The sequence below is a fragment of the Actinoplanes sp. ATCC 53533 genome (assembly GCF_003947245.1).
Genome location: NZ_QHHV01000059.1, coordinates 57,672 through 114,326 on the forward strand (window position 1 = coordinate 57,672; position 56,655 = coordinate 114,326).

51 protein-coding genes and 1 pseudogene (2 of these 52 running past the window's edge) are annotated in these 56,655 nt (G+C 71.1%); 29 read left to right on the plus strand and 23 right to left on the minus strand.

The features are described 5' to 3' along the window. The 3 genes from DMB66_RS20135 to DMB66_RS20145 all read right to left on the minus strand — a co-directional run. Positions 1–407: the beginning of a universal stress protein gene (locus tag DMB66_RS20135; protein WP_233624719.1), read on the minus strand. Its footprint begins 484 nt before the window's first position; only the first 407 of its 891 coding nucleotides appear in the window; it begins with the start codon at positions 405–407; its stop codon lies off the left edge, out of view. 33 nt (positions 408–440) lie between these two features. Continuing rightward, positions 441–2,969, minus strand: coding sequence for a cation-transporting P-type ATPase (locus DMB66_RS20140; RefSeq protein WP_199752518.1), 2,529 nt, complete (start codon positions 2,967–2,969; stop codon positions 441–443). A gap of 192 nt (positions 2,970–3,161) precedes the next feature. Further along, positions 3,162–4,385, minus strand: coding sequence for an MFS transporter (locus DMB66_RS20145; protein WP_125805645.1), 1,224 nt, complete (start codon positions 4,383–4,385; stop codon positions 3,162–3,164). Positions 4,386–4,503: 118 nt separating this feature from the next. Between DMB66_RS20145 and DMB66_RS20150 the strand changes: the two genes are divergently transcribed. After that, positions 4,504–5,661 carry an ROK family transcriptional regulator gene (locus tag DMB66_RS20150; RefSeq protein WP_158647291.1) on the plus strand — a complete coding sequence of 386 codons (1,158 nt, stop codon included), beginning with the start codon at positions 4,504–4,506 and terminating at the stop codon, positions 5,659–5,661. Positions 5,662–5,748: 87 nt separating this feature from the next. Continuing rightward, positions 5,749–6,909, plus strand: a complete 1,161-nt coding sequence (locus DMB66_RS20155) for a hypothetical protein (protein ID WP_125805647.1) — start codon at positions 5,749–5,751, stop codon at positions 6,907–6,909. A 55-nt stretch (positions 6,910–6,964) separates the two neighbouring features. Here DMB66_RS20155 and DMB66_RS20160 read toward each other — a convergent pair whose 3' ends face one another. Then, positions 6,965–8,581: an ATP-binding protein gene (locus tag DMB66_RS20160; RefSeq protein WP_158647292.1), complete on the minus strand. Its 1,617-nt coding sequence runs from the start codon at positions 8,579–8,581 to the stop codon at positions 6,965–6,967. A 95-nt stretch (positions 8,582–8,676) separates the two neighbouring features. Continuing rightward, the gene (locus DMB66_RS20165; RefSeq protein WP_125805649.1) at positions 8,677–10,161 is read right to left on the minus strand and encodes an MFS transporter; all 1,485 of its coding nucleotides are present in this window, start codon (positions 10,159–10,161) and stop codon (positions 8,677–8,679) included. Positions 10,162–10,317: 156 nt separating this feature from the next. Here DMB66_RS20165 and DMB66_RS20170 point away from each other — a divergent pair, with 156 nt between their 5' ends. From DMB66_RS20170 to DMB66_RS20180, 3 genes are read left to right on the plus strand one after another with little or no spacing between them, the layout of a single operon-like run. Next, positions 10,318–10,689, plus strand: a complete 372-nt coding sequence (locus tag DMB66_RS20170) for a YciI family protein (RefSeq protein WP_125805650.1) — start codon at positions 10,318–10,320, stop codon at positions 10,687–10,689. Next, positions 10,686–11,900, plus strand: coding sequence for an RNA polymerase sigma factor (locus DMB66_RS20175; protein ID WP_125805651.1), 1,215 nt, complete (start codon positions 10,686–10,688; stop codon positions 11,898–11,900). The genes DMB66_RS20170 and DMB66_RS20175 overlap by 4 nt, the downstream gene beginning before the upstream one ends. Before the next feature lie 31 nt (positions 11,901–11,931). Then, positions 11,932–12,468: a GNAT family N-acetyltransferase gene (locus DMB66_RS20180; RefSeq protein ID WP_125805652.1), complete on the plus strand. Its 537-nt coding sequence runs from the start codon at positions 11,932–11,934 to the stop codon at positions 12,466–12,468. A 195-nt stretch (positions 12,469–12,663) separates the two neighbouring features. Here DMB66_RS20180 and DMB66_RS20185 read toward each other — a convergent pair whose 3' ends face one another. Next, positions 12,664–13,107: a YidB family protein gene (locus tag DMB66_RS20185; RefSeq protein ID WP_125805653.1), complete on the minus strand. Its 444-nt coding sequence runs from the start codon at positions 13,105–13,107 to the stop codon at positions 12,664–12,666. Positions 13,108–13,112: 5 nt separating this feature from the next. Beyond that, on the minus strand, positions 13,113–13,301 hold the full coding sequence (locus DMB66_RS20190) for a hypothetical protein (protein ID WP_125805654.1): 189 nt from the start codon (positions 13,299–13,301) through the stop codon (positions 13,113–13,115). A gap of 224 nt (positions 13,302–13,525) precedes the next feature. On the opposite strand from DMB66_RS20190, the gene DMB66_RS20195 reads away from it, so the two are divergent. The 4 genes from DMB66_RS20195 (at position 13,526) to DMB66_RS20210 (ending at position 17,717) form a co-directional block, all read left to right on the plus strand. Beyond that, complete coding sequence (locus tag DMB66_RS20195) at positions 13,526–14,557, plus strand: LacI family DNA-binding transcriptional regulator (RefSeq protein WP_158647293.1); 1,032 nt, start codon at positions 13,526–13,528, stop codon at positions 14,555–14,557. Positions 14,558–14,658: 101 nt separating this feature from the next. Continuing rightward, positions 14,659–15,897, plus strand: coding sequence for a sugar ABC transporter substrate-binding protein (locus tag DMB66_RS20200; RefSeq protein ID WP_125805656.1), 1,239 nt, complete (start codon positions 14,659–14,661; stop codon positions 15,895–15,897). A 19-nt stretch (positions 15,898–15,916) separates the two neighbouring features. After that, the gene (locus DMB66_RS20205; RefSeq protein WP_125805657.1) at positions 15,917–16,870 is read left to right on the plus strand and encodes a carbohydrate ABC transporter permease; all 954 of its coding nucleotides are present in this window, start codon (positions 15,917–15,919) and stop codon (positions 16,868–16,870) included. Positions 16,871–16,877: 7 nt separating this feature from the next. Further along, a complete protein-coding gene (locus tag DMB66_RS20210) occupies positions 16,878–17,717 on the plus strand; it encodes a carbohydrate ABC transporter permease (RefSeq protein WP_233624720.1) in 840 nt (279 codons plus the stop codon). Positions 17,718–17,727: 10 nt separating this feature from the next. Here DMB66_RS20210 and DMB66_RS20215 read toward each other — a convergent pair whose 3' ends face one another. Beyond that, on the minus strand, positions 17,728–19,383 hold the full coding sequence (locus DMB66_RS20215) for an NAD(P)/FAD-dependent oxidoreductase (RefSeq protein ID WP_125805658.1): 1,656 nt from the start codon (positions 19,381–19,383) through the stop codon (positions 17,728–17,730). A gap of 64 nt (positions 19,384–19,447) precedes the next feature. On the opposite strand from DMB66_RS20215, the gene DMB66_RS20220 reads away from it, so the two are divergent. After that, on the plus strand, positions 19,448–20,077 hold the full coding sequence (locus DMB66_RS20220; protein ID WP_125805659.1) for a TetR/AcrR family transcriptional regulator: 630 nt from the start codon (positions 19,448–19,450) through the stop codon (positions 20,075–20,077). A 268-nt stretch (positions 20,078–20,345) separates the two neighbouring features. Then, the gene (locus DMB66_RS20225; protein ID WP_125805660.1) at positions 20,346–21,089 is read left to right on the plus strand and encodes an ATP-binding protein; all 744 of its coding nucleotides are present in this window, start codon (positions 20,346–20,348) and stop codon (positions 21,087–21,089) included. Between the two features lie 3 nt (positions 21,090–21,092). On the opposite strand, the gene DMB66_RS20230 is transcribed toward DMB66_RS20225, so the two are convergent. The 3 genes from DMB66_RS20230 to DMB66_RS20240 form a co-directional block, all read right to left on the minus strand. Continuing rightward, positions 21,093–21,623, minus strand: coding sequence for a hypothetical protein (locus DMB66_RS20230; RefSeq protein ID WP_125805661.1), 531 nt, complete (start codon positions 21,621–21,623; stop codon positions 21,093–21,095). Positions 21,624–21,704: 81 nt separating this feature from the next. After that, a complete protein-coding gene (locus tag DMB66_RS20235) occupies positions 21,705–22,919 on the minus strand; it encodes a globin domain-containing protein (RefSeq protein ID WP_125805662.1) in 1,215 nt (404 codons plus the stop codon). A 28-nt stretch (positions 22,920–22,947) separates the two neighbouring features. Next, positions 22,948–23,376 (minus strand): Rrf2 family transcriptional regulator, encoded by a 429-nt coding sequence (locus tag DMB66_RS20240; RefSeq protein ID WP_125805663.1) that lies wholly within the window; start codon positions 23,374–23,376, stop codon positions 22,948–22,950. A gap of 141 nt (positions 23,377–23,517) precedes the next feature. Here DMB66_RS20240 and DMB66_RS20245 point away from each other — a divergent pair, with 141 nt between their 5' ends. From DMB66_RS20245 to DMB66_RS20255, 3 genes are read left to right on the plus strand one after another with little or no spacing between them, the layout of a single operon-like run. Further along, the gene (locus DMB66_RS20245) at positions 23,518–23,892 is read left to right on the plus strand and encodes a PadR family transcriptional regulator (protein WP_125805664.1); all 375 of its coding nucleotides are present in this window, start codon (positions 23,518–23,520) and stop codon (positions 23,890–23,892) included. Then, on the plus strand, positions 23,889–25,262 hold the full coding sequence (locus DMB66_RS20250; RefSeq protein ID WP_125805665.1) for a permease prefix domain 1-containing protein: 1,374 nt from the start codon (positions 23,889–23,891) through the stop codon (positions 25,260–25,262). The genes DMB66_RS20245 and DMB66_RS20250 overlap by 4 nt, the downstream gene beginning before the upstream one ends. A gap of 42 nt (positions 25,263–25,304) precedes the next feature. Further along, entirely contained in the window at positions 25,305–25,958 is a 654-nt protein-coding gene (locus tag DMB66_RS20255) for a transglycosylase domain-containing protein (RefSeq protein WP_125805666.1), read from the plus strand. Positions 25,959–25,962: 4 nt separating this feature from the next. Here DMB66_RS20255 and DMB66_RS20260 read toward each other — a convergent pair whose 3' ends face one another. Together DMB66_RS20260 and DMB66_RS20265 are read right to left on the minus strand one after the other, a co-directional pair. Next, a complete protein-coding gene (locus tag DMB66_RS20260; RefSeq protein WP_233624721.1) occupies positions 25,963–27,693 on the minus strand; it encodes a GAF domain-containing sensor histidine kinase in 1,731 nt (576 codons plus the stop codon). 76 nt (positions 27,694–27,769) lie between these two features. Next, positions 27,770–28,639, minus strand: a complete 870-nt coding sequence (locus DMB66_RS20265) for a universal stress protein (RefSeq protein ID WP_125805667.1) — start codon at positions 28,637–28,639, stop codon at positions 27,770–27,772. A gap of 167 nt (positions 28,640–28,806) precedes the next feature. On the opposite strand from DMB66_RS20265, the gene DMB66_RS20270 reads away from it, so the two are divergent. Next, the gene (locus DMB66_RS20270; protein ID WP_125805668.1) at positions 28,807–29,502 is read left to right on the plus strand and encodes a CBS domain-containing protein; all 696 of its coding nucleotides are present in this window, start codon (positions 28,807–28,809) and stop codon (positions 29,500–29,502) included. Between the two features lie 85 nt (positions 29,503–29,587). Continuing rightward, complete coding sequence (locus DMB66_RS20275) at positions 29,588–30,229, plus strand: response regulator transcription factor (RefSeq protein WP_125805669.1); 642 nt, start codon at positions 29,588–29,590, stop codon at positions 30,227–30,229. Between the two features lie 63 nt (positions 30,230–30,292). Here DMB66_RS20275 and DMB66_RS65945 read toward each other — a convergent pair. Then, positions 30,293–30,901, minus strand: a pseudogene (locus DMB66_RS65945) (FG-GAP repeat domain-containing protein); the annotation flags it as partial. Here DMB66_RS65945 and DMB66_RS61260 point away from each other — a divergent pair. After that, positions 30,843–31,013: a hypothetical protein gene (locus DMB66_RS61260; RefSeq protein ID WP_158647294.1), complete on the plus strand. Its 171-nt coding sequence runs from the start codon at positions 30,843–30,845 to the stop codon at positions 31,011–31,013. The pseudogene DMB66_RS65945 and the gene DMB66_RS61260 overlap by 59 nt on opposite strands. Positions 31,014–31,020: 7 nt before the next feature. Here the strand turns inward: DMB66_RS61260 and DMB66_RS20285 are convergent, their stop codons facing one another. Together DMB66_RS20285 and DMB66_RS20290 are read right to left on the minus strand one after the other, a co-directional pair. Continuing rightward, positions 31,021–32,034 (minus strand): SUMF1/EgtB/PvdO family nonheme iron enzyme, encoded by a 1,014-nt coding sequence (locus tag DMB66_RS20285; protein ID WP_125805670.1) that lies wholly within the window; start codon positions 32,032–32,034, stop codon positions 31,021–31,023. Positions 32,035–32,111: 77 nt separating this feature from the next. Next, the gene (locus DMB66_RS20290) at positions 32,112–33,296 is read right to left on the minus strand and encodes an erythromycin esterase family protein (RefSeq protein WP_125805671.1); all 1,185 of its coding nucleotides are present in this window, start codon (positions 33,294–33,296) and stop codon (positions 32,112–32,114) included. A gap of 77 nt (positions 33,297–33,373) precedes the next feature. On the opposite strand from DMB66_RS20290, the gene DMB66_RS63860 reads away from it, so the two are divergent. Next, positions 33,374–34,060 (plus strand): TioE family transcriptional regulator, encoded by a 687-nt coding sequence (locus DMB66_RS63860; protein WP_125805672.1) that lies wholly within the window; start codon positions 33,374–33,376, stop codon positions 34,058–34,060. On the opposite strand, the gene DMB66_RS20300 is transcribed toward DMB66_RS63860, so the two are convergent. Beyond that, a complete protein-coding gene (locus DMB66_RS20300; protein WP_125805673.1) occupies positions 34,042–34,632 on the minus strand; it encodes a TetR/AcrR family transcriptional regulator in 591 nt (196 codons plus the stop codon). The genes DMB66_RS63860 and DMB66_RS20300 overlap by 19 nt on opposite strands. A gap of 85 nt (positions 34,633–34,717) precedes the next feature. Here DMB66_RS20300 and DMB66_RS20305 point away from each other — a divergent pair, with 85 nt between their 5' ends. The 10 genes from DMB66_RS20305 to DMB66_RS20350 all read left to right on the plus strand — a co-directional run bounded on the left by DMB66_RS20305 (position 34,718) and on the right by DMB66_RS20350 (position 47,380). After that, positions 34,718–35,872 (plus strand): FAD-dependent oxidoreductase, encoded by a 1,155-nt coding sequence (locus DMB66_RS20305; protein ID WP_125805674.1) that lies wholly within the window; start codon positions 34,718–34,720, stop codon positions 35,870–35,872. Between the two features lie 16 nt (positions 35,873–35,888). Next, positions 35,889–36,497, plus strand: a complete 609-nt coding sequence (locus DMB66_RS20310; protein WP_125805675.1) for a transcriptional regulator — start codon at positions 35,889–35,891, stop codon at positions 36,495–36,497. Next, positions 36,494–37,921 (plus strand): pyruvate, phosphate dikinase, encoded by a 1,428-nt coding sequence (locus DMB66_RS20315; RefSeq protein ID WP_125805676.1) that lies wholly within the window; start codon positions 36,494–36,496, stop codon positions 37,919–37,921. The genes DMB66_RS20310 and DMB66_RS20315 overlap by 4 nt, the downstream gene beginning before the upstream one ends. A gap of 98 nt (positions 37,922–38,019) precedes the next feature. After that, complete coding sequence (locus DMB66_RS20320) at positions 38,020–39,324, plus strand: PHB depolymerase family esterase (protein ID WP_125805677.1); 1,305 nt, start codon at positions 38,020–38,022, stop codon at positions 39,322–39,324. Between the two features lie 32 nt (positions 39,325–39,356). After that, a complete protein-coding gene (locus DMB66_RS20325; RefSeq protein ID WP_125805678.1) occupies positions 39,357–40,415 on the plus strand; it encodes a cellulose binding domain-containing protein in 1,059 nt (352 codons plus the stop codon). Positions 40,416–40,568: 153 nt separating this feature from the next. Continuing rightward, positions 40,569–41,573, plus strand: a complete 1,005-nt coding sequence (locus tag DMB66_RS20330) for a LacI family DNA-binding transcriptional regulator (protein WP_233624723.1) — start codon at positions 40,569–40,571, stop codon at positions 41,571–41,573. Between the two features lie 328 nt (positions 41,574–41,901). Then, a complete protein-coding gene (locus DMB66_RS20335) occupies positions 41,902–43,242 on the plus strand; it encodes an extracellular solute-binding protein (protein WP_233624724.1) in 1,341 nt (446 codons plus the stop codon). Continuing rightward, positions 43,239–44,123: a carbohydrate ABC transporter permease gene (locus DMB66_RS20340; protein WP_125805681.1), complete on the plus strand. Its 885-nt coding sequence runs from the start codon at positions 43,239–43,241 to the stop codon at positions 44,121–44,123. Before DMB66_RS20335 ends, DMB66_RS20340 begins: the two co-directional genes overlap by 4 nt. Before the next feature lies 1 nt (position 44,124). Then, on the plus strand, positions 44,125–45,006 hold the full coding sequence (locus DMB66_RS20345; RefSeq protein ID WP_125805682.1) for a carbohydrate ABC transporter permease: 882 nt from the start codon (positions 44,125–44,127) through the stop codon (positions 45,004–45,006). 37 nt (positions 45,007–45,043) lie between these two features. Then, positions 45,044–47,380: a glycoside hydrolase family 3 N-terminal domain-containing protein gene (locus DMB66_RS20350; RefSeq protein ID WP_125805683.1), complete on the plus strand. Its 2,337-nt coding sequence runs from the start codon at positions 45,044–45,046 to the stop codon at positions 47,378–47,380. A 12-nt stretch (positions 47,381–47,392) separates the two neighbouring features. Here DMB66_RS20350 and DMB66_RS20355 read toward each other — a convergent pair whose 3' ends face one another. Next, positions 47,393–48,760 carry an MFS transporter gene (locus tag DMB66_RS20355; protein WP_158647295.1) on the minus strand — a complete coding sequence of 456 codons (1,368 nt, stop codon included), beginning with the start codon at positions 48,758–48,760 and terminating at the stop codon, positions 47,393–47,395. Between the two features lie 282 nt (positions 48,761–49,042). On the opposite strand from DMB66_RS20355, the gene DMB66_RS61265 reads away from it, so the two are divergent. Then, entirely contained in the window at positions 49,043–49,468 is a 426-nt protein-coding gene (locus tag DMB66_RS61265) for a hypothetical protein (RefSeq protein WP_158647296.1), read from the plus strand. Here the strand turns inward: DMB66_RS61265 and DMB66_RS20365 are convergent. The 5 genes from DMB66_RS20365 to DMB66_RS20385 all read right to left on the minus strand — a co-directional run. Next, a complete protein-coding gene (locus tag DMB66_RS20365) occupies positions 49,454–49,729 on the minus strand; it encodes a hypothetical protein (RefSeq protein ID WP_125805686.1) in 276 nt (91 codons plus the stop codon). The genes DMB66_RS61265 and DMB66_RS20365 overlap by 15 nt on opposite strands. A gap of 148 nt (positions 49,730–49,877) precedes the next feature. Next, positions 49,878–52,172: a LuxR C-terminal-related transcriptional regulator gene (locus tag DMB66_RS20370; protein WP_125805687.1), complete on the minus strand. Its 2,295-nt coding sequence runs from the start codon at positions 52,170–52,172 to the stop codon at positions 49,878–49,880. Positions 52,173–52,314: 142 nt separating this feature from the next. After that, on the minus strand, positions 52,315–53,856 hold the full coding sequence (locus tag DMB66_RS20375) for a polysaccharide lyase family 1 protein (RefSeq protein WP_125805688.1): 1,542 nt from the start codon (positions 53,854–53,856) through the stop codon (positions 52,315–52,317). A 7-nt stretch (positions 53,857–53,863) separates the two neighbouring features. Next, positions 53,864–55,132, minus strand: a complete 1,269-nt coding sequence (locus DMB66_RS20380; protein WP_125805689.1) for a polysaccharide lyase family 1 protein — start codon at positions 55,130–55,132, stop codon at positions 53,864–53,866. Positions 55,133–55,241: 109 nt separating this feature from the next. Further along, positions 55,242–56,655: the 3' portion of a carbohydrate-binding protein gene (locus tag DMB66_RS20385; protein ID WP_125805690.1), read on the minus strand. The gene runs 158 nt beyond the window's last position; only the last 1,414 of its 1,572 coding nucleotides appear in the window; its start codon lies off the right edge, out of view; the stop codon is at positions 55,242–55,244.

The following is a 56,655-nucleotide window of genomic DNA, read 5'->3' on the forward strand; positions in this document are numbered from 1 at the left end:
GGGCCGGGCGCGTGGGTGACCAGCCGCTGGCTGACCGAGCCGAGCAGGAGCCCGGCGAAGCCGCCGTGGCCTCGGTTGCCCACGACGGTCAGCTCGGCGTCCTGGGCCAGCTCGAGCAGGCCAGCGGCGGGTTTGCCGATGTGGGTGTCGGTGCGGGACCGGACGGTGGGCGCCGCCGTGCGGGCTTGTTCCTCCGCCTCGAGGACGACGGCCTGGGCGATCTTCTGAGCCTCTTCCAGGTATTTGTCGCCGGGGCCGAAGCGGGCGGCGTACCACTGCCAGTCGAAGACGTGGGCGATCCGCAACGGCAGATCACGGTGCTGCGCCTCGCGGGCGGCCCACCGGACCGCGGCATGACTCGCCGCCGAACCGTCGATGCCCACCAGGATCTCGTCGTTTCTCATCATCGGTCCCTTCTCGGTGCCTTCGGGGGCGGTACGTCACATGTCGGAGGCTCGCCGGACGCTCCAGTAGCGGCTGAGACGCAACGCCGCCCCCGGCACCAACGCGACGACCGCGCAGGCCGCCAACTCCGTCACTGTCAATGACTCGGTGCCCAGCAGCGTCTGCAACGGGGCGAGCAGCACGCCGCCGACCTGCAGCACCGCGGAGACCGCCACGGCGCCCAGCAGCGACCAGTTCCGCTTGGTGCCGGGCTCCGGGGTGGCCCGTACGGCCAGCGCGACGCCCAGCTGGGCCAGCCCGAGCACCACGAACATGACCGACTGCCACGGCCGGTCGAGCTGGTGGGCTGTCACGCCGGCGCCGAGCACGACGGCCGCGACGCACAGGCCACCGACCAGGACGCTGCGGAGCAGTCCGTCGCCGAGGACCGACTCCTGCGGTGACCGGGGGCGGCGGCGCAGCACACCGGCCTCGGCGGGCTCGGCTCCCATCGCCACCCCGGGGATGCCGTGCGTCAGCAGGTTGATCCAGAGCAGCTGGCCGGGCAGCAGCGGCAGGGGCATGCCCAGGAACGGCCCGGCCAGCATCACCAGCAGCTCGGCGATGCCACCGGACAGGGCGTAGCGCAGGAACCGGCGGATGTTGTCGTAGATCCGGCGGCCCTCGCCGATCGCCGTCCCCACGGTCGCCAGGTTGTCGTCGACCAGGACGAGCTCGGCCGCCTGCCGGGCCACCTCGGTGCCGCTGCCCATCGCCACGCCGATGTCGGCGCGCCGCAACGCGGGTGCGTCGTTGACGCCGTCGCCGGTCATGGCGACGACCTCGCCGCGGCGCTGCAACTCGGCGATGATGTCGAGCTTCCGCTCCGGCTGGATGCGGGCGTACACCCGGGCCTGGTCGATGTCGGCCGCGGTCAGCGGGCCCGCGTCGCCGCGGGCGACCCGGTCCCCGGGCGCGAGGATCCCGAGCTGGGCGCCGATCGCGGCGGCGGTCGCCGGGTGGTCACCGGTGATGAGGATCAGGCGTACGCCGGCAGCCTCGAACGCCGCGGCGGTGTCGCGGGCGGTGTCCCGCAAGGGGTCACCGATACCCACCAGGCCGAGCACGCGCAGGGCGGGCGGATCGGCCGGATCGGGCTGGTCCGCCACCGTGGCGGCGCTGATGGCCAGGACCCGCAGGCCGTCCGCCGCCAGTGCCGCGGCCACGTCGAGCAGCGCCGGGTCCGATCCGGCGTCGAGCAGGCTCTCCGGTGCGCCCTTGGACACCACCAGGAAACCGCCGGCGGGCCGCCGGTGCACGGTCGTCATCCGCCTGCTGGCCTGGTCGAACGGGTGTTCGGCGACCCGCGGGGCCTGGGCCCGTTCCGGGCCGGGGTCGAGCCCGCAGCGGGCGGCGAGAGTGACCAGGGCCGCCTCCATCGGGTCGCCGGCGGCGGCCCAGTCCGATCGGTCGCCGGCCGGCGGGATCAGCTCGGCGTCGTTGCAGAACAGTCCCGCCTGCGCGAGCAGGCGAAGGTCTTCGGGGACCGGCACCGGGCCGCCGTCGCGCCGGACCTCACCGGTGGGGGCGTAGCCGGTGCCCGAGACGGTGTATCGGGCGCCGTCCGCGGTGACGGCCTGCTGCACCGACATCCGGTTCTGGGTCAGGGTGCCGGTCTTGTCCGAGGCGATCACCGTCACCGACCCGAGCGTCTCGACGGCGTGCAACCGGCGCGGGATCGCCCGGGTACGGGCCATCCGGCGCGCGCCGAGGGCCAGCGCCAGGGTGACGACGGCGGGCAGGGACTCGGGCACGGCCGCGACCACCAGGCTGACCGCGGTGATCGCCATCCGGGCGACGGGCTCGCCGGCCAGCACGCCGAGGGCGAAGACGACGCCGGAGACGGCCACGGCGGTGCCGCCCAGCACCCGGCCGAGGCCGGCGATCCGCCGCTGCAGCGGGGTCGGGCCGGGCTTCGTGCGGGCCACCAGGGCCGAGATGCGGCCCAGCGAGCTTCCCGCCCCGGTGCGGACGACCAGCCCGGCGGCCCGCCCGGTCGTCAGCACCGTGCCGGCGCCGGCTTCCTCCGCCTTGTCGCGGTGCACCGGGACCGACTCCCCGGTCAGCGCCGACTCGTCGAAGCTCGCCCGCTGCGCGTCGACGAGCTCCAGATCGGCGGGCACGATGTCGCCCGCCTCCAGCCGGACCAGGTCACCCCGGACCAACTCCGCCGCGGGAACGATCCGGTCGGCGCCGTCGCGTACCACCCGGGCCGTCGGCGCGGCGAGCTGGTCGAGCGCGGCGATCGCCTGGTCCGCACGGATCTCCTGGATGACACCGATCAGGGTGTTCACGATGACGACCAGCAGGATCACGGCGGTGTCGGGCAGATCGTCCAACAGGGCGGTGACGACGGCGGCGGCGAGCAGCAGCGCGATGAGCGGATCGGCCAGCTGCCGCCCGACGCGGGCCACCAGCCGGCGGGGCGCGGGCGCGGCCACCGTGTTGGGGCCGTCGGCGGCCAGCCGAACGGCCGCTTCGGTGCTGGTCAGACCGCGGGTCGCGGTGGCCGTGCTGGGGGACACGTTCGGCTCCTTCAGGCTGTCGGGCGTCGTACCTCCAGGTTTTCGCGGATGGGCCCGCGGCGGCAGGGTCGTTGGACCCTGTTCACCGGGTCCTACCGAAATGTCCGATGCGTTGATCGGCGTGGGCGTCAGCAGGCCGCGGTGTTGATCGGTGTGGGCGTCAGCAGGCCGCGGTGATGATCGGTGTGGGCGTCAGCGGGCCGCGGTGAGCGGTGCGTCGAGCTCGGCCGTCTCGGGCGCCCGGCCTCTCCGGAGCCGGCGCATGGTGACCGGGCCGGCTACGGCGACGAACACCGCCAGGACGACGGGGACCATCAGGCCGACGGTCAGGTCGGTGGCCTCGGCGAGGTAGCCGATCGTGGCCGGGCCGAGCAGCATTCCGGTGGAGCCGGAGATCGAGATCAGGGCGATGTTCGAGGGTGAGCCGCCGGCGTCGCCGATGGCGCTGAACAGCACCGGGACGATCACCGCGATCCCGCTGCCGGCGAGGATCCAGCCGGCCCACGCGAGGGGGAGGCCGCCGACCGTGGCCGAGACGAGGACGAGGGCGTAGCCGGCGGTGGCCAGGGTGCCGGCGCACAACAGCGAGCGGCCGGGGCCGAGCCTGGCCCGGATCGGGTCGCCCAGGAGGCGGAAGACCGTCATCGCGCAGGCGAACACCGTGTACGACAGCGGCGCGAGCGCCTCGTCGGCCTGCAGGACCCGGGCGGCGTGCAGGTTGGCCCAGTCGGACGCGCCGGACTCGACGAGGTGGCCGCCGAGGCCGAGCACGAACATCGCACCGAGCACGATCGCGCCGATGCGGGCCGCGCCCGCCGGCGCGCCGGCGCTGCCACCGGCTGTCTGAACCGGTGGCGGCAGCAGCGGGCGGGTGAAAGCGGCGAACGCCGCGGCGCTGGCCAGCGCCACGACGACCAGCATGGCCTGGTTTCCCAGCCCGAGGGTGAGGCCGAGCGAGGTGAGCGCGCCGGCGGCGGCGCCGCCGAGGCTCCAGAAGCCGTGAAAGGACGAGACGATGGGCCGCTTGTAGTAGCGCTCGAGCTCGACGGAGTGGGCGTTGAGACCCACCTCGACGAAGCCGACGCCGATGCCGTAGACCGCGCCGCAGAGCAGCAGGGTCTCGTAGCTCGGCGCGAGCGCGGGGGCGATGAGGACCAGCTGGGTGGCCGGGCCGGTCCAGCGCAGCAGGCCCCGGGTGGTGATCCGGTCGGCGATCCGCCCGGCGGCGAACATGGTGATCAGCCCGACGACCTGGATGAACAGGAGCAGGGTGCCCAGGCGCGCCTCGTCGAGGCCGAGCCGGCGGTCGACCGAGGGGAGGGCGGCGGCCCAGGCGCCCATGACGAAACCTGAGGTCGCGAAGGTGCCGAAGACTCCGACGCGAGCGCGGCGCAGGGCGGTGGTGTCGGGATGCATGGCCGTCCTCGGGGGTCGCTGGTTTTGTTCTTGTCGAGAACATAATGGCGCCCGCCCGCGCCGTCAAATTTTGTTCTCGACGGAGACATAAGAGGCCGCTGGCGGAATAATGCCCACCATGCCGCAGCTGAAGACGAGCGCCGACCTCCGCGTCCACAACCAGACCCGGCTGCTGCGCGCCGTGCACGGCGCCGACGAACCGCTGACCCGCGCCGGCGCCGCCCGGCTGCTGGGCATCGGCCGCAACACCGCGGCCGCGCTCGTCGGTGAGCTCGAGGCGGCCGGGCTGCTGCACGAGGTCCCGGCCGAGACCACCGGCCGCGGCCGGCCGACCACCCTGCTGCTCGCCCACCCCGGCGGGCCGGTCGCCTTCGCCGCCGACATCCGCGAGGATTCCTGGACCCTGGCGCGGATCGAGCTGGGCGGGCGGCTGACCGAACTGGAGACCGGCGAGCACGACCGGACCCCGGCGGTGTTCGGCGAGATCCACCGGGCGACGCGGCGGCACGCCACCGACCGGCTCGCCGCGCTCGGCATCGCCATCAGCGGGCCGATCCGGGACGGCCGCCGTCTGCACATCTCGCACCTGGGCTGGGACGAAGTGGACCTCGGCGAGCACATCGGCGCCGGCTGGCCGCCGACCGTGGTGGACAACGACGCCCGGCTCGCCGGGCTCGCCGAGGCCCGGCGCGGGGCATTGCGCGGGATCGGTACCGCCCTGCACTTCCACATCGACTTCGACATCGGCGGAACCCTGCTGCTGGGCGGGGACGCCCAGCGCGGCGCCCACCACATCGCCGGGGAGTTCGGGCACATGCCGCTCACCGGCTCCGGGCTGCGGTGCATGTGCGGCGTCCAGGGCTGCTGGAGCCTGGACGTGGGCACCAACGCGCTGGTGCGGCGCTTCGGCAAGGAACCCGGCTACGGAGCCGGGCGGGAGCTGGGACGCGAGATCCTGGCCCGCGCCGAGGACGGCGACGCCGAGGCCGGCCGGGCGGTCGACGACAACGCCACCGCGCTGGGGCGAGGGCTCGGCGCGCTGGCCAACGCCCTCGACCCCGAGGCGATCACTCTCTCCGGGCTGGGGGTGGAGCTGATCCGGCTGCGGCGCGGCCTGATCGAACAGGCATGCGCCGACGGACTGATGGGCTTCAGGCGCGCCGAACCGCCCCGCATCCTGGCGGGAACGGTCGGCGAGATCGGCCCGCTGCGCGGCGCGGCCGAGATCGCCTACGACGCGATCCTCAACCCCGAGTGGCTGCGACTGCGACTCTAGCGGGGTGCCTGGTGATCGCGTCCCGGCAAGTGAGGACATTGGACGGTGGATGTGCGAGCATCGATGGTTATGATGCCGCGCCGAACGTTGCGCACTGTCCTCATCGCTGTCACGACCCTTCTCGCTGCCGCGACCGTGGTCCACGGGGGTGCCGGTCCCGCAGTCGCGGCCGAGACCGGCGCAGCCTGGGAGCGAGTGCCGCTGCCGAGCTCGGTCGCCGCGCCGGCGCTGCTGCAGTCGGTAGCCGCCACCGATCCGGCGAATGCCTGGGCGGTCGGCGGCGAGGCGATGAGCGGCCGGGACGCGGGCACCCCGCTGATCCTGCGCTGGAACGGTGCGACGTGGGCGAAGGCGCCGCTTCCCGCGCTGTCCTGGAGCGGCTCGCTGCGGTCGGTCGCCGGCTCCTCCCGGTTCGAGGCATGGGCGATCGGCCGGGACACCGCCGGACTGTCCCATGTGCTGCGGTGGACCGGGCAGTCGTGGCGGGAGGTGCCCGTACCGGGAGGTGCCAGTGCGTCGCTGACCCTGAGTGGGGTCGCCGCCGGTCCGCGGGGGTCCGCATGGCTGGTGGGCCACGACGGCGACCGGCCGGTGGTGCTGCGGTGGACCGGCGGGGTCTGGCGGGCGGTGGCGTCGCCGGTGGAGGCCGGGCGGTTGGCCGGGGTGCGGGCGACCCGGCACGGCGTGTGGGTGACGGGCCAGGAGCACGTCGGCGGCGAGTACGTGGGTGTGGTGGCGCGCTGGACCGGCGCCGGCTGGACCACGGTCACCACCAGCGGCGTGCGCGCCGACGGCGCCCCGATATCGGCGATCAACGACGTGCTGGCGGTGGCCGCCGACGACGTGTGGGCGGTCGGGTCCGTCGCGGTGCGCGGCCCGGGTGGCCTGTCGCTGACCCAGCCGTGGACCGGGCATTGGAACGGCACCGGGTGGGACTCCTCGCTGCGGGTGCCGGCCGCGACGATCGAACAGAACGTCACGATCACGCCGGACCGTGCCGGCCGGCCGCAGTGGGTGGGATCCATCGTCGGCCCCAACCCGGCGAGCACCCGGTACGCCCGGTTCGACGGGACCGCGTGGACCGAGGTCAGCGGTTCCCCGCTGGCGGGCGTGTTCATCGCCGGCACGGCGACCGCCCACATTCCGGGCACGAACGCGACGTGGTCGGTGGGCGCCCTCGCGACCCAGCCGCCGGGCGGGTTCGCCTGGGGGACACCGTTGATCGAACGGCACGACGGCGGGCGATGACCCGCGGGGGGTTCGCCCCCGTCACGGCGTAGCCGCTGTCCGGCGACCGAGGAGTTCAGGCGGTCTGGCCGACGGTTTGCGGGGCGAGCACCGCGTCGACCTTGTCGAGTAGCTCGCGTTCGGTGAACGGTTTGTCGAGCAGGGTGACGCCCGGGTCGAGCCGGCCCTGGGAGGCCAGGAAGGGCTGGGCGTAGCCGGACATGTACAGGACCCGGATGTCAGGTCGGGTCCGCTGGATCTTCTCGGCGGCTTCCCGGCCGAGCATCTGCGGCATGATCACGTCGGTGATCAGCAGATCGATGGTGCCCTGGTAGCTGTCCGCGGCCGTGATGGCCTCGGCGCCGTTGGCGGCGGTGATCACCGTGTAGCCCTGCCGGGTGAGCAGGCGCCGGGTGACCTCCCGGAGGGCGTCCTCGTCCTCGACGATGAGCGCGGTGTGGCTGCCGGGAATCCGGCGGCTCGGCGTCGCCCGTACGGCTTCGGCGACGGACCGGTTGGTCACGGGCAGCAAGATCGTGAACGTGGTGCCGTCGCCGGGTAGCGAACTGATGCGGATGTGCCCGTCGGCCTGGGTGACGGCTCCGTAGACGGTGGCCAGTCCCAGCCCGCTGCCCTCGCCCTTGTTCTTGGTGGTGTAGAACGGTTCGAAGGCGTGCTTGATCACCTCGGCGGTCATGCCGGTGCCGGTGTCGGCGACCGTGACGCGGACGTAGTCCCCGGGCAGGACCGAGGACCATTCGGCGGCGTAGGCGCGGTCGACGTGGAAGCGGTCGGTGGTGATGGTGAGCCGGCCGACGTCGGGCATCGCGTCGCGGGCGTTGACGGCCAGGTTGAGGATCAGCTGGTCGATCTGGCCAGGGTCGGCCAGCACGGGCGGCAGTCCCTCGGCGAGGTCGGTGACCAGCTCCAGATTGGCCCCGAGGGTCCGGCGCAGGATGCTGGCCATGTTGTCCAGCAGCTCGTTGAGGTCGATGACCTGCGGCTGGATCACCTCGCGCCGGGCGAAGGACAGCAGCTGCCGGGTGAGTCCGGCGGCGCGTTCCGCGGCCCGCCGGATCTGCCCGATGTCCTGTGCCGCGGCCTTCCACCGAGGGTTGCCGTCAACGCCGGCCGCGGCGTCGATCTCGTCGCCCACGAATTCGGCGTAGTTGAGGATCACCCCGATGAGGTTGTTGAAGTCGTGCGCCACCCCGCCGGCGAGTTGGCCGAGCCCTTCGAGACGCTGGGCCTGTTCCAGCTGGGCCCGCAGGCGTTCCCGGTCCTCCTGCGGCACGTGCACGTCTGCGCCGGGCGTGGTGCCGACCGACAGCGGGCGTGACGTCGACGCCACACCGACGACGGTGCCGGCCCCGTCCACGATCGCCGACATGCCCAGCAGCACGGCGATGATGGTGCCGTCCTTGCGGACCCGGTTGGTGCTGTACGGCGCGACCCGCTCGCCGGCCGCGGCGCGGCGCAACAGGTCGGCCTCCTCGCTCTCCCACCCCGCCGGGAGCAGTATCGACGAGTCCCGGCCGATGATCTCCTCGGGCGGATAGCCGTACATGTCCACCGCGACGGGGCTCCAGCCGGTGATCATGCCCTGGCGGGTCTTGGTGACGATGGCGTCCAGCGACTGCGCCATCACGGCCGCCACCATCTCAGCGGTAATGCCCTGGGTGATCGCAGCCATGACTTTCCCCATCAGATCCGATTGACCGGTGCGTCAGCTGACACAGCACGGCGTTCGCACCGTCGGGGTCTGGGACGAGGCACCACAAGGGTAGCTCACAAACGTTGCAAATCGTGTGAAACAGGCGCCTCTCTGGCGGCCGGACGCATGGTCAGGAGCAGAACGGCGAGCCCGGCGAAGATGACCGCGGCGATGACGCCGGTGACGTGCAGGCTGGCGGTGAAGGCCGCCCGCGCGCTGTACAGCAGTTCCGTGCCCTGGCCGGCGGGCAGCCGCTCGCTGGCGGCGACCGCGCCGGCCAGCGAGTCGGACGTGCCGTCCATCCGGCCGCGGTAGACCACCGCGGCCACCACCCCGAGCAGCGCGAAACCGAGCGAACCGCCGAAGTAGTTGCCGGTCTCCGACATCGACGCCGCCGAGCCGGCCCGCTCCGGCGGTACGGACCCGACGATGAGCCCGGTGCCCAGCGCGAACAGCGGGCCGGTGCCCAGCGCCAGCACGGCGATGCCGATCATCACCAGCGGCAGCGAGCCCGCGCCGCCGACGCCGACCAGCAGCAGGCTGCCCAGCGCGGACCCGGCCAGCCCGCCGGCGATCGCGGTCGGCTGCCTCATCCGCCGGGCCAGCGCCGGCGCGATCATGGTGCCCACCGCCACGCCCAGGCCCATGGGCGCGAACAGCACCGCCGACGTGGCCGGCGAGAAGCCCAGCACGCTCTGCAGGTACTGGGTCACCAGCAGACCCGTACCGGCCATGGCGATGCCGGCGAAGACCAGCCCGACCAGGACGGCCGTGAACGGGCGGTTGCGGAGCAGCCGCAGGTCCAGCAGCGGCGCCGCCAGCCGCAGTTGCCGGCGGACGAACAGGAATCCGGTGGCCGCGCCGACGACCAGGGCGACCGCCGGGCCGACCGGGGAACTCCCGACGGTCAGCTGCTTGACGCCGTAGATCATCAGGAGCACCGCGGCGAGCGACAGCCCGACGCTGGCCAGGTCCGGCCGGCCGGCCCGGTCGCTGCGGAATTCCGGCAGCAGCACCGGCCCGGCGAGCAGCAGCACCGCCATCGCCGGCACGGCGACCAGGAACACCGATCCCCACCAGAAGTACTGCAGCAGGAAGCCGGCGAGCACCGGACCGAGCGCGCCGCCGGTGAACTGGCAGGTCGCCCAGATCGCGATGGCCTGCCCGCGCTGCCGTTCGTCGCGGAACATGCTGGTGATCAGGGCCAGGGTCGACGGCATCAGGGTCGCGCCGGCGACGCCGAGCAGCGCCCGCGCGACGATCAGCACCAGCGGGCTGGTCGCGAAGGCGGCCATGATCGAGAGCACCCCGAACGCCGCTCCGCCGATCATCAGCAGGCGCCGGCGGCCGATCCGGTCGCCGACCGTACCCATCGTGATGACCAGGCCGGCGACCATCAGCCCATAGCTGTCACTGATCCACAGCTGCTGGACGTTGGTGGCGCCGAGATCGGCGCTCAGCCGTGGCAGCGCGAGAAGCAACGCCGTGATGTCCATCGCGACGAGCGATGTCGGCAGCATGAGGACGACCAGCCCCAGCCACGCCCGGTGGAACCGCATATCCGAACTCCCTGTTCGCTCGATGTCTCGCCGGTTGGTCGGAGCGGTGCGAAGCTTTTTGACATCGGTACGGCAGGGGGCGTCAAGACGGCGGCGGCGGCTCCGACCAACAGGTCGAAGGGCCCAGCCGGGGCTCGCGAACGTGGGGAGTACGAGATGAAGTTCCTGATCAGCCTGCACATCAACCCGGCCGTGCTGGACGCGCTGACCGACGAGGAGCAGGCGGCGATCGGCGCCGGCCACGGCGCGTTCATCGAGGCGCTGAAGGAGTCCGGCGAGCTGATCACCACGCAGGCGCTGGCCGACCCGTCGCAGGCCGCCGTGGTGTCGGTCCGCAACGGCCAGCCGGTGGTGACCGACGGCCCTTTCCTGGAGTCGAAGGAGTATCTGGGCGGTTTCTACCTGATCGACTGCGAGGACAAGGCGCGGGCGATCGAGCTGGCGACGCGGATCCCGGACACCGCGATCGCGGGTCTGGGGGTCGAGGTACGGCAGGTGATGTTCGCTGACGGACAATTGGAGGCGTGACGGCAACGGCCATCGAGGACCTGCTGCGTGAGCTCACGCCGCAGGTCCTCGGCGCCCTGGTACGCCGGCACGGCCAGTTCGAGGGGTGCGAGGACGCCGTGCAGGAGGCCGTGCTCGCCGCCACCGTGCAGTGGCCGGCCGAGGGGGTGCCGAACAACCCGCGCAACTGGCTGGTGACTGTCGCGACCCGGCGGCTCATCGACCAGATGCGCAGCGACCACGCGCGCCGCGAGCGGGAGTCGGCGACGGCCGCCGAGGTGGTGCCGCAGGACGTGCCGGACACCGACGACACGCTCGTCCTGCTGTTCCTGTGCTGCCACCCGACGCTGACCGCGGCCTCCCAGACGGCGCTGACGCTGCGGGCGGTCGGCGGGCTGACCACCGCTGAGATCGCCCGCGCGTTCCTGGTGCCGGAGGCCACGATGGCGGCCCGGATCAGCCGGGCCAAGCAGCGCATCAAGGCGGCCGGCAGCTCGTTCAGCCTGCCCGCGGGCGCGGAACGCGAGGAGCGGCTGCGGGTCGTCCTGCACGTGCTCTACCTGATCTTCAACGAGGGCTACACCGCCACCTCGGGCACCGAGCTGCACCGCGCCGACCTGGCGCACGAGGCGATCCGGCTGACCAGGACGGTGCACGCCAAGCTGCCCGAGGACGGCGAGGTGACCGGGCTGCTCGCGCTGATGCTGCTGACCGACGCCCGCCGCGAGGCCCGCACGACGGCGGCCGGTGACCTGGTGCCGCTGGACGAGCAGGACCGCACGAGGTGGGACCGCGGGCTGATCGACGAGGGCACCGAGCTGGTGAAGACGTCGCTGGCCGGCCCCGCGCTGGGGCCGTACCAGCTGCAGGCCGCGATCGCCGCCACGCACGCCGACGCGGCCACGGCCGAGGAGACCAACTGGCCGCAGGTGCACGCGCTCTACCTGATCCTGGAACGGATCGCGCCCAACCCGATGGTCACCCTCAACCGGGCGATCGCGCTCGCCGAAACCGAGGACCCTGCGGCCGGGCTGGCCCTGATATCCATGTTGGACAGCGACGAGCGGATGGCCGGGCATCACCGGCTGCTTTCCGTACGGGCGCACCTGCTGGAGAAGACCGGCGACCCGGCCGGGGCATACGAGCACTACCGTCGCGCCGCGAAGTCGACCGCCAGCGTCGCCGAGCGGCGCTACCTGGAGGCACGAGCCGGCAAGCTGAGAGCGCCATGACCGACGTATGTGTCCCGGCTACTGTGGCCGCATGCCCGAATTGATCCTGCCGACTACCCGCCTGCACGCCGCGTTCCTGGAGTGCCGCGACGAATGGGGGCCCGGCCTCCACGAGGACGGTTTCGGCCTGGGGCCCGACGACGACGTCGACTCACCGGACGGCTTCGCCGCGTGGGTGCACCAGCGAGTCCGGCTGGTCCACAAGGCGGGAACGCGCTGCCCGGAGGAGAAGCACGCCTCACCCCGGTGGATCGTCGAGAACGGCCAAGTCCTCGGCGGGATCGCCCTGCGGCACCTCTACGACGACGACATCGGCCACATCGGCTACGGCGTCCGTCCCTCCGCGCGTCGCCGTGGCCTGGCCGGCTGGGCACTGGGCGAAATGCTCAAGGAGGCCCGGGCCGCACTGGGCCTGGGCCGTGTCCTCATCCCTTGCCTCGCGGACAACGTCGCCTCGGCCCGCACGATCGAACGCAACGGCGGCGTTCTCGAAGGCATCCGCGACAGCGACCATGGCCCGGTGAGACGCTACTGGATCACCCTGGACCGGCAACTGCCGGCTCAGTAGCCACCACCAGGTCTCCCGGCTCTGAGGTTCCGCCTACGGCCGGGCCCGGACCGGCAGTGCCGCGTTGCCGGCCGGTGCGAAGCCGGCCCAGGCGCCGGGACTGCCGGTGTGATAGATCCGGTCGCTATGCGCCGCCATGTGCAGCCATACCTGCGAAGACGCCCACCCGCGCGGCGCATTACCGAAAACCGAGCGTCAGTGCATCCGGGAGCCGAAAGCTCCGGCCGATCGGTCGTCCTCCGCGCTCGCTTCCGCGATCTCGAGGGTGAGCCTGCTCGCGTCGATGACCGCTCCGCCGGGGCTGACCGCGTCCACCAGGTCCGGCAGCACGGCGGCGAGCTGCCAGGCGACCGCGCCCGGGCTGCCGCCCACGAGCTGGGCGAGGTCGTCGATCGCGGTGTCGCCGATCGTCGTCCGCACCTGATCGACCGTCATCGCCTTGTTGGGCGCGTCGTCGGACAGCCAGCTGTGGTACTGCCCCGGGTCGGTCGTCTCGGCGAGGCGGAGCACCACGGCGTGCAGCCGTGCCGCGCCGGGCCCGGCCGACGGTGCCACCGAGCCGACGTGCGCCAGGCCGAAGATCAACATTTGCACCTCCAGGTCGTCGAGCAGCGTGGCCAGCTTGTCGATGTCGTCCATGGCCGTCACAGCTCCGCACCGAGCGCGTCGAACAGGCTGTCCGGGGTCAGCCCGAGCTCGGACAGCAGCCTGGCGTGCGCGGTGTTGTCGAGGTCGATCCGGTCGGGCAGCCGTCCGGCCACGGCCTCGGCCTGGCCGGGTCCGTACGCACGGCGGATGACCCTGAGCGCTTGGGTCTTCGTGACAGCGGTCATGGTGGCCTCGTTTCCAGACGACGGGGGCCGGCGGGCTGGTCGTGCCGTCCCGGTGCCAGCTGAGACAAGGCAACCGCGCGATCTGTGACAGCTGGACGGAAATTCCGTGCGGCGTGGGGACCGCGGAAATATTGCCGGGAGATGTCTTGTGGCTCGGACGAGCGGAGTCGTAGCCTGGCGGAACCCGCAGTTGATACGCATCGATGATTCCTCCGGGAGGTGTCATGGCGGCGTTCACCAGCAAGGACGTCGCGCGTATCGCCGGTGTCTCGCAGAGCACCGTGTCCTATGTGATGACCGGCAAGCGACCCATCTCCGAGCGCACGCGGCGGCGGGTCCTGGATGCGATGGAAGAGCTCACCTACGAGCCGCACTCCGGTGCCCGGGCTCTCGCGGGACGTCGCACCCAGGTTGTCGGTCTGGTCGTGCCCTTCGGGGCCGGGGGCGAGACCTTGGCGCTGCTGCCGTTCATCGAGACCATCGCCAGCTCGGCCCGCGTCCATGATCATGAGGTGCTGCTCGTGACCGCGGACGAGGGTTCCGCGGGTCTGCGGCGCCTCGCCGGACGGGCCCTGTGCGACGCGATCATCATGATGGACATCGAGGAGCATGACGACCGGGTCCCGGTGGCCGCCGCGCTGTCCGTTCCGGTGGTGCTCATCGGTGTGCCGGCCGATCCGGCCGGGCTGCACTGCGTCGATCTCGACTTCGAGGCGGCGGCCCGGATGGCCGTCGACGAGCTGGCCGACACCGGGCACGACGAGATCGTCGTGCTGGGTTACACCGCCTCGGCGATGGAGCGTGGCCTGAACTTCGTCGGCCGCGTGCTGCGAACGGTGCGGCGGCAGGCGCGGGTGCGCGGCCTGCCGCTGACGGTGATCGAACCGGTCGAGCGTGGACGGGAGGCCGCCGCGACGGTGGCCGATCAGCTCCTCGCCCGGCGGACCGGCGGGCGTCTCGGCGTGCTGGTGCCGCACAGCGACACGATCGTGCCGCTGCTGCACGCACTGCGGCAGCGGGACGTCGTGCCGGGCCGTGACATCTCCCTCATCGGGCTCAGTTCCGACCGCGCGGCCGAGCAGTCCGATCCGCCGTACACGAATGTCTCCGAGGAACCGCGCGACGTCTCGCGGCGTGCGATGGAGACGCTCTTCTGGTTGCTCGATCCGAGTTCCGGGGTGGAGCGTCCCGCGATCGATCTGGTCGCGCCGCGACTCACCCGTCGTACGACCGTGCTGCCCGCTCCCTCCCACTGATCATCGGTGGTCTCGGCCACGAATCCGCGCTGCCCGTCGTCGATGCGCATCGACGACGCCCCGAATCCACCCGGGAAAATCCGTATCCGAAAGGACACGACATGATCCGCTCCTCCCGATCCCGCCGAGCCCAGGCCGCGCTCGCCTCGATGCTCACCCTGCCCCTCGCGCTCAGCGCCTGCGGCGGGGGCTCCGGCGGCGGCTCGAACAGCGGCGGCGACTCCTCGACCCTGCGGGTGCTCGACTACTACAACAACGACCCGGGCAAGACGGTCTGGCAGAAGGCGCTCGACGCCTGCGGCCAGCAGGCCGGTGTCACCATCCAGCGCGAGGCGGTGCCCGGCGCGTCGCTGATCCAGAAGGTGCTTCAGCAGGCGTCGTCGAAGACCCTCCCGGACGTCCTGATGCTGGACAATCCCGAGCTGCAGCAGATCGCCCAGACCGGCGCCCTCACCCCGCTGAACGACCTCGGGCTGAAGGCCGACGGGTACGCCGAGGGTGTGGTCAGCGCCTCGACCTACGAGGGCAAGCTCTACGGCCTGCAGCCGATCACCAACACCATCGGGTTGTTCGCCAACAAGGACCTGCTCGCCAAGGCCGGAGTCACCCCGCCGACGACCTGGGCGGAGCTGAGGACGGCGGCCAAGAAGCTGACCTCCGGCAGCACCTACGGGCTGGCGTTCTCGGCACCGGCGAACTACGAGGGCACCTGGCAGTTCCTGCCGTTCATGTGGTCCAACGGTGGCGACGAGAAGAACATCGCGACGCCGGAGACCGCGCAGGCACTGCAGTTGTGGGTCGACCTGATGAACGACGGCTCGGTCTCGAAGTCCGCTCTCAACTGGACCCAGGCGGACGTCAACGACCAGTTCCGGGCGGGCAAGGCCGCGATGATGGTCAACGGGCCGTGGCAGTTCCCCACGTTGGACGAGGACAAGAGCCTCAAGTACGAGGTGGTGAAGATCCCGGCGCCGGCCGCCGGCAAGCCGGTCGTCGCGCCGCTCGGCGGTGAGACGTGGACCGTGCCGCAGACCGGGAACAAGGACAAGCAGGCCAAGGCCGCCAAGGTCGTCGCCTGCCTCAACTCGGACGACAACCAGCTCAGCCTCGCCAAGGACACCCAGACCATCCCCACCAAGTCGGCGCTGCTGGCGAAGTTCAGCTCGAGCAACCCGAACATGGCCGGCTTCGTCGACCAGATCCCGACCGCACGGGCCCGCACCGGTGAACTCGGCGCGGACTGGCCGAAGGCGGCCACGAAGATCTACACCGCGTTCCAGTCCGCGCTGACCGGGCAGGCCGCCCCGGCCAAGGCCCTGGAACAGGCCCAGAATGGCTGAGCACCGACAACAGTCCACCATGGTACGAGCGACGGATCCACCCGCGACGCACGACGATGCCGTCGCCGTGCCCCGCTTCTGGCAGTCGCACCGCTTCCAGCGGCGGGCCGCGCAGGTGCTGTTCCTGGCCCCGGCCGTGATCTACATGGTGGCCTTCTTCGGCTACCCGATCGTCAAGAACTTCATGATGGCGTTCCAGGAGTACACGACGAAGACCTTCTACACCGGCGAGGCGCCGTGGGTCGGGTTGACCAACTACGCCGAGGTGGTGTCCTCCCCGGTGTTCAGCAAGGCCCTGCTGAACACCGTCCTGTTCACGGCCGGCTCGATCGCCGGGCAGTTCGTCATCGGTCTCGCCCTGGCGGTGTTCTTCCGGCGCCGCTTCCCGCTCAACGGTCTGCTCCGCTCGCTGATCCTGCTGCCGTGGCTGATCCCGCTGATCGTCACCGGCGCGGTCTGGCGGTGGATCCTCGACAAGGACAACGGCGCGCTCAACCGGTTCCTGGCCGCCATCGGGGTGGCGACCGACCACCCCGGCTGGCTGACCAGCACCTCACTGGCCCTGGTGGCGGTGATCATGGTGAACATCTGGATCGGTATCCCGTTCAACCTGACCATCCTGTACGGCGGGCTCCAGGACATCCCGGAGGATCTCTACGAGGCGGCCTCGCTGGACGGGGCGAGCGGCTGGCAGCGGTTTAGGTATGTGACGTGGCCGCTGCTGCGCCCGGTGGTGAGCGTCGTGCTCGTGCTCGGCGTGGTCTACACGATCAAGGTGCTCGACGTGATCCTCGGGCTGACCGGCGGCGGCCCGGCCAACGCCAGCCAGACCATCGCCACGCTGTCGTACCAGCTGTCCTTCACGCAGTTCGACTTCGGTCAGGGTGCCGCACTCGGCAACGTCCTCATCGCGATCTCCCTGGTGTTCGCCGTCCTCTACCTGCGCGCCAACCGGCGTGCCGTGGACGAGTGAGGCCGTCGTGACCACCACCACGCTTCCCCGGCGGCGCCGGCCCACCCGGGCCGGCTGGGGCAGCACGGCCGCCGGGATCGTCATCCTCGCCGTTCTGCTGTTCCCGCTCTACTGGATGGTCAACGTCTCGCTGCAGCCGAGCGGCTCGGCGGTCGGCACCCCGTGGCTGCCGTTCGACCTCAGCTTCGACGGCTACGCCACCGCGCTCAGCCAGCAGGGCCGCAACCTGGTCACGAGCCTGGTGATCGCCCTCGGCTCGGTAGCGTTCAGCCTACTGATCGCGATGCCGGCGGCGTACGCCCTGGCGCAGTCCAGGGTCCGCTTCGCGGGTGCGTTCCTCTTCGGGATCCTGATCTCGCAGATGATCCCGGGGATCGTCATCGCGAACGCGCTCTACACCGCCTACAACGACCTGGGACTGCTCAACTCGATCCCGGGCCTGATCCTCGCCGACTCGACCGCGGGCATCCCGTTCGCGATCCTGATCGTCCGCGCGTTCATGATCAACATCCCGCGCGAGGTCCTGGAGGCCGGCCGGGTCGACGGGGCCGGCCAGGTCCGGACGTTCATCTCCATCGTGCTGCCGATGAGCCGCAACGCGCTCATCACCGCGGCCCTGTTCACCTTCCTCTTCGCCTGGGCGGACTTCCTGTTCGCCCTCACCCTCACCACGACCGAGGACGTGCGCCCGGTGACGCTCGGGCTCTACACCTACATCGGGACCTATGTGAACGACTGGAGCTCGGTCATGGCCACCGCTGTGCTCGCCTCCATCCCGGCCATCGTCCTGCTCGTCGTCGCGCAGCGCTACGTCGCCGCGGGCACGACGGCCGGCGCCGTCAAGTGAATCCGGGTGGTCATCGCCGGAGCGGGCGGCGCAGCGGGGAGCTGGGCTTGGACGCGGCCAGCGGGTCCCAGTCGGGGCCGATCGGGGTGAGTTTGGCCGGGTCGGCGAGCACGGCACCGGCCTTGACCTCGGCGCTGAGCGGGCGGCGGAGGATCGCCCCGGCCGTGCCCAGCCCGCCGCTGACGGCACCGACGATGCCGCTGCCCCAGATGGTGCTGGCGCCGGTGAGCCACAGGCCGCGGATCTCGGTCCGGGGGCCCGGCCGGCGTGGGCCGATCTGGTCGGCGGCCATCTCGATGCCGTAGCAGGAGCCGAGGCTGGACAGCGTGAACCGCTCCTGGGTGACCGGGCTGGACGCCTCCCGCCAGACGATGTGCTCACGCAGTCCGGGGATCACGGTGGTGGCGCGGTCGATCAGGTGCTCGGTGAGGCGTTCCTTGCGGGCGAGGTATTCCGCGTCCCGGCTGTAGCCGTCGCCACCGGGCCAGAACGTGCCGTGCGGGGCGAGGCACATCACTTCGAGCGTGGAGTGGCCGGGCGGGGCGGCGTGGGTGTTGCCCGGGTCCTTGGTGGTGGCCGAGGTGAGGAAGATCGGCACCTCGGCCGGGATGCGGCCCTCGTAGGCGTCGCGGTACAGGGCTTCCACGTCGGTGTGCGGGTAGCACCAGTAGGTGCTGTTGGGCAGCCGGCCGGCCAGGTCGATGTCGAGCCCGAGATAGACGCTGAACAGCGGCAGCGCCATCCGGTATCGCCGCACCCGGGCGATGGTGGCCGGCGTCAGGTGTTCGCGGCCGACGAGGTCGAGGTACGTGCGCTTGAGGTCGGCGCCCGACACCACGATCGGGGCGTGGATCGTGTCGCCCCCGTCGAGCTGGACGCCGGTCGCGGCTCCGTCGGCCACCAGGATGCGCGTGACGCGCGCTTTGGTGCGCACCTGGCCGCCGTGGGTCTGGATGACGTCGATGAGGTGGGCCGGGACGACCTGGCCGCCGCCGCGCGGATACCAGGCGCCGCCGGTGAGGTAGTGGTCGAGGAAGCCGCCGTGCAGCGCGATCGACGTCCGGGACGGCGGCGCCCCGTAGTCGCCGGATTCGCCGACGATCACCGCCCTGGCCAGCGGACTGAGCCGGCATGCGGCGAACAGCCAGGTCAGCGGCAGCTGGCCGAGCGCGGCGACGGTCGGCGCCGCGCGGACGAACCGCAGCATGCCTCGCACGGTCGGCCTGGGCATGACGCCGGCGCGCAGTTCGGCGCCGATGCGCCGCAGGATGCCGACGCAGCGCCGCAGGCCGCGCCGCTGGTCGGGGAACGCCTCGATCAGCCGGGCCAGGTAGGTGTCCCAGTCGCTGGGCACCCGGAACGTGAGGCCGGGGAACACCAGCGTGGAGTGCCCGTCGGGGTCGAGCCGGCGGAACTCGATCCGGCCGTCCAGCCCGAGGCCGCGCAGCGCTGTCGTCATGCGCCCGCCGGGGTGGCACTCGCCGATGTAGTGCATGCCGACGTCGAACTCGTACCGGTTGCCCTTGCGGCGGAACACCTGGCTGCAGCCGCCGGCGACCTGGTTCTGCTCGAGCACCAGGGTGCGCTTCCCAGCGGCGGTGAGATAGGCGGCGCAGGTGAGCCCGCCGAGGCCGGAGCCGATCACGATCGCGTCCCAGTCGTTCACAACGACACCTCCGAGGGCAGCGTAGCATCCGATATAGCAAGCGATATAGCAGTAGGATCACCGCATGCCCGAACGCCGTGCCGACCCCGCGGTGCGTGTCCGCCTGCTCGAAGGCGCCGCCCGCCTGCTCGCCGAGGAAGGCCCCTCGGCGCTCACCCTGCGCCAGGTCGCCGCGGAGGCGGACACCTCCACCATGGCGGTGTACACGCACTTCGGCTCGATGCCCGATCTCGCCGACGCGGTGGTCGCCGAGGGCTTCGCCCGGCTCGCCGCGCTGCTCGCCGAGGTGCCGCGCACGGACGACGCGATCACCGACCTGGCCGGCCTGAGCCGTGCCTACCTGCTCAACGCGCGGCAAAACCCGCACCTGTACGCCGTCATGTTCGGCACCGTCGCCCTGGGCAAGCACCGCCCGAGGACCGCCGGCGACCGGGAGCGCGGCCGGCACACGTTCGACGAGATAGTCGAGACCACCCGCCGCGCCGTGGCACAGGGACGGCTACGGCCGGCCAAACCGGTGGTGATCGCCAACCAGCTGTGGACCGCGATCCACGGTTACGTGCTGCTCGACGTCGGCGGCTATTTCGGCGACGACGGTGTCGAGCATGTCCTGGTGCCCATGGTCGTGAGCCTGCTCAGCGGCCTGGGCGCCGACCGGGAGGCCGCGCTCGCGTCGATCAAGACGCTCGCGTGACAGCTCCCGTTCATCCGACCTCCTGGCCGGCCGGTGGCATGTCAACCTTCTGCCGCAAAAGGTTCATCATCAGTCTTATGGGTGATGGAATTCCCGGCCGGGTTGCCGTAGGGCCGCCGTCCCTTTAAGACTTGACGGCGGACTTGGCCGCGTTGGCTGGCTAGTGCGAGGGTGTGTAGTCATGGCAGATCACCTGCCAGCAGCTGGATCGTCCCCGTCGGACCCGAGCGCACGCGCTGTCACTCTGACCGCGGACACCGCGAGTCGGGTGATCGAGCTGACGGCGCGCGGCCGCTGGGACCGGCTGCTGCACACCGAGGTCACCGACACGCTGCGGAAGTGCTTCGCGCAGCACCCGGCGGCTTTGATCCTCAACGTGCACGACCTCGATGACGGGGGAGCGGCCAGCGCGACGGTGTGGATGAGCGCGCGGATGATCGGTGCGGACCTGGACCCGCCGGTACAGGTCGTGGTGTGCGTGCCCACCGACACCCCGCTGGCGGCCCGGCTCCAGCGGCTGGGTGCCCGGCGCATGCTTCCGCTGTTCGCGAGCATGCCGGAGGCCCGGTCGGCGGCGGCCAGCCGCCTGCCGCTGACCGATCGGCTGGTGGCGCGGCTGGCGCCCACCAACCAGGCGCCGGGCATCGCGCGCGGTCTGGTCTCCGCCGCCTGCGCGGCCTGGTCGTTGCCGAGCCTGCTGTACCCGGCCAAGCTGGTCGTCTCGGAGCTGGTTCTCAACGCGGTGGAACACGCCGGCACCGACATCGAGGTGACCATCTCGCGCCGTGGCACCGGAATCCACATCGCGGTCGCCGACCTCGACCCGCGGCTGCCCGACATGCCGGCCCGCCCGCGGTCAGCGACGGACCAGCACCACACGGGGCTCAGCGCGGTGCGATCCGTCGCCACCATCGCCGGAACGATGTCGACGCCCGCCGGCAAGGTCGTCTGGGCCGTGCTGCGCCCGTCGCCGGGCGAGACGGTCATCGGCGCCGGCCGGCCGCCGGCGTGACGGTCACCAGCGGGCCAGCTTGGCGCGCTCGGCCTTCGTGAAGGTCCGGGGCGGCAGGAGCCCGTTCCGGCACCGGTAGTGGGGCCACATCCGCGAGGTGCACTTCGCGTTGTGCCCGGCGCCGTTCGCGTGGCCGAGTTCGTGGTCGATGATGGACTGTCGCGTGTACCAGCCCTTCCGGGCCAGCGTCGACGAGAGGCGAATCACGGAGGTCTTGCGCGCCCGGGTCCAGCTCGTCCACGCGCCGTGTCCGTGGGTGGCGTCGCTCTGGACGACCCGGATGCAGCGGTAGCCCGTGCGGCACTTACCGAGACGCATGTCCGAGCCGGTGTAGCGGTCGACGAACGATACGGAGCGGCGCAGCGCCGAGTCGAAGCGCGAGCCGACGTGCTCCTCGACGTAGACGACCTTCGAGCTGAGACTGGACGAAACGGTCCATTCGATGCCGGCGGCGGCGGGAGCCGGGACGGCGACCGGAGCGAGCGTCGCGGCCAGGATCGCCGTAAGCGCCACGCGGGCGGGGAGCGGGGTCACTGGATGGAGGGCCTTCCGTCGAGGAGTTGGCCCGCGTGATACCCAACCGCCCGCCGGCGTACGCACCTTCTCGCGAACTGCCTAGCGGGCCGCGGGCATCGGGTCCGCGTGCCACTGCTCGGAACCGAAGACCTCGTACCGGATCTGGTCGTCGCTTATCCCACGGCGGTGCAGCCCGGCCCGGACGGCCTGCATGAACGGCACCGGGCCGCACAGATAGACGTCGGCGTCGGGGTGCAGCGGGATGACGTCGGTGTCGACGAAACCCTGGTACGCGCCCGGGGCGTCGCTCGCCTGCTCGTACCAGACGAAGGCGGTGCAGGACGTCAGCCGCGAGCCGTAGCCGGCCATGTCCAGGCGCAGCGGGTGGCGTTCGGGGCTGCGGTCGGCGTGCACGATCGTGACCTGGCGGGTGGGCTGGGTGCGGGCCACGTGGTCCAGGATCGCGGCCATCGGGGTGATGCCCACCCCGGCGCTGACCAGCACGAGCGGCGCCGTGCTGTCGCGCAGGGTGAGGTCGCCGTACGGGTGGCTCAGCCGCAGCCGGTCGCCGGCACTGACCCGGTCGTGCAGGTAGCCCGAGACCACGCCGTTCGGGGCGCCACCGCTGCCGCGTACCCGCCGTACGGTGATCCGTAGCGTGCCGCCGGTGGCCGCCTGGGAGAGCGAATACTGCCGGAGCTGGCGGCTGCCGTCAGGCAGGTCGGCCGCGACGGTCACATACTGGCCCGGCAGGAAGGCGGGGGCCGGCAGGCCGTCGGCGGGGGTCAGGATGAACGACATCGTGTCGTGCGCCTCGGCGATCTTCTTCGCCACCAGGTAATCGCGCCACGGGTCGGCGCCGTCCACCCCGGCCTCGGCATAGAGCCGCGCCTCGCGGCCGATCAGCCGGGCGGCGAAGAGCCAGTAGACCTCGTCCCAGGCGGCGGCGACCGCGGGGGTGACCGCGTCGCCCAGCGTCGCGCCGACCGCGCCCATCAGGTAGCGTCCGACCATTGTGTACTGCTCCGGGCGGATGCCCAGGGCGCAGTGCCGCTGGGCGATGCGCTCCACGATGTGGTCGAAGACCACGGCCTCCGGGCCCGCGCCGACCAGGTGCGCGGCGAAGGCGGCGACCGCGCCGGCCAGGGCGCTCCGCTGCTCGCCGGTGGCCTGCGCGCTGCGGCTGAACAGGTCGAGCAACTCCGGATTCTCGCCGAGCATCGTGTCGTAGAAGGTGCCGGAGATCTGGTCGAGGTGCCTGCCGACGACCGGCAGGGTGGCCTCGATGACCGGGGTGCTGGTGGCAGAGAGCATCGGTTTCTCCTGGTGACGGGTGGGTCGGTCAGTGCCGGCCGAGGCTGAGCAGCACCTGCCGGGTGGGCGGGGCGCTCAGATCGCCGACAGTGATCGGGTCGAGGGTGGCGTAGAACGCTTCCTGCGCGCGGCGCAGTGCTCCGCGCAGCAGGCAGCCCTGGCGCAGCGGGCAGGCCGGCTCGCCCTCGCAGTCGACGACCTCGGTCTCACCCTCCAGAGTCCGGACGAGACCGCCGATCGAGGCGGTGTGCGCGGCAGCGACGAGGCGAACCCCGCCACTGCGGCCCCGAACGGTCTCCAGCAGCCCCAGATGCTGCAGCCGCTGCACCACCTTGGCCAGGTGGTGCCGGGGCACCGCGAGCGACTCGGCCAACTCGTCGATGGTGAGCCGGCCGTCGCGCACCGCACTGAGCATGAGGATGCGAAGACTGATGTCCGTGGATCTGTTGAGCCGCACGACACGACCCTACCGATAACGGGACTCTAAGACTCCTCTTTATGAGAGGTGTCACGACGATCGCCCGACGGTCCGTTGCGCTCCAAAATACCTAGCGCTACTATGCATCGTACTTCTAGGGTACGGGCGGGGGTAAGTCTCGTGAAGGTCACCAAGGATCTTGTGGCCGCCTCGGCGACGCCGATGGTGCTCGGCATTCTGGCCGAGGAGGACAACTACGGATACGCGATCCTGCGACGGATCAACGAGCTGTCGGGCGGCGAGCTGGACTGGACCGAGGGGCTGCTGTATCCGTTGCTGCACCGCCTCGAGCGCCTCGGCTATGTGTCGTCGAGCTGGCAGTCGGTCACCGGCGAGCGGCGCCGCAAGTACTACAGCATCACCAGCAGGGGCCTCGCCGAGCTGGCCGAGCAGCGCCGCCAGTGGGACACCGTCGTCGACGCGCTCAAGGGGATCTGGCTCGGCCTCGGCGACCGCGGCCCGCTGCCGGCGATCACCCTGGAGTGCCGGGCATGACGGCGCGGGAGGGGTACGAGGAGCTGGAGGCGCAGTTCGCGCAGTGGCGCCACTACGTCGAGGGCCGCCGGGAGCTGCAGTCGTCCGACGCCGACGAGCTCGAAGACCATCTGCGCGGCTCTGTCGACGGGCTCATGGCCGCTGGCCTGAGCCCGGACGAGGCGTTCCTGGTGGCCATCAAACGGCTGGGCAGCCTCGACGACTTGTCCCGCGAGTTCGCCCGGGAGCACTCGGAACGGCTGTGGAAGCAGCTGGCGCTGACCGGCGAGACCGCTGGCGCCGAGGCTGACCCGCGATCGCGACGTGACCTGTGGGTGATGGTCGGCTGCGCGGCGGGCGCGGCGGCCTCGGTCAAGGCCCCGGCCCTGTTCGGGATGGGGTTCGACGGCAACGAGTCGTTCTACGCGCCGAACTTCAGCCTGTTCGCGCTGCCCTGGCTCGCGGGCTACCTGGCCTGGCGCCGGCAGGCCGGGCGCCGGCTGATCGCGATCCTGGTGGCGCTCTTCGCGCTCGGCGCCGTGGCCGCCAACGTCTATCCGCTGACCGACGAGTCGCAGTCCGTGGTCATCACCAGCGTCCACCTGCCCATCGCCCTCTGGCTCGTGGTGGGTCTGGCCTATGTGGCCGACGACTGGCGCTCGTCGCGCCGGCGCATGGATTTCATCCGATTCACCGGCGAGTGCTTCATCTACTACGTGCTCATCGCCCTGGGCGGCGGTGTCCTCATCGCCTTCATGTTCGGCACGTTCGAGGCGATCGGCGTCGCCCCCGAGGAATTCATCACCGGGTGGCTCATGCCCTGCGGCGCGGTGGCCGCGATGGTCGTCGCCGGCTGGCTGGTCGAGGTCAAGCAGAGCGTTATCGAGAACATCGCCCCGGTGCTGACGCGGCTGTTCACCCCGCTCTTCACCGCGGCCCTGCTGGCCTTCCTCGTCGCCGTCTTCTGGACCAGCGCCGGCATCGACGTCGAGCGCGAGGCGCTGATCCTGTTCGACCTGCTGCTGGTCGTGGTGCTGGGGCTGGTGCTCTACTCGCTGTCGGCCCGCGACCCGCTGGCCCCGCCCGGCCTCTTCGACAGGCTGCAGGTCGCCCTCGTGGCCAGCGCGCTGGCCATCGACCTGCTGGTGCTCCTGGAGATCACCGGGCGCATCACCGAGTACGGCACGACGCCCAACAAGGTCGCGGCGCTCGGCGAGAACGTCATCCTGCTGGCCAACCTCGCCTGGTCGGCGTGGCTGATGCTGAAGTTCCTCCGCCGGCGCACGCCCTTCGCGGACCTCGAGCGCTGGCAGACCAGCTACCTGCCGGTGTACGCCGGGTGGGCCTGGGTGGTCGTCCTCGTCTTCCCCCCGCTGTTCAGTTTCGCCTGACGAGGATCGCGGGGGTCGCCGCCGAGCCATTACTGTGTGGCAATGACTCTCGTCGACGCGGCACCGCCTCCCAGCGACGCGCGCTCCGCCGCACCGGCGTGGCGCAACGGCCCGCGATGGATCGCCGGCATCCTGGCCGCTTTGATCCTCGCGGCCACCGCCGCCGTCGTCGGCGCCACCTACTACTACGACGGGGTGCCCGCGCCTGCGCCGTTGCCGGTTTCGCATCCGGTCGTGCAGGTCAAGGACCTGCCGCTGCCGGTGTCCAACGCCTTCGTCGCGGCCGTCGACCCGGACTTCTACGGCTCCAGAAACATAGCGATGAGCTCGTCCCTGCTCACCCGGCGTTACATGGTGATCGCCTCCGACACCGCCGGTGCCGACGCGGAGTCCAGCTGGCGGATCAGGGTCATGGCCGACAAGTTCGAGGCCGAGTATGGTCAGCCGGAAATCCTCGGCTTTTACCTCAACGACGCCGACTACGGCAGCGGGGCGGTGGGCCTGGTCGCCGCGGCTCGGACGTATTTCCGGAAGCCGGCCAAGCAACTGACCGTCGCCGAGGCGGCCCGGCTCGCGGTGCGGCTCGATCCCGACCGGCCCGACCCGAAGGCGGGGTGGGCGCGCGTGCTCGACACGATGGTGGAGCGCGGCTGGCTGGGCTCGGCCGAACGGAACAAGCTCACGTTCCCGGGCTGAGCGGTCAGCCGGTCAGCGGCACCCGCCACACGACCGTCGTGCCGCCGGCCTCACCCGGCCCGACCTCGAAGGATCCGCCCAGGTCGAGGGCGCGTTCGTCCAGGTTGACCAGTCCGCCGCGGGCCCGGGCGGGATCGGTGCCGATGCCGTCGTCCTGCACGCACACGACGACCTCGTCCCCGGTCGCGCGCACGGACACCCGGACTTCTTTCGCCTGGGCGTGCCGGGCGACGTTCGACAGCGCCTCGCGCACCACGGCGAGGATCTCCGGAACGACGTCGTCGGGCACCGCGCTGTCGACGGGCCCGGACACATCCAGCGTGGGCCGGAAGCCGAGCGCTTCCGTGGCCGCCTCCAGGGCGTCGCCCACCTCGGTGCGCAGGGTCTTGCCGACGGGTGCGCGCAGCTCGAAGATCGAGCGGCGGATGTCGCGGATCGTGGCGTCCAGGTCGTCGACGGTGGTGTTGATCCGTTTGACCGCGTCCGGGCGCAGCGCATGCGGGGCGATGCCCTGCAACTGCATGCCGGTGGCGAAGAGCCGCTGGATGACGACGTCATGCAGGTCCCGGGCGATGCGCTCGCGGTCCTCCAGCACCACCAGGAGCTCGCGTTCCTCCTGGGCCTGCGCACGCTCCAGGGCGAGCGCGGCCTGACCGGCGAAGTTCGAGAGCATCGTGACGTCGTCGCCGGGATGATCCTGGCGTCCGGCGTTGTGCGCCACCGTCAGCACGCCGTGCAGGGTGCCACCCGCGCCGAGGGGAGTGGCCATCGCTGGTCCGTCCGGCACCGGGCCGGGCCAGTCCGCCGCGGCGCGCAGGTCGTCGACCACGACCTGCCGGCCCTGGCTGAGTGACTCCAGCGTGGCATTGTCGGCCGGCACGACCGCTCCCACCAGGTTTGCCGAGGCGGGGTCGACGCCGTCCGCGACCTCGATGGTCAGCTGGTCGGCGGTCTCGTTGTAGAGCAGGACCAGGACCAGGTCCGCCTCGGTGATCTCGCGGGCCCGGCGGGCGATGAGCCGGAGCGCCTCGGTGCGCTGGACGGTGCCGAGCAGGACGCCGGTGATCTCGGCGGCGGCGGACAGCCAGCGTTCGCGGCGCTGGGCGAGGGCGAAAAGGCGGGCGTTGTCGATGGCTACGCCCGCGGCGGCGGCGAGGGCGACCATGATTTCCTCGTCGTCGTCGGTGAATTGCGCGGCGCCTTGCTTCTCGGCGAGGTAGAGGTTGCCGTAGATCTGGTCGCGGGTGCGGACCGGTACGCCGAGGAAGCTGTGCATGGGCGGGTGGTTCGGCGGGAAACCGTACGAGCGCGGGTGCTGGGTGATGTCGGGCATCCGGACGGGCTGCGGGTCGGTGATCAGCAGGCCGAGCACGCCGCGGCCGCGGGGCAGGTCACCGATGGCGGCGTGGGTTTCGGCGTCGATGCCGTGGGTGATGAAGTCGGAGAGCTGCCGATCCGGGCTGATGACGCCGAGTGCGCCGTAGCGGGCGCCGGCGAGGGCGCAGGCGGACTCGACGATGCGTTGCAGGGTGCTGCGCAGGTCGAGGTCGGTGCCGATGCCGACGACGGCGTCCAGCAGGGCGCGCAGCCGTTCGCGGCTGGTGACGACCTCGCCGACGCGGTCGAGCATCTCCTGGAGCAGTTCGTCGAGGCGGACCCGGGAGAGCGGGCTGAGCCCCAGGGACGGTGGAAGGTGCTGCCGTCCGTCCTGGGTAGTGCCGGGGTCGCCGTCCATGTGGTGATGCTATCCGCCGCCTTGTCCGCGGGGAACGAGGCTGGGGCGCCGAGTCGATGGCGCCCAGCTCGTCCGGTCATGCCGCGGGAGGCTCGTGGACCACAGCGACGGTGCACGCGGAGTGACGCAGTACGTGCTGGCTCACCGAGCCGAGGAACATCCCGCGCAGGGCCCCTCGGCCGCGGCTGCCCACCACCAGCAGTTGCGCGGCGGTGCTCGCCCTGACCAAGGCCGCGGCCGGGTGCTCGACGACGACGTCGGTAGTGACCTTCACCTGCGGATACCGGTCATGCATCGCGGTCACGTGCGCGTCAAGCGATATGTGTTGATCGGCGATGGCGCCCTCGACGACGTCCGGGCGGGTCTCCCAGGCGCCGGCCGGCCGTGACCACGCCTGCACCACGTGCACCGCGACATCACGTTCGGCGGCCTGGGCGAACGCGAACCCGAGCGCGGCCTGAGCGCCGGGGGAGTCGTCCACCCCGACGACGACCGGATCGGTGGGGGCGGCGTGCCCGCGGACCACGACGACCGGGCAGCGCGAGTGCGCGCTGACGGCGACGCTGATGGAGCCGAGCAGGCCGGTGACCGCGCTGTGCCCCTGGGCGCCCAGCACGATCAGGCTTGCTTCGGCGGATCGGTCGATCAGGGTGAGGGCGGCAGCGGCGTTCACGATCGAGATGCTGGTGCGTACCGTGGGGTGGCTGAGCTTCGCGGCGGTGACGGCGTCGTTGAGCATACCTTTGATGGCGCGGTCGGTCTCGCCGTCCGGCCAGACGGCGGGCGCCGGAATGGTGGACGCCGCAGGCGCCCAGGTGGGCCATTCGTAGGCGTAGAAGAACTCGATCAGGGCGCCGGTGCGGGATGCCTCGTCGAGGGCCCAGCGGGCGGCGAGGCGGGCTTCCGGCGAATGGTCGTAGCCGACGATGATTTTCTTGGCGGTCATGCTGGCCTTCTCTCCGACAAGGAACGCGTTACCGCTCCTCTCCTCGATTCTCGGCACGCCGTCGTTGTCCCGGCAGGGCGACAGGGCCCGCAGTGACAGGCCGAGTGGCACTGCTCGGCAGGGCCATGAATTCCTACCGTCGAAGGTGGAGCAGAGGAGGCTTGGCCATGAAACTCTGGCGCGTGGACGATGTGATGACCAAAGACGTCGTCTCGGTCCGGGAGGACACCCCGTATCGTGCCGTCGTCGATCTTCTGATCGGTCGCCGGGTGAGCGCGGTACCGGTCGTCGACCGTGCCGAGCGGGTGATCGGTGTCGTGTCGGAGGCCGACCTCCTGCACAAGGTGGAGGCCGGCGGCGGCGCGCACCCCCGGATCTCCGACGCGTGGCGACGTCGCGGTGACCGGGCGAAGGCGGGGGGCCGAACCGCCGCCGACGTGATGACGTCACCGGTCGTGACGGCCGAACCGTCGCTGTCCCTAGCCGCCGCCGCCCGCCGGATGCAACGTGAGCACGTCAAGCGGCTGCCGGTCGTGGACTCCTTCGGCCACCTGATCGGCATCGTGACTCGCAGTGACCTGCTGAAGGTGCATCAGCGCACGGACGCGGAAATTCGCCGCGACGTCGTGAACGAGGCGCTGCACGACGTCCTGGCGATCAAGGGTGCCACCGTGCAGGTGGAGTGCGCCGACGGCATCGTCACCCTGTCCGGCCGGGTGCGCTTCCGGTCGTCCGCCGATCGGATCGCCCGGATGACGCGCCGGGTGCCGGGCGTGGTCGACGTGGCGGACGGGCTGGCCTTCGAGGTCGACGACAGCCTGATCAACGGCTCGGAGATCGGTACACCCTTCGGCGTCGCGTGACGCCGGGGCGGGCCGAGGAATCCCGCCACGCCGAGCGGGACGTCGGACTTTGGTGGAAGGGCTCCGGAGGGAGTAGGAAGAGCATATGATCCGTGTTTTTCTGCTCGATGACCATGAGATCGTCCGTCGTGGGCTGGTTGATCTGCTGCAGGCCGCCGGTGATATCGAGGTGGTCGGTGAGTCGGGCCTGGCGCAGGAGGCGACCCGGCGTATCCCGGCGTTGCGGCCTGATGTGGCGGTGTTGGATGCCCGGTTGCCGGACGGTAGTGGCATTGATGTGTGTCGTGATGTGCGGGCGGTGGACTCGTCGATCAAGGGGTTGATTCTGACCTCGTACGAGGATGATGAGGCGTTGTTCGCGGCGATCATGGCGGGGGCGGCGGGTTATGTGTTGAAGCAGATCCGGGGGACGGATCTGGTTGATGCGGTGCGGCGGGTGGCTGCGGGGCAGTCGTTGCTGGATCCGGCGGTGACTCAGCGGGTGTTGGAGCGGATTCGTAACGGGGTGGAGCAGCCGCGGGAGTTGGCGTCGTTGACGGATCAGGAGCGGCGGATTCTGGAGTTTGTGGCGGAGGGTCTGACGAATCGGGAGATCGCCGGGCGGATGTTCTTGGCGGAGAAGACGGTGAAGAACTACGTGTCGAGTTTGCTGGCGAAGTTGGGGTTGGAGCGGCGCACGCAGGCTGCGGTGCTGGCCACCAAACTGCTCGGCGAGCACCCACACTGATTCAGCAGCTTCCGCGGCGGGTTCGCACACTGTTCGCTCGCCGCCACCGCCCGGCAGCGAGGTGAGCAGGTCCGCGCGCCCGTCGCCGTTGAGGTCGGCCGCGGTGACGGCCACCGGCGGCGCCGGGGTGGAGTATTCACGGGCCGGGGCGAAGGTGGCATCGCCCGCGCCGAGGAGCACGACGACGCTCGACGACCCGTTGCCGGCGGCGGCGAGGTCGAGTGCGCCGTCGCCCTTTCCGCGCAGGACGCTGACCGTGCTGGACCGCTGGTTCGCGGTCACCAGGTCCAGGGTGCCGTCGCCGTCGAGGTCACCGACGGCGATCGCGCGGGGAGCGGGGCCGACGGTGAGCGTCGTCGCCGGCCAGAAGGTGCCGTCGCCCCGGCCCAGCCGTACTGTCACCTCCTCGCCGCCGAAGTTCGCGGTGGCGAGGTCGGTGGCTCCGGCGCGGTTGAGGTCGCCGGCGACCGTCAGGTACGGGTGGCTGCCGACCGGGTAGTCGACCCGGGCGGCGAAGGTTCCGTTGCCCGTGCCGAGCCGGACGCTGACCGAGTCGTCGTCCAGGTTCGTCACCACCAGGTCGGTTCGGCCGTCGGCGTTGAGGTCGGCGCCGATGACTGCCCGCGGATTGCTGCCGGTCTCCGCCGAGGTGGCGGCAGCGCCGAAGGTCACGCCGTTCGGGCACCGGGAGGCGGTCGCTGCGGCCGTCGGCGTGGTCACCGTGTGGGCCACGCCGTCGCAGCCGCTCAGCAGGAGGCAGGCTGCGAGCAGCCCGCGGTGGTAGGGACGCATCAGGCCCGCACCGCGGCGACCCGGAAGCCGACGGTGTTGTAGCCGCCGCTGCCGGCCCGGCCCTCGCCGCGGTAGTTCGTCCGGCAGCTCCGGCCGGTCGAATACCAGGAACCGCCTCGTACGGCGTTGACCTGCTTGCCGGCCTCCGCGCCGTTGCTCGCGGTGATCAGGCTGGAGGTCCACTCGAAGGCGTTGCCCGCCATGTCGTGGCAGCCGTACGGGCTGGCCCCGGCCGGGTAGGCGCCGACCGCGCTGGTGTAGCCGCCGGTCTTGCCCAGCGCGGTGAAGAGGTCGGTGTAGACGAAACCGGTCCAGGTGTCGTGGTCGATCCAGCCCCGCACCCCGCCGTCGGCGTCGACCGCGAGGATCGAGGAGAGTGGCTCGCTCTGGCCGTACCTCGTCGAGCTCTTGTGGTTGTAGGTCGCCGTGGCGGTGCCATATTTCGCGAGGTAGTAGGCCGACACCACGGCGTTGTAGTTGTAGTTGCTGGTCAGCGTCCCGTCGGCGTAGGTGGTGCCGGCCTGGTCGCCCCAGGGGTAGGTGTGGCTCTGCGGGCCGCGGGCGGCGTTCTCCCATTCCGCCTCGGTCGGCAGCCGGAACGTCCAGTCGCCGCTGGTGCTGGTCAGCCACGCGCAGAAGGCCTCCGCGTCCACGGCCGAGACATAGAGCACCGGATGGTCGGCCTTGCCGGCCGGATAGGTCGCGTCGCTCCAGTAGCCCGGTGCCGAGGCGCCCGGCACGGCGCTCAGATACTGCTGGTACTGGGCGTTCGTGACCTGGTATCGGCCGAGCCAGTAGTCCGCGGTGATGGGGGAGGACCCGCCGTCGCCGGCGAACGCGAAGGATTCGTTCGCCGGCACCGCGGCGAGAGACTGGCCGTTGACCTGGCTGGGACCGGCGCTCACCGCGGGAGCGCCCACGGCGGACGAGGGCGCGTCGCAGCCCGCGGCGGCGCCGAGGGCGATCCCGCCCAGGGCGAGCAGGACGGAACGGCGACCCGGGTGGTGATCCATGATTGCTCCTCACGAGATGACGTGCTGAGCTAAAACACCGGGTCTGTGCGTTCCCTTGGCGGTCGCTGTGCCCAGGCTCAGATCTCCCGGACGAAGACGATGGCGTCGGCCTGCTCGGTGGTGGCCGGGTCGAGCGGGAAGTAGGTGTGGTCGGCCGGCACGCGTGGCGTCAGCTTCCGGTCGAGGGCGGCGGCGAAGTGGCCGGGATCGATGACGGCGCGGGCGTGCGGGAGGGTCGACAGGAGCCCTTCGAGGGTGTCGGGCGGGGGCACGTCGGCGCCGCGGCTGCCGAAGGTGGTGGCGGCGAAGGCGTACTGGTCGCCGAGGTGGGTGCCGATGATGGCGCCCGCGCTCCACCACCGGCGCTGCTCGCCGGCGAAGTGCAGGTGACTCTCGTCGCGCTGCAGGTGGAGGTTGCCGGCGAAGGCGAGGACCGGCCCGCGCCGGGCCTCGCGGCGGAGGATGGCGTCGAGGTTGTCGGCCATGATCGCGTCGCGCAGGCCCATGAGCGTGCCGATGCGGGCGGGCGTGGGGTCGGCCATGCCGGCGTGATAGCGCAGCAGACCGACGGCCGTGCGCGCGTGCAGATCGGCGCGCCACCAGTCGTCGGGGGAGGTGACGGCCGTCAGGCGGGGCGCGTGCATGGTGAGCAGCGGCCGCAGGTCGTCGGCGAGCAGGCGCAGCTTCTCGGCCTCGGGAGTGCGGCCGATGGACCGGGTGGGATCCATCATGGTCGCCGGGTTGGTCCAGCGTTCGTCGGGGCCGAGCAGGTCTTCGAGGGTCTCGCGGCTCCAGGCCAGGTCGAGGTGGGCGGCGAGGTAGTCGTGCAGTGCGGTCAGGGCCGGCCGAGGGCTCGCCGGGCCGGTGATCTCCAGGGGGCCGTCGAAGCCGGAGAAGTGGAGCCGCTCGTGCCGGGGACACCGCTCGTTGTGGGCGCGCATCCAGCGGACCAGCTCGCGGTTGGCGGGTGCGTCGCCGAAGCCGTGGCTGAAGCCGCGGTCCATCGCGTCGTCGAGGGTTCCGATGCCGTCGGTGACGTACGCGTCGGCGGTCAGCGCCGACAGGCAGTCGCTCTCGATGGCGATCGAGCGGTAGCCCTCCCGCTCGACAAGGTGGCGGAAGAGCTCGTTGCGCAGTTCGAGGAAGGCTTCCACGCCGTGGGTGGGCTCGCCGAGGCCGAGCAGTCGGGTGGCGGGGGACAGGAGCGCGGTGAGGGCGCTGCCGGTGAAGGGACGGGCCGCGTCCCGGATCAAAGCCGTCATTCCCTCAACTGTATCGTTGAACCCGCAGTGTAAACTTTGGTCGGCGATCACGGCCGAGATGGGGAGATACCTTCAAAGTGCGGTTGCGGCCCATCGACCTCGCGCGCGGGCACGGCCTGTCCACCCAGGCGGTGCGCAACTACGAGGAGGCGGGCATCCTGCCGCCGGCCGAGCGCTCGCCGCACGGCTACCGTGCCTACGCGCCGCGCCACGCGGCGGCGTTGCGGACGTTCCTGGCGCTGGTCCCCGCGCACGGCCACGCGACCGCGGGGGCGATCATGCGGGCCGCGAACGGCGGCGCGGTCGAGGAGGCGCTGCGGCTGATCGACGAGAGCCACGCGCAGCTGGCCGGCGACCGCCGCACGTTGGAAGCGGTGGACCTGGCGTTGCGCGACCTGGCTCCGCCGCGTGACCTGGAGCCGGGTGTCACGTTCATCGGGCCGCTGGCGCACCGGCTGGGCGTCCGGCCGGCGACGTTGCGCAAATGGCAGCGGGCCGGCCTGGTCACACCCCGGCGTGACCCGCACACGGGCTACCGCGTCTACACCTCCGCCGACGTGCGCGACGTGCTGCTGGCCCACCAGCTTCGCCGTGGCGGGCACGGGCTCCAGCAGATCGCCCAGGTGCTGGAGCGGGTGCGGGCGGCGGGCGGTCCGGAGCCGCTGCAGGCGACGCTGCGGGAGTGGCGCGACCGGTTGACGGCGCGGGGCCTGGCGATGCTGGCGGGCGCGGGCGCGCTCGACACCTACCTGGGGACGCCGTAGTCGGCGAGCGCGTCCACCGCCCGCCGGATGCGGGTGGCCGCCGCTGAGTCCGTACCGCCGCTGAGCGCGACGTGGTGCAGCACGCCGACCACCGCCAGGGCCAGCGCCTCCGGGTCGGCGCCGGCCGGCACCCGGCCGAGCTGTCGCTCGGCGGCCAGATAGCGGGCGACCGCGTGCTCGACCGCTTGCAGCCCGGCGGTCCCGGCGCCCAGCACCGCCTCCACCTCCGCCGCCAGCTGCGGGCGGAAGACCATCAGCCGGGTCAGCGCCAGCAGTGTGCCCAGCGGCGTCGCGAGGACGGCCTCGCTCACATTTCCGGCGACCGTGCCGGTCCCGGCGCGCGCCGGCAGGCCGGCCACCTCGCCGGAGATCTGGAAGGCGCGGTCGACCGCATATCCGGTCAGGAAGGCGTCGAAATTCGCGAAGTGGGCGTAGAGGAGCCCGGTGGCGACGCCGGCCTCGCGGGTCACGGCCCGGCCGGTGAGCCGGCTCGGCTCGGCTCCGGCGATCACTCGCTCGACGGCAGCGAACAGCTGCTGCCGGACTTCTGGGATGGCGACCCCGCGTGGCATGCCCCGAGCCTAGCCGGTTGCGCCGGTATGAACAGATGCTCATACTAGTTTGAGCAAACGCTCATTCTTGACCGGGGAGTGCCGGATGAAACGTGTAGTGATCGTGGGTGCGGGCATAGCCGGCCTGGCCACCGCCCTGCGACTGGGACGGGACGGGTGGCAGGTGATCGTGGTGGAGCGGGCCCCGGCCCGGCGCAGCAGCGGCTACCTGGTGAACCTGCTCGGGCCGGGCTACGCCGCCGCCGAACGGCTCGGCCTGCTCCCCGCGCTGTCCGCCCGGGCCCTGGGCGTGTTCACCACCGTCCTGGTCCGGGCCGACGGACGGCCCAAGTTCACCGTGCCGTCCGCCATCGCCGAGGCCGCCCTCGGCACGCGAACCCTGACGGTCTTCCGCGGCGACCTGGAGTCCACGCTGTACGAGGCGGTGCGCGACCGGGCCGACATCCGCTTCGGCACCACGGTCACCGCCGTCGACCAGGACGTCGACCAGGTGCGAGTGACGCTGAGCGACGGCACCACGGAACGCGCCGACCTGCTGGTCGGCGCCGACGGAGTGCGCTCCGCCACCCGTACGGCCGTGTTCGGCTCGGGCTCCCAGGTCGACCTGCCGTACGTCGTGGGTGCGTTCTCCCTGCCCCACCCGGTGGCCGGCGTGCCGGAGTCCTCGGCCACCACGTTCATCGGCCCGGGGCGTACGGCGGCGATCGTCAATCTGGGCCCGCGGCGGTCAACGGCGTTCTTCGCGTACCGCTGCGCGGACCCGGCCGCCGAGCTGAAGCGCGGGCCGGTGGCGGCGCTCCGCGCGGCGTTCGGCGACCTGGGCGGCGGCGTGCCCGGCGCGCTCCGCCACCTCGAGGAGGACCCGTCCGACGCCTACTTCGACGCGGTCAGCCAGGTGGTCATCCCACGCTGGAGCGCCGGCCGGGCCGTGCTGCTCGGGGACGCGGCCTGGTGCGTCACGCTCTTCGCCGGGCACGGCGCGGCCCTCGCGCTCGCCGGGGCCGACCAGCTCGGCGCCGCCCTGCGGCAGCACGACGACATCCCCGCGGCGCTGGCCGAGTGGGAAGCGGGGCTGCGCCCGGAAGCCGCCAAGCGGCAGGCGCTCGCCCGCCGCGGCATGCTCCAGTACGCGCCGCCCAGCCGGTTCCACGTGTGGATGAGCGACCTGACCATCCGGGCGATCACCCTGCCGGGCATTCGCGGTCTCGTCCGGCGCGGGATCGAACGTGCCAGCCGCTGACGGGTATTCTCCGACCATGACGGGCGGCGCCGACCTGCTGGTCCTGCACACCCTGCGCTGCATCGGATTCGCCGAGTTGCCACGGGTGGCCGACGCCAGCGGCCTGGAGGAGCCGGAGGTGGAGTCGCACCTGATCGATCTCGCCGTGGCGGGCCTGGTCACCCGCATACCCGGGGCGTTCGGCGGGTGGGGCCTCGCCGAGGCGGGCCGCGCCGAGGACGCCCGGCGGATCACCCACGAGCTCGACGCGACCGGCGCCCGCAGCGCGGTGACCGAGGCATACCAGGGTTTCCTGGTGCTGAATCCGGAGTTGCTGGACCTCTGCACCGCGTGGCACCTGCGCGTCGTGGACGGCGTCGCGGTGCCGAACGATCACGACGACCACGCCTACGACGCCCGGGTCCTGGAGCGGTTCGCCGACCTGGACCGGCGTGCCGATGCCGTCTGCGCGGCGCTGTCCGCGGCGCTGCCGCGATTCGGACGATACCGGGTACGGCTCACCGCGGCGCTCGGCCGGGTGCGGTCGGGTGCGCTGGAGCATCTGGCGGACAGCACCGTCTCGTATCACAGCGTGTGGTTTCAGCTGCACGAAGACCTGCTGGCGACCCTCGGCATCCCGCGATGAGCGGGGTGCACCGGCTCTCCGGCGACGTCGAGGAGTCCGCCGAGGTGCTCGGCGGCAAGGCACACGGCCTCATCGCGCTGCGGCGGCTCGGCCTGCCCGTGCCGCCGGGGTTCGTCATCGACACCGGCGTCTGCCGCGCCTTTCTCCGCGACGGCCGGCTCCCGGCGGGCCTCGACGGCGAGCTCGCGGAGGCCGTCCGCGCGCTGGAGGCCGCCACCGGGCGGCGCTTCGGTGCGGCCGAGCGGCCGCTGGTGGTGTCGGTGCGCTCCGGCGCCGCCGTCTCGATGCCCGGCATGATGAGCACCGTCCTCAATCTCGGCCTGACGACGGCGGCCGCCGCCGGGTTGACGGCCGAGACGGGCGACCCGGCCTTCGTTCTCGACTCGCGCCGGCGGTTGTTGTCCGGCCTCGCCGAGCCGGTCCCGGACGACGCGATGGCTCAGCTCCGGACGGCGGTCGAGGCGGTCTTCTCGTCGTGGCACACGCCCCGCGCTGTCACCTATCGCGACCTGCACGGCATTCCGCACGATCGCGGCACGGCCGTGGTGGTGCAGGCCATGGTGTTCGGCAACCGCGATGACCGCAGCGGCAGCGGGGTCGCCTTCAGCCACGACCCGAGCACCGGGGAGAAGACGCCGTTCGGTGAGGTCCTGTTCGGCCGGCAGGGCGAGGACGTCGTCTCCGGCCGGGCCAGCACCCGCCCGCTGTCCGACGTCGCCGACCGCGAGCCGGCGGTGTGGAACGGTCTGCTGGCAGCCCTGGACCAGATCGAGCGGCACTACCGCGACGCGTGCCACGTCGAGTTCACCTTCGAGTCGGGCCGCCTGTGGTTGCTCCAGGTGCGGTCCGGCGGCCTCGTCGGGCGTGCCGCCATCCGCGCCGCCGTCGGCCTGGCCGACAGGCAGCTCATCAGCCGGCGTACGGCGGTGCGGCGAATCTCGCCGGGGGACCTCCGCAACGCCCGGGTGCCACGCATCCAAATCGATGACGTGCACGACATCCTGACCCGCGGACGGGGTGCCAGCCCCGGCGTCGCGACGGGCCGCATCGCGGTCACCGCCGATCGCGCCGCCCGCATGGTCAGCGACGGTCCGGTCGTCCTGGTGCGGCCGCATACGTCGCCGCTCGACATGCACGGCCTGGCCGCCGCCGCGGGGATCGTCACCGTCCGGGGTGGACCGACCAGCCACGCGGCCGTGGTCGCCCGCGGCATGGGCAAGCCCGCCGTCGTGGAGGCGGCCGGCATCGTCGTCGACGCCGGCGCCGGCTGCGTGCGGGCCGGCGACCGGGTCTTTCCCGAGGGCACCCTCGTCACCATCGACGGCACCGGCGGCGAGGTCGTGCTCGGCGAGCCCGCTACGACCACCGGCGCGGCGGACGAGCACGTTCGGCGCCTGCTCGACTGGGCTTGCCAACCGGACTGAATAGATCGATACTGCTAACTGTTTCAGGAGCCGGAACACAAGTCGGGTGCCGGGCAGCCCCCGATCGCTTCGCCTTGTCCCGGAGGACTGAAACGCCCATGAGACTGAAGATCAGAATGTTGGCGGCCGCCCTGGTGGCCGCCCTGGCGACCATGGTCGCCCTGGCGGTGGCAACGCCGGCGGCCGCGGCGACGCTGACCGAGGTGACCGGCTTCGGCACCAACCCCACCAACCTGCGCATGCACCTGTACGTCCCGGACCGGGTGGCGGCGCGGCCGGCGATCCTGGTGGCGGTGCACTACTGCAGCGGCTCCGGCCCGGCGTTCTACTCCGGCACCCAGTACGCGGCGCTGGCGGACCGGTACGGCTACATCGTGATCTACCCGTCGGTGACCCGCAGCAGCCTGTGCTGGGACGTCTCCTCGGCGGCTGCGCTGCGCCGCGGCGGCGGCAGTGACCCGGTGGGGATCATGTCGATGGTCGACTATGTGAAGCAGCGGTACAACGCCGACCCGGGCCAGATCTACGCCACCGGCACCTCCTCCGGCGCGATGATGACCAACGTCCTGCTCGGTGACTATCCCGATGTGTTCAAGGCCGGTGCCTCGTTTGCCGGGGTGCCGTTCGGCTGCTTCGCCACCACGAACGGCTCGGAGTGGAACAGCGAGTGTTCCGGCGGGCAGCTCATCAAGACCCCGCAGCAGTGGGGCGACCTGGTCCGCAACGCCTACCCCGGCTACACCGGGGCGCGGCCGCGGATGCAGATCTGGCACGGCACCAACGACGACACCCTGCGTTACCCGAACTTCGGTGAGCAGATCAAGCAGTGGACCAACGTGCACGGGCTGAGCCAGACCCCGACCTTCACCGACACCCCGCAGTCCGGCTACACCCGCACCCGGTACGGCGGCAGCGGCGGCATGGCACCGGTCGAGGCGATCAGCATGCAGGGCGTGACGCACAACCTGCCGGTCGACGCCGCCCAGGTGATCCGCTTCTTCGGCCTCGACACCACCACTCCGCCGACGACCTCACCCACCACAGTGCCGCCCACGACGACTCCGCCCACCTCGCCGCCGCCGGCGGGTGGCTGCAGCGTCGCCTACACCGTCAGCGCGTGGAACACCGGGCTGACCGCCGCCATCACCATCACCAACACCGGCGGCACGGCGGTCAACGGCTGGAGCCTGGCCTTCACGCTCCCCGGTGGACAGACCATCACCTCGGGGTGGAACGGGACCTACTCCCCGACCAGTGGGGCGGTGACCGCCCGGAACGTCTCGTACAACGCCGCCATCGGCCCGAACGCGTCGGTCGGCATCGGCTTCCAGGCCACCCACACCGGCAACACCGGCGAGCCGGCCTCGTTCACCCTCAACGGCAGCGCCTGCGCAGTGGCGTAAGCCCGTCTCGCCAGCCCACCTGGAGGATTCTCATGCGGAAGCTCAGCGGCATGCTCGCCGCGGCGTCGATCGCGGTGCTGGCCGTCGCCGGGACGATGCTCGCCGTCGGCCCGGCCAGTGCCGAGTCGAACGGCGGCGTGCGCGTCATGCCGCTGGGCGACTCGATCACCGACGGGTTCAACGTGCCCGGCGGCTACCGGGTCGACCTGTGGCAGAAGTTCGTGGCCGGCGGGTATCGGATCGACTTCGTCGGCTCCCAGTTCAACGGCCCGGCCGGCCTCGGCGACCACGACCACCAGGGACACTCGGGATGGACGATCGCGCAGATCGACGCCAACGCGGCGAGCTGGCTGCGGGCCACGACCCCGCGCACCGTGCTGCTGCACATCGGCACCAACGACATGTTCAGCGCCTCGGCCGGTGCGCCGCAGCGGCTGTCCACTTTGCTCGACACGATCACCACCACCGCGCCCGACGCGGAGGTCTTCGTGTCGACGATCATCCCGTTGTCGGGTGCCGACTCGCAGGTGCGCACCTACAACGCGGCGATACCCGGGATCGTGCGGAGCAAGGTCAACGCCGGCCGGCGGGTGCACCTGGTGGACATGTATCCGGCGCTGACCCTCGCCGATCTGGCCGACGGTGTGCACCCCAACGCCGGCGGCTACAGCAAGATGGCCACCGTCTGGTACGACGCGCTGCGGTCGGTGCCGCGCAGCATCACCGAGGACACCCCGCCGACGTCCACACCGCCCACCAGCACGCCGCCCACGAGCACGCCACCATCGGGCGGTTGCAGCGCGGCCTACCGCGTGGTCAACGGCTGGAGCGGCGGCTTCCAGGCCGAGGTGACGGTGCGCAACGACGCCACCGCCGCGCTCAACGGCTGGACCGTGCGCATGACGCTGGGCGGCGGGCAGAGCATCACCAACCTGTGGAACGGCGTGAACACCGGCAGCAGCGGGGCGATCAGCGTGCGGAACGCGGCGTACAACGGCTCGGTCCCGGTCAGCGGCACCACCACCTTCGGGTACGTCGCGAACGGCAACTCCGCCGCCGTACCGGGTGCCGTGAGCTGTTCCAGCCCTTGATCCGTTCAGAAACGCCGTAGCAGGGGCGGCCGGCCGACGCCGGACGCCCCTGCCTTGCCGTACGTCCGGAAATACCCGGCTTTGACGGCTGCCTCGCAAGGTTGCGATACTTGTTTCGAGTGCCACGGGAAGGGGTCCACGGTGGGCCGGGAAGTGTCCGATCGACGGGCGACGCTGGCCGCTGTCGCCCGCGAGGCCGGGGTCTCGGTGCCGACCGTCTCAAAGGTCGTCAACGGCCGAACAGACGTGGCGCCGGAGACCCGCGCCCGGATCGGCGTGCTCCTGGCCCAGCACGGCTACATCGCCCGTGGCCCGGGTGGCGCGCAATCGACGGTTCGCACGGTGGATCTCGTCTTCGACGCCATGCAGACGCCCAACAACCTTGAGATCGTCCGCGGCGTGATCGAGGCGGCCACCGTCGAGGACGTCGATGTCGTCGTCGGCTTCGTGCCGGACGACCCGCTGGGTGCGGCGTGGGCCCGCCGGACGGCGCACGCGCAGCGCGAGGGCATGATCGTCGTGACGTCGAGCATCACCCCGCAGCAGTGGCGGCACTTCGTCGAGCAGGACATCCCGGTCGTGACCATCGATCCGGTGAACATCCCGCATCCGGAGCTCCCGAGCGTCGGCGCCACGAACTTCAACGGTGGCATGGAGGCGACGGCACACCTGGTCGCCCTGGGGCACCGGCGCATCGGCTTCATCGAGGGCCCGCCGGAGGCCATGGTCAGCATCGCGCGCCTGCACGGTTACCACGCCGCGTTGTCTCAGGGCGGGCTGACCGTCGACCCCGAGCTCATGCGCGCCGGGGAGTTCACCTTCGATGCCGGGTTCACGGCCGCGGCCGAGTTGCTGAGCCTGCCGGGGCGCCCGACGGCGCTGTTCGCCTCGAACGACGCGCAGGCCCTCGGCGCGATCGAGGCGGCACGCACCCTCGGGCTTCGGGTGCCCGAGGAGCTGAGCGTCGTGGGCTTCGACGACATGCTCGCGGCGCAGTGGTCCGCACCGCCGCTGACCACGGTGCGGCAACCGTTCGCCGAGATGGGCCACATCGCGATGCGCCGGCTGCTGCGGCTCATCGCCGGCGAGCAGCTCAGCTCGCCGCGCATCGAGCTGGCCACCCAGCTCGTGATCCGCAAGTCCACCGCGGCGCTCTGACGCGGCTCTCCGGGCAGGGTCCGTAGGTGCTCCTTGCCTGTTTTCCGGCAACTTCATCGCAGAAGCGGAAGCGTGCTCGAAAGTTTTCGAAGCCCTAGGCGACGAAGTCGAGAGGGATTTGTGCTGCTCGGAGCACTTTTAGCGACGGGCCGGCGCTGGTAGGTCTGGAGTTTCTGGCGACTTCGATCGGCCTATTGACACTGCATGTTTCGAAACATTACGTTAACGGCGTCGTCCCCGGCCCGTCTCCGACCGCAGCAGGCGGAGGCCGCCGATGGCGGTTTCCCAGCGAACAGCGACCCGTCGGCCTGAGTCCCGCGGGTCTCGAGTGTGGAGAAAACATGACGATTCCCGTCGTAACTTCCTGGGCCTCGGTGTCGGTGCCGGAGCCGCCGCGGCGCTGGCCGCATGCGGCAGTTCGGGCCCCAGCGGCAGCGGCAACAGCGGCGGCGCCGGCGGGTCGGCGACGTACTGGTCGCTGAGCGGCGAGCCCGGCGAGCCGATCCGGCAGGCCGCCATCGAGCGGTTCAACGCCGCCAACCCGAGCAGCAAGATCACGCCGACGTTCTTCGCGAACGACGCCTACAAGCAGAAGATCAAGACGGCGCTCGGCGCCGGCCAGGGCCCGACGATGATCTGGGGCTGGGGCGGCGGTGGCCTGAAGAGCTACGTCGACGGCGGCCAGGTCGAGGATCTGACCGGCTGGTTCGGCGAGAACGCGGCGGTCAAGGACAAGATCTTCCCGTCCTCGTTCGGCGCCGCGACGGTGGGCGGCAAGATCTACGCGATGCCGATCGAGACCGTGCAGCCGATCGTGCTGTTCTACAACAAGAAGGTCTTCGAGAAGGTCGGCGTGCAACCGCCGCAGTCGTGGGGCGAGATCATGGCCCTGGTGCCGAAGTTCAACAGCGCCGGCATCGCGCCGTTCTCGCTCGGCGGGCAGTCCCGCTGGACCAACATGATGTGGCTGGAGTTCCTGCTCGACCGGACCGCCGGCTCCGATGTGTTCAACCGGGTCTTCGCCGGGGAGAAGGACGCGTGGTCGGACCCGGCGGTGCTGACCATGCTGACCCAGGTGCAGGATCTGGTGAAGGCGAACGGGTTCGTCAAGGGCTTCTCGTCGATCACCGCCGACTCGAACGCCGACCAGGCCCTGCTCTACACCGGCAAGGCCGCGATGATGGTGCACGGCTCCTGGTCGTACGGCATCCAGCAGGCCAGCGGCGGCACCTTCGTCTCCAGCGGCGGGCTCGGCTACATGAACTTCCCGCCGGTCGAGGGCGGCAAGGGCGACCCGGCCAACACGGTCGGCAACCCCGGGCAGTACCTGTCGATCTCGTCGAAGGCGACCGCCGAGGCGAAGGACACCGCGAAGAAGTTCTTCTCGACCACCCTCGTCGACGACGCGGAGGTCAAGGGCTGGATCTCCTCCGGTGGTGTGCCGATCATCAAGGGCAGCGACGCCCAGCTCGGCGCCTCTCCGGACGCCGACTTCCTCAAGTTCGTCTACGACACCTCGGCGGGTGCGAAGACCTTCGCGCAGTCCTGGGACCAGGCGCTCAGCCCGACCGCGGCCGAGACGCTGCTGGACAACATCGCCAAGCTGTTCCAGCTGCAGATCAGCCCGCAGCAGTGGGTTGACAGCATGAACGGGGTCATCGGCAAATGACCACGATCAGCGCCAGGCCGAGCAGCCCGGTCGGGTGGATGGCGGTCCCCGCGTTCGTCATGTTTCTCGCCTTCGGCGTCGTCCCGCTGCTCGGCGTGCTCGTGCTGAGCTTCACCACCTGGGACGGCATCGGCGAGATCACGCCCTCCGGGCTGACCAGTTGGCGGGCGACGTTCTCCGACCCGGGGCTGCCGCACGCCCTCTGGATCACCTTCCTGATCATGGCACTGTCCTGGCTCGTGCAGACCCCGGTCTCCATCCTGATCGGCGTCTTCCTGGCCGCGCACAAGCGCTACCGGGGCGTCCTCGCGGTGCTCTACTTCATCCCGCTGCTGCTCAGCTCGGCCGCCATCTCGATCACCTACAAGGCGCTGCTCGACCCCAACTTCGGCATCGGTACGGGCCTCGGCCTCGACTTCCTCAACCAGGACTGGCTCGGCGACGCCACGCTCGCCATGGGTGTGCTGATCTTCGTGGTGTCCTGGCAGTTCATCCCGTTCCATTCGCTGATCTACCAGGGCGGCGTCCGGCAGATCCCGGCCTCGATGTACGAGGCCGCGCGGATCGACGGCGCCGGCCGGATCCGCCAGTTCTTCAGCATCACCCTGCCGCAGCTCAAATACACCATCATCACGTCCTCGACGCTGATGACGGTCGGCTCGCTGACCTTCTTCGACCTGATCTTCGTGCTGACCGCGGGCGGCCCGGGCGACGCGACCCGGGCGCTGGCGCTGGAGATGTACCAGAAGGGCTTCCAGGCCAACCTGATGGGCCCGGCGAGCGCGATCGCGGTCATCATCGTGCTGGTCGGGCTGGTCCTGGCCATGCTGTTGCGGCGCCTCGGCGGCAGGGCCGACGAGAGCCAGCTGGAAGGGGCCTGACATGGCGACCATCTCTCCGGCGGTGCCCGCCCCGGCCGCGCAGCGACCGGCCACCGGGTGGCGGGCGCTGCGGTACAACTGGGCCGCCGGCGGCCTCGGCTTCCTCTGGCTGTTCGTGGTGCTGCTGCCGATCTACTGGATCGTCATCACCAGCCTGAAGACCCAGGACAACTACTTCGTCACCAACCCCCTCAAGCCACCGGCGGATCCGACGTTCGACAGCTACCGGCTGGTCGTCGAGTCCGACTTCCTCCGGTACTTCCTGAACAGCGTCCTCGTGACGGCCGGCGCCATCGTCCCGGCGGTCGCCATCTCCTTCATGGCCGCCTACGCGATCGTCCGCGGCGCCGGCAGCCGGCTGCTCAAGGGCATGAACGCGGTGTTCCTGATGGGCCTGGCGATCCCGCTGCAGGCGGTGATCATCCCGGTCTATCTGATCATCATCCGGCTCCAGATGTACGACACGCTCGCGGCCATCATCCTGCCGTCGATCGCGTTCGCCATCCCGCTGTCGGTGCTGGTGCTCGCCAACTTCATCCGCGACGTCCCGAAGGAGCTCTTCGAGTCGATGCGGATGGACGGCGCCACCGAGTGGGGCACCATGTGGCGGCTCGCCTTCCCGCTGACCCGGCCCGCCCTGGTCACCGTGACGATCTACAACGCCCTCGGCATCTGGAACGGCTTCCTGCTGCCGCTGGTGCTCACCCAGAGCCCGGAACAGCGCACCATCCCGCTCGCGCTCTGGGACTTCCAGGGCCAGTTCGGCGTGAACGTGCCGGCCATCGCCGCCTCGGTCACCCTCACCACGCTACCCATCGTGATCATGTATGCGATCGGGCGGCGCCAACTGCTCAGCGGTCTCACCGCCGGCTTCGGCAAGTAGCACCGGCACCACAACCGTCCCCATGGGAGGAACACACATGGCCACCGCGCCCGAATCGCCGCCCGCGCCCGATGCCGACCGGCGCTGGACCGACCGGCGGCTGCCGCTCGACGAACGCGTCGAGGCCCTGCTCACCGCGATGACACCCGCCGAGAAGGTGGCGCAGCTGGGCAGCGTGTGGCTCGGCTTCGGCTTCGACAACAGCGGCGCGGTCGCCCCGATGCAGGACGTCTTCGCCGCGAGTGCGCGCGACTTCGACGAGGCGACCAGGCACGGCATCGGGCATCTCACCCGCGTTTTCGGTACGGCGCCGGTGACGGCGGAACAAGGCCGGGTCCGCTCGGTCGAACTGCAGCGCCGCGTGATCGCCGCCAGCCGGCTGGGCGTTCCGGCGATGGTGCACGAGGAATGCCTCACCGGATTCACCACCCTGCACGCCACGGTCTATCCCACCGCGCTGGCCTGGGCCGCCACCTTCGACCCCGGCCTGATCGAACGGATGGCGGGAGCCATCGCGTCGGACATGCGGGCGGTCGGCGTGCACCAGGGCCTGTCGCCGGTCCTCGACGTGGTCCGCGACTACCGGTGGGGCAGGGTCGAGGAGACCATGGGGGAGGACCCCTATCTCGTCGGCATGCTGGGCGCGGCCTACGTGCGGGGGCTCGAGCAGCAGGGCATCGTCGCCACCCTCAAGCACTTCGCCGGCTATTCCGCGTCCCGGGCCGCCCGCAACCACGCGCCGGTGTCGATGGGCCCCCGCGAGCTGCGGGAGGTCATCCTGCCGCCGTTCGAGACGGCGATCCGCGAGGGTGGAGCCCGCTCGGTCATGAATTCGTACGCCGAGATCGACGGCGTGCCCGTCGCCGCCAACCCGGCCCTGCTGACCGACCTCCTGCGCGACGAATGGGACTTCGACGGGGTGGTCGTCTCCGACTACTGGTCCGTGGCGTTCCTGAACACCATGCACCGGGTCGCCGGCGACTACCCGGCGGCCGGCGCCCTGGCCCTGGCCGCCGGCATCGACGTCGAGCTGCCCGATGCCCTCTGCTACGGCGAGGAGCTGCTCGACCGCGTACCGGAGAAGTTGGTCGACCGCAGCCTCCGCCGGGTCCTTCGGCAGAAGGCCGAGCTCGGTCTCCTCGATGCCGATTGGACGCCGGAAGGCGCGGTCGCGGCCGGCGAGAACATCGACCTGGACTCCCCGCGCAATCGGGGGATCGCCCGGGAGATCGCGCGGAACTCCGTCACGCTGCTCGCCAACGACGGCGTTCTGCCGATCAGCCCGCCCCGGCGCATCGCGGTCGTCGGACCCTGTGCGGACGACCCGCAGGCCTTCATGGGCTGCTACTCCTACCCCAACCATGTGCTCGTCGACCATCCGGAGCTCGGCCTCGGCGTGGCCGCGGACTCCCTGTTCACGGCTCTGCGGCAGGAGTTCCCCGCCGCCGAGCTGGTCTTGCGCGAGGGCTGCCCGGTACGCGATGCGGACCGGTCCGGGATCGGCCCGGCCGCCGCGGCCGCGCGCGAGTCCGATCTGGTCGTCGCGGTGGTCGGCGACCGCGCCGGCCTCTTCGGCCGGGGCACCTCCGGTGAGGGCTGCGACGTGCCCGATCTGGCCTTGCCGGGGGTGCAACATGAGCTGGTCATGGCGCTGCTGGCCAGCGGAACCCCGGTCGTGCTCGTCGTCGTCTCCGGTCGCCCCTACGCCCTGGGCGAATACACCGCGGCGGCGGCGCTCGTGCAGGCGTTCATGCCCGGGGAGGAGGGCGGCGAGGCGATCGCTGGCGTGCTCTCCGGCCGGATCAACCCCAGCGGGCGGCTGCCGGTCCAGGTTCCCCGGCTCGCGGGCGGTCAGCCCGGCACCTACCTCCAGCCGCCGCTCGGTGCCAACAGCCAGGGGGTCAGCAACCTCGATCCGACGCCGCTCTTCCCGTTCGGCCATGGGCTGTCGTACACGTCCTTCCGGTACGGCGAGCTGAGCCTGAGCAGTGCGGAGCTGCCCACCGATGGCACCCTCACCATCGCGGTGCGGGTCCGCAATACCGGGTCACGCGACGGAGCCGAGGTCGTCCAGCTCTATCTGCACGACGTCGAGGCGGCGGTAACGCGCCCCCTGCTGCAGCTCGCCGGCTTCGCCCGGGTGCCCCTCGCCGCCGGCGAGACGGCGACCGTGGAGTTCACCCTGCACGCCGACCGCACCAGCTTCATCGGCCCGGATCTGCGGCGGATCGTGGAACCGGGCGAGATCCAGCTCCACGTGGGCCGCTCGGCCGCCGACCTGCCGTGCCGGGCATCGTTCCGGCTGACCGGCGCGACGCGCGAGGCGGGCGCGGACCGGGTGCTGACGACGCCCGTCGTCGTGCACAAGGACTGACCCGCTCGGGTGTCAGGTCTGCGTGGATTCCCGATTCGCCATCGCGGCGGATGGCGACTCGCCCGCATCGAGGGGCGCACCCGGGTCGGTTCCGGGTTCGTCGCGGTGGGCGGGCAGGCCGACGGTGACCGCCAGCAGGCCGCCGATCGCGGCGACGGCCAGGTAGACGGCCGGCGAGAGGGAGCTGGCGGTGGTGGCCACCAGCCAGGTGGACACGTACGGCGCGGTGCTGCCGAACAGCGTGATGCCGACGTTGAAGGAGACCGCGAGGGCGGTGAAGCGGATGGCCGCCGGGAACATCCTGATGGCGAGGACGGCACCCACCGAATAGCTCGCCCCGATGAAGATCGCCCACATGCCCTGCCCGACCAGCGCGCCGGTCAGGGTGTGCGTCGTGGTGATGAGCAGGAAGCCGGGTACGACGGTGACGGCGATGCCGGCCATGATCGCGATCGCCACCCGGCGCAACGGAAACCGGTCGGCCAGGTAGCCGCCTGCCAGGGCGGCCCCGGCCTGCAGCAGGATGGCGACGAGGTTCGCGGTGAAGGCGTCGGCCGGGGTCAGCCCGGCGACCCGGACGAGGTAGCTGGGCAGGAAACCGGCGAGCAGAAAGCCCCCGATGGCGGACGCGGCGGTCCAGCACACCAGCACCACCATCCCCCGCTTCGCGGTGGCCAGTGCCCGGGTCAGCGGCGCGCGCCCCTTCCGGGCCAGCGCGCCCAGGGCGACGAAGGCCGCGCTGTCCAGGACGCGGGTGCGCAGGTACCACCCCACCAGCCCGAGCGGCGCCGCGGCCAGGAACGCCGCCCGCCAACCCCAGCCGGCCAACTGGTCCGGCGGGAGCAGCCAGGCCAGCACCAGCCCCACGGTCGCCGCGGTGGCCCCGCCCAGGTTGCCCGCCACGTTGTTGATCGCGACAGTGCGGCCCTGCCGGCCCGGCGGCGCGTACTCCATGATGAACAGCTGTGCTCCGGGTATCTCGGCGCTGACCGACAGGCCCTGCATGATCCGGCAGACCAGCAGCAGCACGGGTGCGAGCACCCCGACCGTGGCATAGGTGGGCAACAGACCGAACGACACCGTGGCGACCGTCATCAGCAGCAGCGAGGCGGCCAGCGCCGGCCGGCGCCCGATCCGGTCGCCGAGGTGCCCGAAGATGATCGCCCCGATCGGGTTGACCAGGAACCCGATAGCGAAGATCGCGAACGTGGCGAGCAACCCCGTCGTCGGGTCCTGCGCCGGCATGAACTGGGCAGCCAGGACCGTGGCGAAGTAGCCGTAGAGCACAGCGTCGTAGATCTCGATGAAGCTGCCGATGCTGACGGCGACGACCACCTTGCGGTAGCCGCCGGTGTGGCGAGGCACCCGGGTGTGATCCATGCCGCGTTCACCTCCTCGACGGTGAACCGTGGCCGGTGTCGGGTCGCCTGACGGCCACGGCTGCGATACCGGCTCACCATAGGGGCGGGCCGGGCACCCGGGTTCGTTTGTCACCCGATCAGCGGACCTCCCGGCACCCGCCGGCCGTCCTCGATCGGATGATGCTCCGGGCGATCGGGTGCCTCGCGTTGACCGGTTCCGCCGAGGGGTTACAGACTGGCCAGCGGGCCCGGTGCTGGCGACTCGACCATTGCTGGAAATCGACAATGGGGGGAAGCTCACGTGGAGGCCGAACCTCCGTGGCGGTTCACCGCCGATCCGCAAGCCGGCGCGGGTCTGTCGGTGGTCAGCGACGTGGAGACCGCGGTGATCGAGATCGCGGTGCACGGTCGGTGGAGCCGGCGGTTGTGCCTGGACGTCTATCACGCCCTGCACAAGTCCATGGCGGAGCATCCCTCCGGAATCATCGTCGACCTGCGGGACCTGAACGATCTGGACGCCGCCAGCACGAGCATGTGGCTCGCCGCCAGCCGCGCGGCGAGCCTGCTGCGCCCGCCGGCGCAGCTCGTCCTCAGCATGCCGCCGACCAGGCGGCTGGCCAGCCACTTGCGGCGGCTCGGCGCGGTGCGCTTCCTGCCGATCTACCCCACGGTGGAACAGGCCCGGGTCGCGGTCGCGAGCCGGCTGCCGCCGTCAGGCGGAGGGTGAATGCGGGGAGCACAGCAGCGCTGACACCCACTCCAGCGAGGGGTCGTCGCCGGTGCACGGCGGGACGGCGGGCGTTTCCGGGCGGCGATGGCGCAGCTCCCAGTACAGCGCCATCAGGACCTGCGCGGTCGCGAGCTGCACGACGACCGTCGGGTCGGACGCGTTGAGCTGGGCTTCGGCGAGCGTTCTCTCCGCCGCCGCCGCCAGTTCGCCGCCCAGCAGGCGTTCCACCGACACCGCTTCGCTGATCTCGCCAGTCATGAATTGCCTTTCCGTGCAGGCGCACCCCGACGGATCCACTCTGCCCGCCGGGCCGTCGTCCGACGACGGGAACCGTACCGATACCCATACCGAGGTTTGCCGGTGCGGTCGCAGCCGCCGGCCTCCGCCGCGCTGATCGCCCGGTCCCTCAACGCGGAGCCAACGACAGCCAGGCCGCGATCTGGGTTCGCGACCGGAAGCCGAGTTTCAGGAGGATGTGTTCCACGTGTGAGTCGACGGTGCGCTTGGCGACGAAGAGCCGCCCGGCGATCTCACGGTTGGACAAGCCCTCGGCGATCAGCGCGGCGACCTGGCTCTCCCGCCGGGTGAGAACCGGGTCGTCGCTGTCGGCCGGCACGGGACCGGCCGGCGCGCGGGAGAGGGCGTACGCGATCGTCTCGTCCAGGTTGAGCGCCCGGCCGAGCTGGAAGTTCCTGGTGTAGGCCGGCTCGCCGAGCAGTCGCCGGGTGTGCTCGACGCATTGGCGCTGTGCCGCGGAATGGAAGGAGGACCCGGGGGACGGGAGCCCGAAGGTGTGGCAGAGGCTCTGGGCGGCACCGAGCAGCCGGGCGCAGCGGGCTCCGTCATCGCGGTCGGCGGCCAGGCCGGCGAGCAGCTCGACGCACATGACCAGGCCGACGATGTCCCGGAACTGGTGCTTGGTCTCGATGGCGGCGAGCACGTGGGCCGCTGCCTGCTCGGGCTCGCCCTTGGCCCGCAGCGCCAGCGCGATGAGGTAGTCGACGTAGGAGAGCTGCCAGCGCTCGCCGCGGTCCCGGCACAGGTCGCGCGACTGCCGGGCCTGCGTCAGCGCGTCGTCGATGTCGCCGCGCATGATGAGGGTGATGCCCAGGCACGGCATGGTCCGCAGCACGCCGGCGTCGAATCGGGCCAGGCCGCGAAACCGTTCGAGCGCGGCGTTCAGCGTGTCGACCGCGACGTCGAGATCGCCGCGGATGGCCGCCACCATGCCCTGTGTCTCCAGCGCGCAGGCCCACAGGTGATCGTCGGCGGCCTCGATCGCCTCGCTGAGGCACTGCCCGGCCATCGCCTCGGCCGCTTCCAGGTCGCCCTGCGTTCCGGCGATGAAGGCACCCGTCCAGAGTGCCCGGCGGCGTTCCCGGCCCGGCAGCCCGTGCAGCACCAGAGCCTGGTCCAGGTAGCGCCGGCCCTCCCGCAGGAACCCGCCGGCGATCCAGAAGAACCAGAGGGTCGCGGCGAGATCCGCGCCGGTCGCCGCTGACCCGGGGTCGTCGAGGTACGTGTCCAGCGCGGCCCGGAGGTTGCTCTGCTCGCCGCGGAGCCGCTCGAACCACTCGAACTGGTCCGGGCCGGCCCAGGCCTGTTCGGCCCGCACCGCCAGCGCGGCGTAGTAGTCGCAGTACTTGTGGCGGTACTCCTGGCCCTCGCCCAGTTCATCGAGCCGCTGGGCGCCGTACTCCCGGATCGTGTCCAGCAGCTGAAACCGGGGGACCGCGCCGCCGCCCGCGCGGGTGACCACTGAGTGCTCGACCAGCGCACCCAGGTGTTGGAGCACGTCGAGGTCCGCAAGTTCGCCGCCCGCGCAGACCGCCTCGACCGCGGCCAGGTCGAATGCCCCGGCGAAGACGCTCAGCCGCGCCCACAGGAGTTGTTGTGGCCGCTGGCACAGCTCGTAGGTGCTGTCGATGGCCGCGTGCAGCGTCCGGTGCCGCGGCACGGTGGCGCGGTTGGTGGCCAGGATGGTGAATCGCTGATCCAGCCGGTCGGTGATCTGCCGGGTCGACAGCAGCGACAGGCGCGCGGCAGCCAGCTCGATGGCCAGCGGGATTCCGTCGAGTTGCCGGCACAGTTCGGCGACCTGGGGCAGGTCCCCGTCGGCCAGTTCGACCCCGGGAATCACCGCGGCGCGAGCCCGGAACAACTCGGTGGCCTCGGATGTCGTCTCGCCCGGTGGGTCGACGGGCAGCGGCGCCAACGGGTAGACCTGCTCGCCGGCCACATGCAGCGGCATCCGGCTGGTGGCCAGGATGCGCAGGCCGGGCGCGGCGCGCAGCAGCTGGTCGCTGAGATCGCCGCATTCCTTCGCGTGCCGTTCACAGGCGTCGAGGATGAGCAGCAGCCGCTTGGCGCGGAGAAACTCGGCCAGCAGGTCGGCGTGCCACCGCGTCGACTGGTTCCGGATGCCGAGCGCCTGCGACACGACCTCGGCGACCGGTGTCGGGCCGTCCAGCTCCGACAGGTTCACCAGCCAGGTGCCGTCGGGAGCGAGCTTGGCGACGGAGCGGGCGGCCCGGACCGCGACGCGGGTCTTGCCGACGCCACCGATACCGGTCACCGTGACGAGCCGGGCGGTGGTGAATCCGCGCCTGATCTCGATGATGTCGCGCCGCCGCCCCACGAAACTACTGATCTCGCCGGGCAGGTGTTGCCGGATCATCTGCTGCCGCGCACCGCTGGTCACATCAAACCTTCATCCGTCACGGGTGCGCCCGATCCTAGCCAGCGCGGGCCCCGGGCCCACCGGCCCGCACGAACGGGTGAACCGCCTGCCGGTGCCGGCAGGCGGTTCCTCCGTCTCGCTGGAAGGAGGTCGTAGCAGGCGGCTAGCCGGCGTAGGTCTCGAACTCGGCGATCTTCGGCGGGTTGGACGAACCGGTGATGTTGAAGGTGATCTTGTTCAGTGCGGTGGCGGGGAAGGTGATGACGCCGGCTCCGCTGCCCGTGGCCAGGACCGCGCCGGTGCCGTGGTTGAGGACCTGCCAGGACCCGACGCTGCCCGCGGAGCCGGCGGCCTCCCGGATGTTGATCCTGGACACCGTGGTGGCGGAACCCCACTTGATCGAGATGGAACCGGTGGCGGCGGCCGGCGACCAGTAGGTGCTCAGGTCGCCGTCACGCACGTCGCCGTAGCCCGTACCGCTGGCCTTGCTGGATCCGTCGGAGCCGGCGCCGATGCTGAGGTTGGTCCCGCTGGGCTGCGTCGGCGTCGGTGTCGGGGTGGTCGGCACCGGCGTGGGGCTGGTCGGTGTCGGTTGCTGGGGCGAACAGTTGCCGTTCGACACCTGGAGGCCCTTGCCGGCACCCGCCGTCAGGCGGACGATCTCCGGCACGCAACCGGCCCCGTCGAGGCCGTAGGAGTACGGGATGCTGACGGTCGTGTTGGACTGCGGGTTGGGGCCCGCGGGGTTGTTCTCGCTGCCCGGGGCCGACCAGGTGACATTGTCGAAGATGTTGCCGCCGACCTGCCAGAAGCCGGCCTCGCTGGTGTAGAAGGTGCCCAGCACGTCCTTGGAGTTCTTGAAGTAGTTGTTCTCCACCTTGGCGCGGGCGCCGGCCCGGGAGTTGATGCCGGACTCGACGAGGCCCACGTACGAGTTGTTGTAGATGTGTGCGATACCGCCCCGCAGCAGGGGTGTGCGGGAGTCGATGTTCTCGTACGAGTTGTGGTGGAACGTGATGAAGCTGTTCGAGCGGTCGCTCTCGCTGGACCCGATGAGGCCGCCGCGGCCGGAGTTGCGCAGGATGCTGTACGACAGGGTCACGTACTGGGTGTTGTCCTTCATGTCGAAGAGCCCGTCGAACCCCTCCGACTCCCCGCCCGAGGCTTCCAGGGTGACGTGATCGACCCAGATGTTGCGGACGGTGCTCTCCATGCCGATGGCGTCGCCGCCGTTGGACGTGGGCGAGCCGGACTTCTTGACGTTCCGGACGGTCACGTTCTGGATGATGATGTTGCTGGAGTCGCGGATGTGGATGCCCAGCTGGTCGAAGACGGCGCCGCCGCCGACCCCGATGATCGTGATGTTGCTGATCTGCTTGAGCTCGATCACGCCGGCGGCGGTGTTGCAGCTGTCGCCCGAGACCTTGCTGGTGTTGCCGTGGTTGATGGTCCCCGTGACCTCGATGATGATCGGGGTGCTGCTGCTGGCCCGGCCGCACAGGGCCGCGTGGATCGCGGTGCCCGTGCTGGCCCGGACCGTCTGCCCGCCGGCGCCGCCGGTGGTTCCACCGTTCTGGGTCGCGAAGCCGGTGGTGCTGCCGACGGCTGCCGACGCCTGGGGCGTCGGCAGAGCCACGGCGATCGCGCCCGCCACGGCCGTCGTGGCCAGCGCCGCCCATAGTCGTAGTCTGACTGGTCTGCTCATCGTCGCCTCAGATCCTGCCGGTGCCGGCGTTGGCGAGAACGGCGGCTTTGACCTGCGAGGCCGCCGTCTTCGGGTACGGGTAGCCGCTCGGCAGGGACCAGCCCACCGAGGTGGGTGCGCTGCAGCCGGCCAGCGCGGTGCCGTTGACCAGCGAGCCGGAGTCCTTGAAGGCGCCCTCGGGGTTGGCCGTGTTGGGGTTCTTCACCACGTCGGTGCAGGCCCCGGCCCCGGCCCCGGCCCCGGCCCCGGTGATCTCGAAGACGTTGTTCTCGGAAATGATCTTCGACTTGAGCCCGGTGCCGATGCTGTACAGGTGCGGGTAGACCGCGTCGGTCGTACTGCCGACGAAGTAGTTGCCGGCCAGGTGCACCATGCCGAAGCGGACCCGGGGGGACCGCTGGCCGACGTTGCGGTACAGATCGCCGATGAAGCTGACGGTCTGGTGGCCCTCGTCGCCGGTGTTCGAATCGGACGAGCCCAGCAGCATGTTCTTGTCGTGCTGCTCGAAGATCGTGTTCGAGACCGTCACGTAGTCCGAGGCCTTCTTGATGTCCAGGGCGCCGTCGTGGCACTGGATGTGCTTGGGCACCCCGTTCTTGTCCTTGTTGCCGATCGGCAGCAAGTCGTCGGTGTACGGCGCGTCGGTGAACGACATGTGGTCGATCCACACGTGGGTGGAGTGGTCCACCGTCATGCCGTCGAACTCGGAGTTGTAGTTGCCGGCCCCGTCGCCGGAGTCCCACTTCGGTTCCAGGTCGCACGGGTTGGTGATCTTGATGTTGCGGATGATGACGTTGTCGATCCCGGAGATCTTGAAGAAGCCGTTGGGCAGGTAGGCGTTCGCACCCACGCCGATGACGGTGGTGTTCGGCTGCAGCTTGATCTCGGCACGCTTCGCCTGGTCGCTGTGGTTGGCGAAGGGCGTGCCCTCGGTCATGTCGATGGTGCCGGCCCATTTGATGATCTTCGGGGCGGTCTTGTTGGACTTGCCGGTCGCCGGGTCGGTGCCGACGAGCGCCTTCATCAGCTGGGCCTTGGTCGAGACGGTGTAGATCTGCGCCGCGGCGGCCTGGGAACCGCCGGTGGTGCCGCCCGACTGGGTGGCCCAGCCGACGTCGGCGACGGCGGTCGAGGCGTCGGCGGCCAGCGCGGTCGCCGCCGACGCGTTGGTGGCCGCCACGACACCGGCGGCGATCAGGAAGACCACGCCCGCCCCGGCGGCGGCCTTGCTGGGCCATCGGTGGCGACCCACGTTCCTGCTTCGGTCTTGCTCCATCGTCTTCTCCTGGAGTGGAAGGCGCGTTCCTCGGACGGGAAAGTGGTTCGGGCCGGCCGCTTTCGGGCGCACTCGTCGGCCCGAACCACTTGGGAGAGCGGTGTACCCGTTACGGTGTGACCACTCTGCCGCCGAGGGTCACGGCCAGGCGGCCGTCGGAGGCGAAGGACCAGCCGAGGGCGCCGGTCAGCGCGGAGCATCGGGAGCCGTTGGTGCCGGCCCAGAACTGGTTGGAGCTGTCGACGTTGCCGATCGTGCGGTCGTTGGTGCCACTGCTGCTGCGGCACGAGGTGTTGTTGCGGAAGACCGAGGTGCCGGCGTCGAACTGGAAGTTGCGTTCGGTGTTGTCGATGCTGATGTTGTTCGAGATCGTCATCGCGCCGGGGTTGCTGTTGTAGGTGAAGCCGTGCTTGCCGTTGCGGAAGGCGATGCTGCGCCGGACGACGTGGTTGACGGCGATGTCGTCGCCGCCGAGCTTGTAGCCGTTGCGGTCGCCGTTGCCGGCCTGGCCGCCGTTGCTGAGGGTCCCGTTGTTGTAGGCCAGGGAGTCCTCGATGGTGACTACGCCGATCGGGCCGGTGTCCGGCTTGGTGTAGAGGTCCCAGCCGTCGTCGATGTTGTTGTGTGACACGGCGTAGCGGAAGACGTTGCCGGGGCCGGAGGTGAGCTTCGCGGCGAATCCGTCCGCGTCCTCGCCGTCGGAGTCGGCGTTGTCGTGCGACTCCGCGCTCAGCACGAGGTTGTTGGCCGGCCATTGGCTGTTGGGCGTGTCCGAGGCGATCCGGGAGATCTGCAGCCCCGAGTCGCGGTTGAAGCGGGTCACCGTGCGCTCGAAGATGTTGTTGCTGCCGCCGACGAAGATCCCGTTGTCGCCGGCCCGCTCGACGATGATGCCGTAGACGTGCCAGTACGAACCGTTGACGGCGAGCCCGCGGTTCGCCGGGTCCTCGGCCTGGGCGGAGAAGTTCAGCACCGGGGTCTCGCCGGGGTAGGCGGACAGCTTCTTGCGGGCGCTGGCGGTGCCGTTGTTGCCCGGCGCGATGGTGATCGTCTGCGCGGAGTTGTAGGTGCCGCCGCGCGCGTAGATCGTGCCGCCGGCGGCGATGCGGGTGATCGCCGAGGCGAGCGTCGTCGGGGCGGCCTGGGTTCCGGCCGCGCTCGCGCTGCCGTTCGGCGCCACGTACAGCGCGTTGCCCGCCGGTGGTGGTGTGCTTCCCGACTCCGCGTCGAGGTAGTCGAGGTTCGCCAGGCCGGCGGCGTTGGTGGGGTTGAACCGGATGGTGTTGCTGCCCGAGTTCAGGGTCACGGTCAACGTCTTGGTGACCCAGGTGTCCCACGTGCCCGTGCCTTCGAACGGCACCGACTGCACGGTCGTGCCGTTGACGATCAGGTCGGTGGGACGGCTGGCGGTGGTGCCGTTGGCGAACCGCACCCCCAGCGTCGCCGTGCCAGCCGCGGCGGCGTTCACCGTGAACTGGGCATAGGCGCCCGTCGCGTTGGTGGCATTGCAGAAGCCCGAACCG

Bases quoted from the DNA above. Each gene is read 5' to 3' on its own strand.
- DMB66_RS20145 (WP_125805645.1), bottom strand. From the start codon at position 4,385: ATGCATCCCGACACCACCGCCCTGCGCCGCGCTCGCGTCGGAGTCTTC.
- DMB66_RS20150 (WP_158647291.1), top strand. From the start codon at position 4,504: ATGCCGCAGCTGAAGACGAGCGCCGACCTCCGCGTCCACAACCAGACC.
- DMB66_RS20160 (WP_158647292.1), bottom strand. From the start codon at position 8,581: ATGGCTGCGATCACCCAGGGCATTACCGCTGAGATGGTGGCGGCCGTG.
- DMB66_RS20165 (WP_125805649.1), bottom strand. From the start codon at position 10,161: ATGCGGTTCCACCGGGCGTGGCTGGGGCTGGTCGTCCTCATGCTGCCG.
- DMB66_RS20170 (WP_125805650.1), top strand. From the start codon at position 10,318: ATGAAGTTCCTGATCAGCCTGCACATCAACCCGGCCGTGCTGGACGCG.
- DMB66_RS20180 (WP_125805652.1), top strand. From the start codon at position 11,932: ATGCCCGAATTGATCCTGCCGACTACCCGCCTGCACGCCGCGTTCCTG.
- DMB66_RS20185 (WP_125805653.1), bottom strand. From the start codon at position 13,107: ATGGACGACATCGACAAGCTGGCCACGCTGCTCGACGACCTGGAGGTG.
- DMB66_RS20190 (WP_125805654.1), bottom strand. From the start codon at position 13,301: ATGACCGCTGTCACGAAGACCCAAGCGCTCAGGGTCATCCGCCGTGCG.
- DMB66_RS20195 (WP_158647293.1), top strand. From the start codon at position 13,526: ATGGCGGCGTTCACCAGCAAGGACGTCGCGCGTATCGCCGGTGTCTCG.
- DMB66_RS20200 (WP_125805656.1), top strand. From the start codon at position 14,659: ATGATCCGCTCCTCCCGATCCCGCCGAGCCCAGGCCGCGCTCGCCTCG.
- DMB66_RS20205 (WP_125805657.1), top strand. From the start codon at position 15,917: ATGGTACGAGCGACGGATCCACCCGCGACGCACGACGATGCCGTCGCC.
- DMB66_RS20220 (WP_125805659.1), top strand. From the start codon at position 19,448: ATGCCCGAACGCCGTGCCGACCCCGCGGTGCGTGTCCGCCTGCTCGAA.
- DMB66_RS20235 (WP_125805662.1), bottom strand. From the start codon at position 22,919: ATGCTCTCTGCCACCAGCACCCCGGTCATCGAGGCCACCCTGCCGGTC.
- DMB66_RS20250 (WP_125805665.1), top strand. From the start codon at position 23,889: ATGACGGCGCGGGAGGGGTACGAGGAGCTGGAGGCGCAGTTCGCGCAG.
- DMB66_RS20255 (WP_125805666.1), top strand. From the start codon at position 25,305: ATGACTCTCGTCGACGCGGCACCGCCTCCCAGCGACGCGCGCTCCGCC.
- DMB66_RS20260 (WP_233624721.1), bottom strand. From the start codon at position 27,693: ATGGACGGCGACCCCGGCACTACCCAGGACGGACGGCAGCACCTTCCA.
- DMB66_RS20265 (WP_125805667.1), bottom strand. From the start codon at position 28,639: ATGACCGCCAAGAAAATCATCGTCGGCTACGACCATTCGCCGGAAGCC.
- DMB66_RS20270 (WP_125805668.1), top strand. From the start codon at position 28,807: ATGAAACTCTGGCGCGTGGACGATGTGATGACCAAAGACGTCGTCTCG.
- DMB66_RS20275 (WP_125805669.1), top strand. From the start codon at position 29,588: ATGATCCGTGTTTTTCTGCTCGATGACCATGAGATCGTCCGTCGTGGG.
- DMB66_RS61260 (WP_158647294.1), top strand. From the start codon at position 30,843: ATGACTGCCCGCGGATTGCTGCCGGTCTCCGCCGAGGTGGCGGCAGCG.
- DMB66_RS20285 (WP_125805670.1), bottom strand. From the start codon at position 32,034: ATGGATCACCACCCGGGTCGCCGTTCCGTCCTGCTCGCCCTGGGCGGG.
- DMB66_RS20290 (WP_125805671.1), bottom strand. From the start codon at position 33,296: ATGACGGCTTTGATCCGGGACGCGGCCCGTCCCTTCACCGGCAGCGCC.
- DMB66_RS20300 (WP_125805673.1), bottom strand. From the start codon at position 34,632: ATGCCACGCGGGGTCGCCATCCCAGAAGTCCGGCAGCAGCTGTTCGCT.
- DMB66_RS20305 (WP_125805674.1), top strand. From the start codon at position 34,718: ATGAAACGTGTAGTGATCGTGGGTGCGGGCATAGCCGGCCTGGCCACC.
- DMB66_RS20310 (WP_125805675.1), top strand. From the start codon at position 35,889: ATGACGGGCGGCGCCGACCTGCTGGTCCTGCACACCCTGCGCTGCATC.
- DMB66_RS20315 (WP_125805676.1), top strand. From the start codon at position 36,494: ATGAGCGGGGTGCACCGGCTCTCCGGCGACGTCGAGGAGTCCGCCGAG.
- DMB66_RS20320 (WP_125805677.1), top strand. From the start codon at position 38,020: ATGAGACTGAAGATCAGAATGTTGGCGGCCGCCCTGGTGGCCGCCCTG.
- DMB66_RS20325 (WP_125805678.1), top strand. From the start codon at position 39,357: ATGCGGAAGCTCAGCGGCATGCTCGCCGCGGCGTCGATCGCGGTGCTG.
- DMB66_RS20340 (WP_125805681.1), top strand. From the start codon at position 43,239: ATGACCACGATCAGCGCCAGGCCGAGCAGCCCGGTCGGGTGGATGGCG.
- DMB66_RS20345 (WP_125805682.1), top strand. From the start codon at position 44,125: ATGGCGACCATCTCTCCGGCGGTGCCCGCCCCGGCCGCGCAGCGACCG.
- DMB66_RS20350 (WP_125805683.1), top strand. From the start codon at position 45,044: ATGGCCACCGCGCCCGAATCGCCGCCCGCGCCCGATGCCGACCGGCGC.
- DMB66_RS20355 (WP_158647295.1), bottom strand. From the start codon at position 48,760: ATGGATCACACCCGGGTGCCTCGCCACACCGGCGGCTACCGCAAGGTG.
- DMB66_RS20365 (WP_125805686.1), bottom strand. From the start codon at position 49,729: ATGACTGGCGAGATCAGCGAAGCGGTGTCGGTGGAACGCCTGCTGGGC.
- DMB66_RS20375 (WP_125805688.1), bottom strand. From the start codon at position 53,856: ATGAGCAGACCAGTCAGACTACGACTATGGGCGGCGCTGGCCACGACG.
- DMB66_RS20380 (WP_125805689.1), bottom strand. From the start codon at position 55,132: ATGGAGCAAGACCGAAGCAGGAACGTGGGTCGCCACCGATGGCCCAGC.